Below are 56317 nucleotides of genomic sequence, written 5' to 3'. Positions count from 1 at the left end.
CGACGAAGCTGTGGAACGCCTCCCACATGGCTTCGACGCTGCCCTTCGTGGCCACGGTCGCCGTCTCCTGGACGGCGCCGCCCTTCTTCTCCCGCAGAGAGACGCCGGAGCGGCGGTCACCGTGCGAGGGAGCGGGAAGCTCGACCTCCATGCGGCGACGCGCGGAGAGCACCTTGATGTGCTCGGAGTACTCCGGCGCGAAGGGCAGGTAATGCCACACCAGGCGCACATGCGCTCCGCCCTCGAGCTCGCCGAGGATCTCGAGGGAGCCGGGGATGACGCCCTTGGGCCAGTGGCGCACCGCCGTCACGCGGGTGATCGGCCCGTACACCGCCTCCATCACGGCCATCTGGTGGGCCACCCCGGTCAGCAGGCCCTTCACATACAGGTCGCGGTCGCGCTGGGTGGCGCCCTCGCCGGAGCCGGCGACGACGGCGGCCTGGAGATCGGAGCGGCGCTGCGAGCGCACATCGGAGGGCAGGTCGTAGGAGGAGCTCGTCACGTGCGCTCCGCCGAACAGCGGCTGGCTGGCCGGCATCAGCACTTCGTGATCGACCATCCGCAGGTCCTTGGTGGCGATCTGCTCCGACATGCGCGCGACGGATTCGTCGTACTGCTGCGGGTAGGCCATCATCACCAGGCGCCGACCCGTCATCCGCTCGAAATCGGCGACCTTGGCCACCTCCTCGGCGGAGAACCCCAGCGGGGGCTCGACCAGCACGGGGATCCCGCGGCGCATCAGCTGCAGCAGGTCCTCGACGTGGAGGCCGTCGGTCGCCAGGACGGCCGCATCGAGCGAGAGCGTCTTGGAGCGCACCGCTGCGATGAGATCGCCGACCGACTCGTAGCGCTTGTCCTCACCGATGCCCCACACGTCGGAGGCCTCCCGGCGCCGGCGCGGCGAGTGGTCGACCAGGGCGGCGACGGTGAACCGGTCCCAGCGCCGCCGCAGCACCGGAAGGTGCACGGCCTGCGCCATCGTTCCGGCGCCGATCACGGCGACGTTCAAGGTCTTCGGCATCGACAGGCTCCTCGGGATCGGCGGAGATCGGCAGCGCCCACCGCATGCGCGCAGCGGACGCAGCGACCGCCCTACTGCCTCATCGCGCCTCCGGAATCGGCGCGTGACGCACGCCTGTTCTACCACACCGAGCCGGACCCGAAGTCAGCGGCTTCACCGGCGCGACCTGCACATCATCCGGGCCGACAGCATCCGGCGGCGGCAACCCGGCCACGGCCGGCGGGGATATCGTAGACGGCGATCTCAGACGTCTCAGGAGGACTACGTGGCCAGCCGCTTCTACTTCGGTGCTCGCACGGTCGTCAGGCCGCTCGTGCGGCTCGCATGGAACCCCCGGGTCACGGGGATGGAGAACGTGCCGCGCGAGGGCGGCTTCATCATCGCCTCGAACCATCTGGCGAACATCGACAGCTTCGTCATCCCGGTGGTCTTCCCCCGGCAGGTGCGCTTCGTGGCCAAGGACACGCTCTGGGCGCATCAAGGGATCAAGGGCAGCGTCCTGCGCTGGTTCTTCGATGCCGTCGGCGCCGTGCCGGTGGATCGCGAGGCGCTCTCGTCCGGCAAGGGCGCGCTGCAAGCGGCTCTGGAGATCCTCCGCGAGGGCTCCGGTTTCGGGATCTACCCCGAGGGAGCACGTTCCAAGGACGGGCTGCTGCATCCGGGCAAGCAGGGCGCCGCCTGGCTCGCGCTGGAATCGGGGTGCCCCGTCATCCCCGTCGGGCTGAAGGGCACTCAGCATCTGTTCACCACGGCGATCCCCGAGCGCGGCACCGTCAGCGTGCGCGTGGGAGAGCCGCTGGACATCGCCGACGTCGATCCCAGTCTGTCCAAGGGGGTCCGACGACGCGTGATGAACGCGCGGATCATGGACGAGATCCAGAAGCTCTCGGGCCAGCGGCGCTCCCCCGAACTGACGTCCTCGGCCCGCTCCGAGTTCTGAGGATCCTCCGGGCCGCTTCGATCACGACCACGACGTTCCCGGCCGTCCACCCGGTCAGGCCCCTCGTGCCGGGAGCTCGGGCCGAGCCCGTAGGATCGGGGGCAGGCGCGCGCTGACCGGGCGCGGGCCGGGCTCGGACCGCACCTCAGGAGAACAGATGGCAGTCGTCGTCGGATTCATCCCCACCGACGTGGGATTCAAGGCGCTGGCAGCTGCACGTGAGCAGGCGGAGCTGCGAGGCGGCCCGCTGATCGTGGTCAACGTCGTGCGCGAAGGGGTCACCGAAGACCCCCGCCACGCCGACGACCAGCAGCTGGAGATCGCTCGTGACCAGCTGCGGCAGGCTCCCGTGCGCGTGGAGATCCGCCAGGAGCACACCGAGGAGGACATCGCCGAGGTGCTGCTGACGGTGGTCGAGGAGGAGAAGGCGGAACTGCTGGTCCTGGGCATCCGGCGCCAGAAGGACCTGGCCCGCCACCTGCTGGGCCTGACCGTGCAGAAGCTGCTGCTGTCCGCCCCCAGCGAGGTCCTCGTGGTGTGAGCGACGCCGGCCGGCGCCAGACTCCCGGACAGACCGCGACAGCGCGAGCCACCGACGACGTACAGAAGCGGCCCGTCCCCCACGTGTGAGGGACGGGCCGCTTCCTCTCGTCCGCGGCCGGGCCGCACGCTGGACCCGGCTGCGGTGGCTCAGGCCTCCAGCGGGTCCCCGCCGGGCTGCTGATCCGCCTTGGCGGTGCCGACGGCCAGCTCGATCCGCTCGCCGATGGTGGTGTCGATGTTCTTCCAGTACTGCAGGGCCTTGGACAGGACCGGCTCCTCGACGGTGCTCAGGGCACCGGAGACGGTCTCGACCAGGCGATCACGGGCGGCGTCGTCGAAGACCTCGCGCACCAGCGTGCCGGCCTGACCGAAGTCGTCGTCCTCGGCGTGCAGGGTGTAGGCGGCGCGCACCATCTCCCCGTCGGCCTCCCAGCCGTTCTCCGAGGGGCCCTGGGTGTCCTGGTAGGCGCGGCCGTAGGAGTTCGGTGCGTACACCGGCGCGTCCCCGCTGTGCAGGAACTCCATGAACCCTTCCTTGTCGTAGGAGTTCGTGGGCACGATCGGCTGGTTCACCGGCAGCTGGTTGAAGTTGGTGCCGATGCGGTGGCGCTGCGCGTCCGGGTAGGAGAACGAGCGGCCCAGCAGCATCTTGTCCGGGGACAGGCCGATACCGGGCACCGTGTTCGAGGGGCTGAACGCGGCCTGCTCGACCTGGGCGAAGTGGTTGACCGGGTTGCGGTTCAGGGTCATCGTGCCGACCTTGATCAGCGGGTAGTCCTCGTGGGAGACCGTCTTGGTCAGGTCGAAGATGTTGAAGCGGTAGTGCTTCGCGTCCTCGTACGGGATCACCTGCACCGAGACGGTCCAGCCGGGGAAGTTCCCGCCCGCGATGGACTCGAAGAGATCCCGGCGGTGGTAGTCGCCGTCGGTGCCGGCGAGGCGGTCGGCCTCCTCGTTGGAGAGGAACTCCATGCCCTGGTCGGTGTGGAAGTGGTACTTGACCCAGAACTTCTCGCCGTCGGCGTTGACCCACATGTAGGTGTGCGAGCCGTAGCCGTTCATGTGGCGCCAGGTCTTGGGCAGGCCGCGGTCACCCATGAGGTAGGTGACCTGGTGGGCGCTCTCGGGGGAGTTCGTCCAGAAGTCCCACTGCATGGTGTTGTCGCGCAGGCCCGAATCCGGGGTGCGCTTCTGGGAGTGGATGAAGTCGGGGAACTTCATCGGGTCGCGCAGGAAGAAAATCGGGGTGTTGTTCCCGACCAGGTCGTAGTTGCCCTCCTGCGTGTAGAACTTCAGCGCGAAGCCGCGCACGTCGCGCCAGGTGTCGGGCGAGCCCAGCTCGCCGGCGACGGTGGAGAAGCGCAGCAGCAGCGGGGTCTTGCGGCCGGGCTGGAAGAGGTCCGCCTTGGTGTACTTCGAGACGTCCTCGGTCACCTCGAGCTCACCGAAGGCGCCGGAACCCTTCGCGTGGGGGCTGCGCTCCGGGACGCGCTCGCGGTCGAAGCGGGCCAGCTTCTCGACCAGGGCGACGTCGTGGAGCAGCAGCGGGCCGTCGGCCCCGACGCTCAGCGAGTGCGCGTCGGACTCGCGCGGAGCACCGGACTCCGTGGTGCTCTTCTTTGTGGGGTCGAAGTCGTTCATGTACTTCTCCTGGGTTGGTGATGGGTACTGACAAGTTGTCACGAAAGGCGGACAGACGACGGCCCGTCTCGCACCGGCAGGGCCGGAGCGATCAGGGCGAGGACGAAGCGGGCGAGTCGAGCTGAGCGGCGGCAGCGGTGGAGGATGCCGACGTCCCGGTCGCGGCGGCGGACGTGGCGGCCTCGTCGCGACACGCGGCGCACACCCCGCGGTAGACGACCTCGGCGACCTCGATCTCGAAGCCGAGGTCGTCGTGGGGCAGCAGGCAGGGGGCCTCGCCGATGGCGCACGGGACATCCTCGAGGCGCCCGCAGACGCGGCATTCGAGGTGGTGGTGGTTGTCGTGCTCGTGCAGCTCGTAGCGGGCGCTGCGGCCCGCGACGGGGACACGTCGCAGCAGCTCGACCTCGGTCAGGGCGTGCAGGACGTCGTACACGGCCTGGCGGGAGACCGCTCCCAGGCGCTCCCGGACGGCATGGGCGACGGAGTCGGCATCAGCGTGGGGGTGTTCGGCGACGACCTCCAGGGTCGCGAGCCTCGGGGCGGTCACGCGCAGACCGGCGTTCCGCAGAGCGGGGGCGCGGTCGGCGTTCGGCATGACGCCCACCCTAGCGCGTTTTCTGGACCTATCCAAATAAACGCAGGCATCCAGGGTCGGCGCTGCGGCAGAGCCGACGCCGCGGCAGGACCGGCGCCGCGGCAGGACCGGTGCCGCGTCAGGACTGGCGGCGGTGCTTCTCCACGGCGGCCCAGAAATCGGCGGTGCGGAGATCCTCGACGCTGTCGAGGTTCTTGCTCTCGGCCTGCTGCTGCAGGTCGTCGGCGATGGCGTCGAGATCGAAGTCGGTGGCGTCGTGCCGACCCGAGGGGCCGGCGATCGTGCTTGCGATGAACGTGGTCAGGCTGTCGCGGTCCATGGGTGCTCCTGTGACTCGGCGGGGTGTCGGGACGACCCTATGCGGTCCGGCTCCGGCGACACTGCGAGCGAGTGCGCGCGGCGCGCACTTCGTGGGGAGAGGAACAGCACGAACGGGCGGAGCACTCGCGGTTCGGACAGAGCAGAAGCCCCCTGTCCAGCTGGCGCGCTGGTCAGAGGGCCTCTTCGGAGCCGCCTGCCGGAATCGAACCGGCGACCTATTCATTACGAGTGAATCGCTCTACCGACTGAGCTAAGGCGGCGTTCCCGCCGGTCACATGGCGGACCGCATCACTGTACGGGACTCGCGGCGGCGGGCGCAAAGCGATCGGCCGCGATCCGCGTCACGCTCAGCAGGTCAGCCCGTCCTCCGGGACCGTGTCCTCGAGGAGGTAGGCGTCCACCTGCTCCTCGATGCAGCCGCCGGAGCGCCCGTAGGCGGTGTGGCCGTTGCCCTCGAAGGTCAGCAGGCTCGCGCTGTCGAGCTGGTCGGCGAGGCTCTCGGCCCACTTGTACGGGGTGGCCGGATCGCCCGTGGTGCCGATCACCACGATGGGGCCGGCGCCCTCCGCGGCGATCGGCGCGGGCTCGCGAAGCGCGGGCTCCGGCCACTGGGCGCACGGCGAGTTGTCGTTGCCCATGGTCGGCCCGAAGGTCGGGAACTCCTCCGCGAGCCGTTCGGCCTCCTGGTCCTGCCACTGCTCGTCGGCGATGCCGGGATGGTCCAGGCAGTTCACGGCGGTGATGGCGTAGGTCGAGTTGGTGCGGTAGGTGCCGTCGGGCAGGCGCTCGGCGGAGCGGTCCGCGATGGCCAGCAGCGGCTGCCCGTCCCCCTCCATGGCGGCGGTCAGCGCCTCGCGGCCCTCCGTCCAGGACTGGTCGCTGTACAGCATCGACATCACGGCCGATCGCGCGAGCGCGCCCGTCAGCGGCCGCTGGGGATCGTCGGTCTCCAGCGGCTCGTCATCGACGGACTCGAAGAACGAGATCAGCTCGTCCTTGGCGGCCGCGGGGTCCCCGGAGAACGGGCACGAATCGGCGCTGTCCAGGCAATCCTGCAGGAACGCCTCGGTGGCCTGCTCGAAGCCCTCGGCCTGCCCGGCGGAGAGCTCATCCATCGTGATCGTGGGATCCATGGCGCCGTCCAGGACGAACTTGCCGACCCGATCGGCGTAGAGATCGGCGTAGGTGGCCCCGAGGTAGGTGCCGTAGGAGTAGCCGAGGTAGTCCAGCTGCTCCGAGTCCAGTGCTGCGCGCAGCACATCCATGTCGCGGGCCGCGGAGTAGGTGTCGAGGTAGGCCAGCACGTCCCCCGAGTTCTGCTCGCAGGCGTCGGCCAGACGGGTGTTCCACTCCTCGGCGAGCTGGTCGGCCTCCGGAGTCCCGGCCTCGGCGGTGACCGAGCGGTACTCGTCGGTCTCCTCGTCGCTGAGGCATTCGATGCCGGCCGAGCGGGCGACGCCGCGGGGGTCGAAGCCGACCAGGTCGTAGGAGGAGCTGACCTCGGGAGAGATCAAGTACGGCGCCGATTCCAGGAAGTTGACGCCGGAGGCGCCCGGGCCGCCCGGGTTGACCACCAGGGATCCGGTGGCCTCGCCGGTGGCCGCGATCCGGGCGACGGCGATCTCGATGTCCCCGGCCGACGGATCGTTCCACGCCAGGGGGACGGTGATGGTCCCGCACTCGGCGTCCGGGTTCGCGACGTCCTCGCACTCGCCCCATTGGACGGACTGCTCGTAGTACTCGGCGTAGGCCGGGTCGGTGGCGGGGTCCGTGCCGAGGTCCTGGGCGGCCGAGGTCCCGATTTCCGTCAGGGGCAGATCCGCCTCTCCGGCGGGGGCGTGCTGGGTGGCGCCGCCGCCGTCGCTGGCCGAGCCGGTGCTCCGGTCGGGGCCGACGTCGTCCTGGGTGCACCCCGCCATCAGCAGGACCGCCGCTGCCGCCGCTGCGGTGATGCGGGCGAACGGACGAGGCGACAGGCCTGCGAAGGTCATGCGGTGTTTCCTTGTCTGAGGACGGACGGGACCGGGGCGACGGGGCCGCCGAAGAGTGCAGCCCCGCAGCGCTCATCCGACGATCGAACCCGGCCGCGGGTCGGATGCGCGCGAGGAGCGGGGCCCGGCCATCCTAGGCCTCGCCGGGTCCCGCTCGGGCCGCGCCACCCGCCTCGGGCCGGGTCCGTTGCCGTCCTAGCTTCCGGTCCGGGGTGTCAGGCTGCGACGTTCCGTCTCCGTCGGCTCGCCGAGGGTCATCCGACTTCGCGGTGCGACCAGCGCCAGATCCCGAACGCGGCCGGGAGGATCACCAGCAGCACCAGCGGGATCAGTTCGAAGGCTGTCGCCTCCCCGTTCCCGAAGGCCGTGGCGGCGGTCTGCAGGTCGAATGCGCGTACCAGGTCGGTGAGGAACTCGGAGCCGGTCAGGACTCCGACGGCGGAGGCGGTGCCGACTACGAAGGGGAACCCGATCGCGGCGATCAGGCCGAGCACGGTCGACTGCAGGGCCAGGCCCATGGCCAGCGAGAACAGCAGCGTCACGGCGATCACGGGCAGCTGTGTGCTCAGCACGCCGTCCAGCGAGTCGAAGGACGCGCCGTCGCCGAGCATCTCGCCGCCGATCCAGGTGGCCAGGGCTGCGAGCGCGAGGGAGATCGCCACCAGTGCGGCGACGACCAGGATGGCAGCGAGCGTCTTCGAGCCCAGCACGGCGAGGCGCCCGGGACGCTGCAGGAGGGTGACCTGGATGGAGCCGTCGGACCACTCCCCCGCGGTGATCAGGACCGCGATGATCGGGATGATCAGCGTCAGCGGCAGGGTCAGGACGATGACGGTGTTCTCGAAGTCGGAGGTGTTCACGGGCAGCAGCGCGGGCTGGAGGAGCCCGCCGAGACCGGCGAACGCGGCGACGAGGATGAGGCTGATGGCCACCATGATGGCGGCGGCGCGGGTATCGAGATAGGCGCGGATATCGAGCAGGGGGCGCATGGGGGTCTCCTCGGAAGAGTCGATGAAGGTCACGGGCAGGGCGTCACGCTCGGGATCGAGCGCGGGCGCGGCCGCGGTCCCTCGGTGGGGACGCGGGGAGTCAGACCGACGCGGGCTCTATGGGCTGGGCGAGCGATGAGCCCCCGTCGGCGGCCTCCGGCTCGGTCTGCCCGGTCAGGGCGAAGAAGATCTCCTCGAGGCCGCCGCCGTCGGCCGCACCGAGGGAGGTCAGCACGATCTGCTCACGCAGGGCGAGGCGGCCGACGTCCTCCGGGGCGAGGCTGACCTCGAGCATCTCTCCGGGGCGGTGCTCGTAGGCGATGCCGTGCTTGTCCAGGGCAGTGATCAGCGCCGCCGGGTCCAGGGCCCGCACGTGGGTGCCGCCGCCGGCGGTGAGGTCCTCGAGCGTGCCCTCCTTCACCAGCCGGCCGCCGGCGATCACCACCAGCCGGTCGACGGTGGCCTGGACCTCGCGCAGCTGGTGGCTGGACAGCAGCACCGTGCCGCCGGCATCGGCGAAGGAGCGCAGCAGGCGACGCATCCAGCGGATCCCCTCGGGGTCCAGGCCGTTGGCGGGCTCGTCGAGCACGAGCACGGCGGGGTCGCCGATGAGGGCGACGCCGATGCCGAGGCGCTGGCGCATGCCGTAGGAGTAGCCGCCCACGCGCTTGGCGCCGGCGTCGGCGAGCCCGACCATCTCCAGGACCTCGTCGGCCCGGGCCGGCGGCATGCCGATGGTGCGCGCCGCGAGGCGCAGGGTCTCCAGCCCGGTGCGGCCGCTGTGCAGGGCGCGCGCATCGAGCATCACGCCGATGATGCGCGCGGGGTGGTCGAGGCTGCGGTAGTCCGCGCCGCCGACGAGGGCCTGGCCGGCGTCGGGCTCGGCGAGGCCGGTGAGGATCCGCAGGGTGGTGGACTTCCCGGCACCGTTGGGACCGAGGAAGCCGGTGATGGTGCCGGGGTGGCAGACGAAGCTGAGATCGTCCACGGCGGCACGGCCGCCGTAGCGCTTGGTCACGGCGCGCACCTCGAGGGCTGCGCTGCCGGCGGTGAGGGTGGGCGCGGAGGGGTCGCGGGTGCCGTTGTCGCCGCTGGGGGTCTCGTCACGGGGGCCGGTGTTCGTCGTCATGGTCCCGAGCCTCCTCCCCGGCGGTCTGCTCGCGACAGCGACCGGCGGTCAGGCGCTCGATGACGAACGTCGGGATCCTCAGTGGTTCCCGTCGGCCGTGCTACGACCTCCGTCGATGCGCGGCTCGACCTCCGGCTGGATGGGTCCGGCGACGGGCGTCGGGACGCCGCAGGCAGTTCGCGCGCCGATACAGTGTCGACGTGGAGGAACTGGGAGCGCCCGTGCGCCGGATCTGGCAGGAAGTGCTGGTCCTCGCCGTGGTGGGGATCGAAGTGGTCCTGCTGGTGCTCACGGCGACCAGCCCCGGCGAGTGGTGGCGGGCCGGGCTCGCCGCTCTGCTCGCGGGGGCACTGATGTTCCGGCACCGTCACTGGCCGTGGCTGCTGCCGCTGGTGCTCGCGCTGAACTCCCTGTCATGGTCGCTGGCCATCCTGATCATCGTCACCTACGCCTATGCCACCCGCAGCAGCAGCCGCCTGCGCACCTTCCTGGTCTCGGTGCTCGCGGTGGCCTCGGGGGCGGTGCCGGTGGCGGCGCTGCAGGGTCCTGCGATCTCGACGACGGGGACGGTCATGGGCCTGGTCCTGACGGTGCTCGTGGTCGCCGCAGCGGCCGCGACCGGGATGTACACCTCCACGCGACGCATGCTGCTGGCGCAGCTGCACAAGCGCGCCGAGCAGGCGGAGACGGGCCAGGCCGCGGCGGAGGAGCAGGCCCGCCGCGCCGAGCGCACCCGCATCGCCCGGGAGATGCACGACATCGTCGCCCACAAGATCTCGCTGGTCGCCCTGCAGGCCGGGGCGCTCGAGGTCAACTCGAACCTGGAGCGGGCGCAGGTCGAGCAGTCGGCCGCGCTGATCCGGCAGACGGCGACCACCGCGCTGTCGGAGCTGCGGGAGGTGCTGGGCGTGCTGCGCAGCGACGGCGAGGAAGCCCCCTTGATGCCGCAGCCGACGTGGGAGGACGTGCGGCGCCTGGTGGAGACCTCGAAGGATGCGGGGATCACGGTGGATCTGTTCGACTTCATCGACGATCCCGTCCCCGATCCGCTGGCGCGCACCGCGTACCGGGTCGTGCAGGAGGGGCTGACGAACATCCACAAGCACGCCCTGCACACCAAGGCCCGGGTCGCCCTGATCGGCGAGCCCGGCACGGAGCTGATCATCGAGGTCAGTAATGTATTGCCCAAGGGGTTCACGACTGATCTGCCCGGGGCCCGGATGGGACTGTCGGGCATCGAGACCCGCGTGGCCCATGCGGGTGGGACGATCACGTCGGGGCCCACCGATGATGGACGCTTCGAAGTGAGGGCGGTGATCCCGTGGCCGACGACAACGTGACGCGCGTGGGACTGATCGACGACGATTCCCTGGTGCGCGCCGGGCTGGCGATGATCCTGGGGGCCGATCCCACGCTCGAGATCGTCGGCCAGGCCGCGGACGGTTCCGAGGCGGTGCCGCTGGTGCACAAGCATCGGCCCGACGTGCTGCTGATGGACGTGCGCATGCCCGGCATGGACGGCATCGCCGCCACCAAAGCGGTCTCGGCCCTGCCGGACCCGCCGAAGATCATCATGCTGACCACGTTCGACATGGACGAGTACGTGTTCCAGGCGCTCGAGGCCGGGGCGGGCGGCTTCCTGCTGAAGGACACCCCGCCTCAGGAGCTGGCCCGGGCGGTGCACGTGGTCGCCGGCGGTGACGCCATGCTCTCCCCCACCATCACCCGCCGGATGCTCTCCCACTTCTCCGACGCCAATCCCGGCTCCCGCCAGGAGCGCCACCCCGGGCTGGACCAGCTCACCGAGCGCGAGACGGAGGTGCTCGGCGCCGTGGGCGCGGGGCTGTCGAACGCGCAGATCGGGATGCGCCTGTTCATGAGCGAGGCGACGGTCAAGGCGCACGTCTCGAAGATCTTCGCCAAGCTCGACTGCACCAATCGCGTCCAGATCGCGATCATCGCCCACGAAGCGGGCCTCAGCGATCTCGACGTGGATCCCGCCGTCGAGGGCTGAGCGGGGCGTTCAGCCCCAGCCGAGCTCGTGCAGGCGCGCGTCGCTGATGCCGAAGAGGTGGCCGAGCTCGTGCAGCACCGTCACGGCGATCTGTTCCACGAGGTGCTCGCGGGAGAGGGCGGTGCGCTGCAGCGGGCCGCGGAAGATGAAGATCCGGTCGGGCTGGGCGAAGCCGTCGAAGACGCTGCGCTTGTCCAGCGGGATGCCCTCGTACAGACCCAGCAGCTCGGTGCCGGCGGAGTGCTCGTGGCTGGGCTCCTCCTCGACCAGGATCGCCACATTCGCCTCGGCGATGGAGCGGGCGACCTCCTCGGGCAGGGAGTCCAGGGCGTCGTCGACCGCTTCCTCGAACTCCTCGCGGCTGATCGTGATCATGGAGCCATCGAACCACGCTCGCGCCCAGCGCCTGATGTGCAGACCGACATGCAACCGCCACGGGCGGAGGAGAAGTGCGCAGGAAGCGCGGAAGGAATGAGCACGGAAAGCGGGGCGGGACGTGAAAGCGGCCGAGGCAGATGTCGGATACGCCGCATCGACCGGCAGTGCGCGCGCGGCATGCACGACGGGCAGGTATGCTCTGCGGCGGGCAGTTTTCGCTGTCCGGGCCCCCATCGTCCAGCGGCCTAGGACACCGGCCTTTCACGCCGGCGACACGGGTTCGAATCCCGTTGGGGGTACTCCTCTGACCTGCACTGACGAACTCGACCATGGCCTTCGGACTCCAGTCCGGAGGCCATCGGAGTCTCACGGGCAGAACATCACATCGCAGCGGGACCGGACGCGCGAGGACAGCGCCCCGCCCTCGAGCGTCAACTGGCTCTCGATCGTCAGCTGAGCGTTGCGCCGACGATCATGATCCCCACCAGTCCGAGCCCCGCTACGACCACGTGGGAGACGCCCAAGGTCGTCCCGATGACCGCTGCCGTGCGGCGACGCCCTGTCGACACGAGGCCGATCACGCCGAAGATGATCGCCACGATGGCGATGACCAGCGGAGGCGCTGCCATGATCAGGCTGAGGGACCTTGTCGGCAGGTCGTACTGTGCCGCGAACCATGGCAGAGCGGGCGTCAGCGCCTGCAGGAGCGCCAGCACCACGATCTGCAGGATGCCGGCGATGAGCGAGACGAGCCCGGCGGGGTTCGAGCGCTGTGGGGGTGCGGATTCGGCGGTGTCGTGGGTCATGCCCAGAGACTCTACTCAGCGGACCGTCTGACCAGGCATACTGTCGGAGCCGACCACGTCGGCCGCCCCTCGGGCGGCAGGTGCGAGACGGCTCACAGCCAAAGTGGCTGTGAGCGCCGCGAAGGTCCGGTAGAGTTATCCAGGTCGATCCGCCGAGCGGATCGAACACCAAGGCCCTGTAGCTCAGTTGGTTAGAGTGCCGCCCTGTCACGGCGGAGGTCGCCGGTTCAAGCCCGGTCAGGGTCGCCCCTCACGAAGGCCCCGGAACATGGTTCCGGGGCCTTCGTCGTGTCCGAGATCGCCTCCTCACACCTGGACATCTCCCCGACCTGCGGGCATACGCTCGCACAATGAGCACGACAGCACTGAACCACCGCATCCGCCTCGGTTCGAGGCCCCACGGAGAACCCACCGGAAGCGACTTCCTCCATGACGCAGTCGCCGTCCCTTCCCCCGGCCCGGGCCAGGTGCTGCTGCGGACGCGCTACATCTCGCTGGACCCCTACGTGCGCGGCCGCATGAGCGATGCCAAGTCCTATGCGGCCCCGATGGAGGTCGGGGACGTCGTCGTCGGCGGCACCGTCTCCGAGGTGGTCGAATCCGGGGCCGAGGAGTTCACCGCGGGAGAGATCGTCCTGTCCTACGGCGGATGGCAGGAGTACAGCCTCGAGCCCGCCGAGCGGCTGCGCCGGCTGGACCCCGACGCCGCCCCGGTCACCACTGCCCTCGGCGTGCTCGGCATGCCCGGGTTCACCGCCTACGCAGGCCTGCTGGCCATCGGCAAGCCGCAGCCGGGTGAGACCGTCGCGGTCGCCGCCGCCACCGGCCCGGTCGGCTCCGCCGTCGGCCAGATCGCCAAGCTCCAGGGCGCCCGGACCGTCGGCATCGCCGGCGGGGAGCGCAAGATCGCCCATCTGCGTGAGCTCGGCTTCGACGAGGCGCTGGACCACCGCGCACCGGATCTTCCCGGCCGCCTCGAGCAGGCCGCGCCGGACGGCATCGACGTGTACTTCGAGAACGTCGGCGGGCCCGTGTGGGATGCCGTGCTGCCGCAGCTGAACGAGTTCGCCCGCGTCCCCGTGTGCGGGCTGGCCGCGAACTACAACGCCACCTCGCTGCCCGAGGGCCCCGATCGCAGCGGGCAGCTGATGGGCGCCGTGCTGTCCAAGAGCCTCACCCTGCGCGGCTTCATCCAGCGCGAGTTCGTCAGCTCGATGTTCTCCGACTTCCTGCGGGACATGACGCAGTGGGTCGCCTCCGGCGAGGTCACCTACACCGAGGACATCACCGAGGGCCTCGACAACGCCCCCGACGCCTTCGTCGGGATGCTGCGCGGGGACAACTTCGGCAAGGCGATCATCAAGGTCTCCTGACCTGACGGGATCCCTCGTGCCCGACGGGCCGGGGCGCGGGTGCGCGCGCGACGCGAATGCCTCCACGTCCTCTGCCACCCCGGCCTCGGCCGTCGGGACCTGCGGCCCTGCCCGTGGCGTCGCTCTCACCGCGCAGCCCGGGTTGGGTCCACCCCTCGAGGCCTGTTAACCTTGTCCTCGGTCGCTTCGGCGGTCACGGCTCTGTAGCTCAGTTGGTAGAGCGTTCGACTGAAAATCGAAAGGTCACCGGATCGACGCCGGTCGGAGCCACCACAGGAAGGGACGATCTGCGGATCGTCCCTTCTGTCGTCCAGGCCGACGTGTCACGATCAGCGCGGCCGTCCAGGCCGAAGGGCCCGCCGTCAGTGCGATCGCCAGGCGTCTTCGTCCTCGGTGCGCCGGGTGACCTCGTCGGGCAGGTCATCGTCGGCCAGCTGCTGGATGGACACGTGCTCGAAGACGCTCCGCAGCGCATGCCTGGCCGAGATCCACACCCGCTGCAGGGGTGCCGCGTTCCCGTTGTAGGCCACGGCTTCGGGGCGCTGGTCGTACACCGACACCAGCGGTCCGTCGACAGCCCGGATCACGTCCGCGACGCTGACTTCGTCCGCCGGCTTGGCCAGCCGCCATCCGCCGGCCGGGCCGCGCTGTGACTGCACGAGTCCTGCCCGTCGAAGGTCTCCGAGGATGGTCAGCAGGAACCCGCGAGGGATGTCCTGGTCGTTCCCGAGCACCTCAGCGCTGAGCGGACCCCGGCTCGGATCCCCCGAGGCCATCTCGATCAGCGCGCGCAGCGCGTAGTCGGACTTGGTGGAGACCCTCATAGCGCCCAGTTTCGCAGAGCCGACGGATCATGCTGCGATCAGTTCCGCCTCGGCGGCCTCCGCAGCTCTGGCGGTGCGCTCCTGGCGCACGGCCCACGCGATGGCGAGGAGCCATGCGGCAGCGACGGCCACGGTGAGCACCGTGGCGGCAGTGCCCGTGATCCCGAGGCTGCCGGCGATGGTGCGGACGTTCGTGAGCACGATGAGCCCGCCGGCTGCGACGCCGATGACCCGCGCGGGGAGGATCCGCACCAGCCAGGCGGCGATGGGGGCGGCGATCACACCGCCGGCGAGCAGGGCGCCGGCGATCGCCCATTCGATCCCCTGCGAGCCGAGCGCGATGAGGAAGCCGAGCGAGCCGCCGACGGCGACCAGGAACTCGCTGGTGTCGATGGATCCGATCACCTTGCGCGGCTCCAGACGCCCCGAGGACAGCAGCGTGGTGGTCCCCACCGGTCCCCATCCGCCACCCCCGACCGCGTCCAGGGTGCCGCCGACCAGGCCCATCGGAACCAGCATCCCCGACCCCGGGCGGGCCTTGAAGACAGGCCGGCGCCCGCCGAGGACGAGGAAGCGCCAGAGCACGTAGAGACCCAGCAGGAGCAGCAGGCCCGCGACCCACGGCTTCGCGACTGCTCCGTCCAGGCTGGAGAGGAACGTGGCACCGGCGAAGGCGCCGACGAATCCGGGGCCGGCGAGGATCGCCACCGTCCGCCAGTCGACGTTGCCCAGCTTGTGGTGCGAGATCCCGGAGACCAGCGACGTGCCGATCTCCGAGAAGTGCACCGCCGCCGAGGCAGCGGCCGGGGCGATCCCCACTGCCAGCAGCATGGTCGAGGACGTGACGCCATAGGCCATTCCGAGCGATCCGTCGACGAGTTGGGCCAGCAGCCCTACCGCCGCGAGAACCAGAAGTTTGCGCATCCTGCCCACCCTGTCCCCGAAGGGAACCGTCGAAGCTGACCAACCGGACCGAGCCAGCGAACCACACTAACTAGATTATGTACACCGGCTTGGTTCACTTTGGGTTCGCCGAGCCTCTGCCGGCACGCGCACCCTTGTGCAGGGCACGGAGTGGCCATAGCGTGACCAGCGTGAGCAACCGCGACCTCTGGCCCCTCATCCACACTGAACGAGCCGCTCTCGCGGAATCGCTCTCCGACCTGCCTCACGACGCCTGGAACACCCCCTCGCTGTGCGACAGATGGACGGTCGAGGACGTCCTGGCCCACCTCACCGCCGCGGCCCGCACCTCCACCGTCCCCTGGCTGGCGAACATGGTCGCCTCCCGGTTCGACACGGACCGTCACAATCGGCGGCTGCTCGAGAAGCATCGGGGCGCGACCCCGGCCGAGACCCTCGCCCATTTCCGTCGCGCGAGCACCACGACCGCCGCGCCGCTGGGATCGCCGCAGGGAGCACTCGGCGAGGTCGTCGTGCACTCTCAGGACATCGCCCGCCCGCTGGGCCTACACCTCCTCCCCTCCCGGGAGGCGGTCGAAGCGGTCGCCTCCTTCTTCGCCCGCACGGACTTCGCCGTCAACAGCCGAACGCTCACCAAGGGGCTGCGTCTCGAATCGAACGACGGGCAGCTGCGCACCGGGGACGGCCCCATGGTCACGGGGAACTCCCTCGCGCTAGTTCTCGCGATGGCCGGACGCCCCGGCGCGCTGGATGAACTGTCCGGCGAAGGGGTCGCGATCCTGCGCGAGCGCCTGGCCGATGCCTGAGCGAACAGGCCGACGCGTGGTTGCTCCGACACGTCACTGCCGCCGCAGGCGCCGCTCCGTGTCGGGCCACCGCACGTGCAGGCTGTCGGTGCCCATCAGGCCCTTGGTCGCGAGGTAGTCGGCCAGCACCACGCCGCGCGGGGAGAGCTCGACGATCGTCAGCCCAGTGATCTCGTCGTCGGTGTCCGCGTCCAGCACCCACTGTTCGGCGAGTTCCCACAGTCCCTGCTGCTCGACGAGCTCCTCGCCCGCGACGAACTCCACGGGCTCGCCGAGGCAGTGTCCGAGCAGGCTGCGAGGCTGGACGACGTCGTAGTCGTCGGTGAGCGGCTCGAGGTAGCCGACCGTCTCGCCGTCCTCGCGGGTCACCGTGACCCAGTCGCTCGCATCGCTCATGAGGAGACACCCTACCCAGCCCCCGGGATCTCGTGACGCACGGGGAGCACCGCCCGTACAGTTGGGCTGAGCAACCGGGCACGATCCCGGGCACGCCGAACCTGCTGGGAGGACGACAACGATGTCTGCCGAGAACCCGGATCTCCAGATCGCACAAGCTGCGACCCTGCAACCCATCACCGAGATCGCCGCGCGGGCCGGGATTCCCGACGAGGCTCTCGTTCCCTACGGCGCGAACAAGGCCAAGGTCGACATCCGCCGGATGAGCGCCCCCGGCCCCGAGGCGGCGCGCTCCCCGAAGCTGGTGCTGGTCTCGGCCATGTCCCCCACCCCGGCCGGCGAGGGCAAATCGACCACGACCGTCGGCCTCGCCGATGCGTTCTCCCTGAAGGGGCTCCAGACGATGGTCGCGCTGCGCGAGCCGGCGCTGGGCCCGATCATGGGCATCAAGGGCGGCGCCACCGGCGGCGGCTACTCGCAGGTGGTGCCGATGGAGGACATCAACCTCCACTTCACCGGCGACTTCCACGCGATCCAGATCGCCAACAACACACTGGCCGCCCTCGTGGACAACCACATCCAGCAGGGCAACGAGCTGGACCTCGACCCGCGCCGCATCCAGTGGAAGCGGGTCGTGGACGTCAACGACCGCGCGCTGCGAGAGATCGTGGTGGGCCTCGGCGGCCCCAGCCAGGGCGTGCCGCGCGAGGACGGCTTCGACATCGTCGTCGCCTCCGAGATCATGGCGATCCTCTGCCTGGCCACCGATCTCGCGGACCTCGAAGCGCGCATCAGCCGCATCGTGGTGGGCTTCACCAGGGGCCGGGCGCCGGTCACCGTCGCCGACCTCGGGGTGGCCGGCGCCATCACCATGCTGCTCAAGGACGCCCTGCTGCCGAACCTGGTCCAGACCCTCGGCGGCACCCCGGCACTGGTGCACGGAGGTCCCTTCGCGAACATCGCCCACGGCTGCAACTCCCTGGCCGCAACCCGGCTGGCGCTGTCGCTGTCCGAGATCACCGTGACCGAGGCCGGCTTCGGCTCGGACCTGGGTGCCGAGAAGTTCCTGGACATCAAAGCCCGCCTGGGTGACCTGACGCCCGACGCCGTGGTGGTCGTGGCCACGGTGCGGGCGCTGAAGATGCACGGCGGTGTGGCCAAGGATGACCTCGCCACCGAGAACATCGAGGCGGCCCTGGCGGGCACCTCGAACCTCGCCCGCCACGTCGAGAACCTCCGGAAGTTCGGCCTGGAGCCCGTCGTCGCACTGAACCGCTTCCCCACCGATACCGAGGCCGAGCTGGAGGCCGTCCTGGACTGGGCCCGGCAGCAGGGCTTCCACGCGGCACTGTCGGAGGTGTGGGCCCGCGGCGGCGAGGGCGGTCTCGCCGTGGCCGACGAGGTGCTCGTTGCGATCGACGCGGCCCGCGGCGACACGACCGGGACGGATGAGACGGGCTTCCGCCCTCTCTACGATCCGGCCGACGGCATCGAAGCCTCGCTGCGCACCCTGGCCCGCGAGATCTACGGGGCCGACGACGTCGTCTTCGAGGACCGCGCCCCGGCGCAGCTGAAGATGCTGCAGCGCAACGGCTGGGACACCCTGCCGGTGTGCGTCGCCAAGACCCAGTACTCCCTCTCCGACGATCCCACCCTGCTCGGGGCGCCCACCGGCCATGTGCTGCACGTGCGCGATCTGGTGCCGAAGATCGGGGCCGGGTTCGTGGTCGCGCTGACCGGATCGATCATGACCATGCCCGGGCTGCCCAAGGAACCGGCCGCGCTGCGGATGGGCGTCACCGAGACCGGGGAGTCCGTCGGGCTCTTCTGAGCTCGTCTGGCCGCCGAGAGCCCGGATCGCGCTGCGTCGACGACGGAGCCCGATCGCCCGATGGCGGCGGACGCGCTCGGCGGCGACGGTCGCGCTCAGCGACGGCGGTCGCGCTCTGCGACCTCCACGGCCTCCCGCTCGGTCTCGTCCTCGAGGTCGACGTCGATCACCTCGGAGTCCTCGACGTCCTCCGCACCGGCTTCGGGCTCCTGCCAGTTGCGGTCGGTGACCGCGTCCGCCGTGGAGACGCCGACGTTCTCGGGGAAGCGTCCCCCGTCGGCCATGCTCTCGTGGTCGTCGCCGGCCTCGTCGAGGAATCCGTCCTCGTCGTCGTCCTCGTCCGACGGGGAGGCCAGGCGCGGGCTGAGCTCGTCGATCGCGTAGTCCCCGCCGCGCACGAAGCCGCGGCGGAAGGCGGCACGACCGACCATCACGCTCGCCACGGGCACCGTGAGCATCTGCGCGAGCAGCACCACCAACAAGAAGGCGGCCAGCGACCAGGACCGCGACACCAGGGCGGCCCCCGAGAAGACGAGGATCAGGCCCAGGGTCTGCGGCTTGGAGGCGGCGTGCAGGCGCATGAGCACGCCGTCGAACCGGTTCAGCCCGATCGCGGCCAGCACGGCCAGCACCAGTCCGGCGCCGATCAGCACGGCGGCGATGGTCTCCACGATGGTCATCGTCCCTCCCCCTGCGACCGGTCTGCTCCGAAACCCCAGTCCTCGTCGTCGGCGAGAGCCCCGTCCTCGGTCCCGGCGCCGCGCTGCGGGCCCGGCCCGTCCTCGAGGCCGAAACCGTCCTCCGCCTCGAACCCGCGCTCGGCCTCGCCCACCTCCAGGGCGGCGTCCTGACCGTCCTCGAGATCGAACGTGTTCGCCGGCGATGCCACCTCCGGGATGGTGCTGAGCGAGCTGACGGATCCCTCGGCGTCCGCGCCGAGCGAGCCGGCGGAGTCCGTGGCGCCGACGCCCTGGGGGCCGTCGGCCGCGCCCTGAGAGCCGACGGGACGGCCGGAGGCTCCATCGCGGTGATCGACGTGGATGGCATCGAGCGGGCCCGTGTCGGTGTGCGGCTCCTCCTGGTGGCGGCGCCGCGTGCCCTGCATGGGCTCCTCGCGCGCGACGAAGCGGGCGAAGGTGACGGTGCCGATCAGGGCGAGCCCGGTCAGGGCCAGCATGGCCGGTCCCGCCCAGGCCGCCCGGACATGTGCCGTATACACGGCCATGCCGATCACGACCAGCACGACCAGGGAATCCGTGGAGACGGCGCGATCGAGGATGGTGGGGCCGACGATCATGCGGTAGACGACGCTCAGCGCGGTCAGGGACAGGATCGCCCCATAGATGACGAGGATCAGATCGAAGGGACTCATCGCAGCCCCGCATCCTCGAGCACCTGGCGGCGGCCGACGGCCCGCAGCAGCCGTGCTTCCTGCGCGCGCACGGTGCGACGGGCCCGCTCGACCTCCTCGGGCGTGCCGGCCCCGATGGTGTGAAGGAACAACATGCCGGTCGCGCGCTGCGCCTCGACCACCACCGAGCCCGGGATCAGAGTGCACAGCACGCCGGTGGCGGTGAGGAAGAAGTCCGAGCGCGAGGCCATCGTCACGGCGATCACCGAGCTCGGCGGCGGAGGCTGGGGCCGGACCGCGTACCAGCCCACCTCGACCGCGGAGACGCACAGATCCGCCAGGAAGCGCAGCACGAAGTAGGCGAAGCGCAGCGGGCGCAGGGTCAGCTCGTGCCCGGTCGGCGGCATCGGGAACAAGGCGAACACCAGCACCGCGGCCAGCAGGCCGCCGAGGACGTTCTGCAGGCCGAAACCGCCCCACAGCAGGCACCACAGCGCCACGGAGATGAGGATCCACAGCCAGGAGCCGAGCAGGTCGCGCAGGCGTCCGGTCATCGCTCCTCCACCTTCCGGCCCTCGTCGTCGATCCGGTAGACCAGGTCGCTCGCGGCCTCGTCCCCGAGCACGGCCCCGACGTACGGGGCCCTCGAGAGCACCGTGCGCGCCGCCTCGGTCGAGTAGTCCATCAGCGGCCCCGCCAGCACCGTCAGCAGCAGCGAGAAGCCCACCAGTGCCGCCGTCGCGCCGGTCATCACGCGCGGCGTGCGCACCTCGCGGGAGAGGACCTCCTCCCCCGGCTCCTGCCAGAACGCACGGTTCCAGATCTTCGCGATCGCGTACAGAGTCAGCAGGCTGGTGACCACGCTGATGGCCACGAGGATCTGCCCGGGGGCCCCGTAGTCGAGGCCGGCCTGGATCAGCCCGGCCTTGCCGAGGAATCCGGACAGCGGCGGGATGCCGGCGAGGTTCATGGCCGGGACGAAGAACAGCACCGCGATCAGCGGGGCCAGCCGCGCCAGCCCGCCCAGCCTGACCAGGTTCGTCGTCCCACCGCGGTGCTCGATCAGTCCCGCCGCCAGGAACAGCGTGGACTGGACGGTGATGTGGTGGGCGATGTAGTAGATCGCCGCCCCCATCCCCATCAGGGTGCTCATCCCGATGCCGAAGAGCATGAAGCCCATGTGGGAGACCAGCGTGAAGGACAGCACGCGTTTGAGGTCGGTCTGGGCCACGGCGCCGAGGATGCCGACGAGCAGGGTGAGCCCGGCCGCGGCCAGCAGCAGGTTCTGGATCTGGGAGGCGGGGAACAGCAGCGTCTCCAGGCGCACGATCGCGTAGATGCCCACCTTCGTGAGCAACCCGGCGAACACGGCGGTCACGGGCGCGGGCGCCGTCGGGTACGAGTCCGGCAGCCAGGCGCTGAGGGGAAAGATCGCGGCCTTGATCGCGAACGCGACCAGCAGCATCAGCTCCAGGATCATGCGGGTCCCGAAGTCCAGCACGTCCAGGCGCACCGCGAGCTCGGCCATGTTCACGGTGCCGGCCGCGGCGTACACCGCGGCGATCGCCGCCAGGAAGATCACCGAGCTGAGCAGGGAGACGATCACGTACGTGGTCGCGGCGCGGGTGCGGCTGGCCGAACCGCCCAGGGTCAGCAGCACGAAGCTCGCCGCCAGCAGCACCTCGAAGCCGACGTAGAGGTTGAACAGGTCTCCCGCGAGGAACGCCATGGACACCCCGGCGACCAGGCCCAGGTAGGTGGGGTGGTAGATCGCCACCGGGGTGCGGCCGGAGTTCTCGCTGACGGCCTGCGCGCTGGAGTACACGAGCACGGCGAGGGTGACGAAGCTGGAGACCAGCAGCATCAGGGCGGTCAGCCGGTCGGCGACCAGGACGATGCCCAGCTGCGGCGTCCAGTTGCCGATCTGGAGGACGAGCACGCCGTCCTGGGTGACGTGGTAGCCCATCACCAGGGAGACGACGAGGATGGCGACCAGCGTGAGGATCGTCAGCCACAGCTGGACGCGGGCGTGGTGGCGCAGCAGAAGGGTCACGGCGGCACCGCCCAGGGGCAGCATCACCGGCAGCGCGAGGAGCAGTTCCATGCTCACTCCTCCTCTCCGTCGGTGTGCTCGCGGCCCGGCGCGTGGGGCCTCGAGGCAGCGTCCGGGCCTGTGCGGGGGTCTGTGCCGGGGTCTGTGCCGGGGTCGGTGCCCGGGCCTGTGCCGGGGGCGGCTCCGGGATCAGCGCCCGTCCCGTGGCCGAGGTCCGACTCCGGGTCCGTCGCCGGGCCCGCCCCCGGGGCGTCGGCCGCGTGGTGCGCGCGGCGCGGGCCCCGACGGCGCACGGCCGGCCGGGGCGCCCGTGATTCGCCCTCGTCGGCCTCGGTGTGATCCTGCGGGACGTCCTGGGCCCCGGTGAGGTCCGAGCCCAACGGATCCCCGCCGGAGGGGGCGAAGCCCTGGGAGTGCATGAGCGCACCGCGCCGGGATTCCTCGGAGAGCACCTGGGACCACGGCAGGTCCTCGCTCCCCTCCGCGCGTCGGCGGCTGCGCCGCAGCACGCGGCGGTCCTCGACGTCGTCGGGCACCTCGTCGTGGCCGAACAGCTGCCAGGCCCGGTAGGCCAGGGCCACCCCGAAGGCCGTCATCCCCAGGGAGATCACGATCGCGGTGAGCACCATCGCGAACGGCAGCGGGTCCGTCATGGTCTCCGCCTCGCCGCTGCCCTGGAACGGGGGCCGGCCGGGTTCGCCGGCGGCGACGATGAACAGCACGTTCACGCCGTTGCCCAGCAGCACGAAGCCCAGCACCACGCGGGTCAGGGTGCGCTCGAGCACAAGGTAGACGCCGCAGGCGATGAGCACCCCGGCGATCAGCAGCAGAGTGAGGCTAACCGGCATCGGACTCGGCCTCCTGCTGCTGATCGATCTGGGCGCCCAGGGAGCGCAGGAAGTCGAGCATCACCCCGACCACCACCAGGTACACCCCGGTGTCGAACAGGAGGGCGCTGGGCAGGTGGACCTCGCCCAGCAGCGGCACCTCGAGCACGGGCGTCGCCGTGGCGAAGACGCTCCCGCCCAGCAGCACGGGCAGCGCCCCGGCGGCCACGGCCAGCACCATCCCGCTGCCCAGGACGAAGCCGGCCTGGACCGGTGCCGCCTCGGAGAGCTCGTAGCGGCCGCCGGCCAGGTAGCGCAGGGCCAGGGCGAGGCCCGCCACCAGGCCGCCGGCGAACCCGCCGCCGGGATGGTTGTGGCCGGCCATCAGCAGGTACAGCGAGAACATCATCATCAGCGGGAAGGCGATGCGGGTGACCACCTCGAGGATCACCATCCGCCGCTCGGGGGCCAGGGTGAGGCCGGCCGAGAGCCAGGTGCGCCAGCGGTTGCCCCCGGCGACGTCGTCCGGGCGGGCGTCGAAGTCCAGCGCGTTCTGCGGGAGGGCGGCATCGGAGCGGCGCCGCCAGATGGAGGCGCGCGGGTCCAGATCCCGCACCCGGGAGATGGACGGTTCCCGCCGGGTGACGAAGATCAGCGAGGCGACTCCGGTGGCGACCACGAGCAGCACCGCGATCTCGCCCATGGTGTCCCACACGCGGGCGTCCACCAGCGCCACGTTGACGGCGTTGTGGCCCCCGCCGATCTCGTAGGCGGCCTCGATCAGGCCCGGCCCGAGCGCCGGGCCGGAGCGGGCGGCGGCGCCGTAGAGGGTCGCCCCGCACAGCACCACCGCGGTCGTGACCGCGATGGCCCAGCGTCCCCACGCCCCGATCCGCAGGGGCCGGCGGGAGAAGTGGATCGGCAGCCGGCGCAGCACGAGCACCAGCACCACCGTCATCGCGGTCTCGACCAGGACCTGCGTGGTGGCGACGTCCGGGGCGCCGGCGACCAGGAACAGCATCGCCACCGCGTACCCGGTCACGGAGATCAGGAACACCGCCCGCAGGCGACGACGGGAACGGGCCGCCCCCACGGCGGCGAGCGCCGCGACCGGCAGCACGATCAGTTCGAGGGGGTGGTGGAACAGCACCAGATTCGTCGGCACCGGAGTCAGCGTGATCGCCACGGGCACGACCACTGCGATCAGCACCAGCAGCATCGTGCCCAGGGTGTAGGGCAGCGAGCCCCTCTGGAACAGCGGGGTGACGGCGACCGAGAGGGAGTCGATCTTGCGCAGCAGCCGTCGGAACCCGCGCTCGGCGTCGATCCGGTCCAGCGCCTCCTCCCCGGCCCAGCGCTGCGGGGAGACCTGCTTCTGGAACCTCGCGAAAGGCCTGGCGGCCACGCACAGCACCACCCCGAGGCCGAGGGTGAGCACCGAGGCCAGCAGGGGCACCCCCGGGGACGGCACCACCGCCAGGTGCACGGTCTCCCCGGCCGCGGGCACAGCGGCGGCCACCGCGGCGACGATCTCCTCGACCCGTCCCGAGGCCGCCGCCAGCGCGACGGATCCCAGGGCGACGACCGCGGGCGGCAGCCAGAACAGCGCCGGGATCCTCGCGCGCTGGACCGGTGGGGCGCCCGGAGCGACCCCGAAGGCACCGGCCACGAAGCGCCAGGAGTACGCGACGGTCAGGATGGAACCGGCGACCAGGGCGGCCAGCAGCAGCCGACGCCAGCCCCCGCCCTCCCAGAGCGCGGCGTACAGCGCCTCCTTGGCGACGAAGCCGAACAGCGGCGGCACCGCAGCCATCGACGCGGCGGAGACCACGCCGATCAGGGCGACCACCGGCGCGACCCTCCACACCCCTGAGAGGATCCGCAGGTCGCGGCTGCCGAACTTCTTGTCGATGATCCCGACGACCATGAACAGCGGCGCCTTGAACACGGCGTGGGCCACCAGCATGCCCATCGCCGCCAGCAGCGCGTCGTGAGTGGCCAGGCCTGCCACGGCCGAGAGGAAGCCGAGCTGGGAGACGGTGCCGTAGGCCAGCAGCAGTTTGAGGTCGGTCTGGCGCAGCGCGCGCCAGCCGCCGAGCAGCATGGTGGCGGCCCCGAGCACGGCGATCAGGACGCTGATCGCCTCCAGGTGGGTCAGTGCCGGACCCAGCCGCACGATCAGATAGATGCCGGCCTTGACCATGGCCGCCGCATGCAGATATGCGGAGACCGGCGTGGGCGCCGCCATCGCTCCGGGCAGCCAGAAGTGCGTGGGCACCAGTGCCGATTTGGTCGCGGCCCCCGCCAGGATCAGCAGCACGGCCAGGGCGAGGCCCGGCCCCGCGTCGGCCCAGATCGGCGCGGCCACGATGGTCGAGATCCGCAGCGACCCGGCCGCGGCGGCGAGCATCAGCAGCCCCACGAGCATCGCCAGACCGCCCGCGGTGGTGGAGATCAGGGCGTTCAGCGCCGCCCGGCGCGAGGCCTGCTTGTCCTGATAGTGACCGATCAGCAGGTAGGAGAAGACGGTGGTCAGCTCCCAGAACGTGTAGAGGACCAGCACGTCGTCGGCCAGCACCAGGGCCACCATCGCGCCCGCGAACGCCGTGAGCACTCCCGCGAATCGGCCCAGTCCCGGCTCGTTGTCCTGGAAGTACCGCGCGCAGTAGAGCAGTACCAGCGCTCCGATGCCGGTGGCGATCATCGCCATCACCCAGCTCAGCGGGTCCAGGCGGAAGGCGAGGTCGATGCCGAGTGCCGGAACCCAGGGCACCGACGCGTCCAGCGGCGCCTCGGGAAGGGCGGCCGGGTCGATCGTGGCCAGCCACACCGCCGAGGCGCCCGGCACCGCGGCCAGGAGGAAGAAGGCTCCGCGCCCCATCGCCCGCACCAGCCCCGGCCCGAGAAGGGCGGCCACCAGATGGGCCAGGAGCATCGTGTACACGCAGTCTCCGTCCATCGTGTGCGCGGAAGAGGGGCTCCCGGCATTCTACGGGAGCGCGTTCAGAGTTCTCCGAGAGTCGACGGCGGACCTGCGCTCACGCCCGCCGCCGGCTCCGTAGAGTGAGTGCATGGTCACCACTCCGCCCGACCGCGACCCGGTCGCGCCGGACACCGCCCCTCGCTCCCTCCGTCGCTCGGTCGTCTCCTTCGCGCTGTGGGACGGCGGGATGTCCGCCTTCAGCTCCGTGATCCTCACCTTCGTCTTCGCCACCTATGTCGCCAGCGCGGTCGCCGCGGAGGGCGCCGTCGGCGAGGAGGCGGTCAAGGCCGCTCAGGACCACGGGTCCCAGGTCCTCACCACCTGGCAGTCGATCGGGGCCGTGGCGATCGCCCTGCTCGCACCGCTGCTGGGCAATCTCGCCGACAGCGGCGGCGCCCGCAACGCGCTGCTGCGCATCACCACCCTGGCCACGGTGGCCACGATCGCGCTGATGCCGCTGGTGGCCCTGGATTCGGACTTCCTGACGCTGGGTGCGGTGCTGATCGCGCTGGCCGTGGTCTTCAGCGAGCTCGCCGGGGTGTTCGTCAACTCCGTGCTGCCGGAGATCTCCACCCCGGACAACCGCGGCCGCGTCTCCGGCACCGCGTGGGCCGTGGGCTATTGGGGCTCGATCGTGTGCCTGGGGCTGGTGCTGGTGCTGTTCGTGATGCCCGGCACCGGCCTGCTGGGGATCACCGGGGACGAGGGCTGGAACCTGCGGGCGATCCCGCTGTTCGTCGCGGCCTGGATCCTGATCGGCACGCTGCCGCTGATGATCTGGGCGCCCGCGCACCGTGCCTCCGCCCCCGGCCAGAGGTGGACGCCCCTGCAGGGGTACGCGAGCATCGTGCGTCGCGTGCTCCGCGCATTCCGCGAGGAGCCGGTGATGCTGCAGTACCTGGTGGCCTCCGCGATCTACCGTGACGGCCTGGGGGCCGTGTTCTCCATCGCCGGGGTGCTCGCGGCCAACGCCTACGGCTTCGACACCGTCGGCATCATCGTCTTCGGCATCGCCGCGAACCTGGTGGCCGGCTGCGGCGTCTTCCTCGGCGGGCGGGTCGACGACCGCGTCGGCCCGCGGCCGGTGATCATCGCCGGCTGCCTCGGGATCATCGTGCTGGGCCTGGTGGTGCTGTTCTTCGGCTCGACGCTGGTGTTCTGGGTGGCCGGCCTGGCCATCTGCCTGTTCGTCGGCCCGGTGCAGTCCGCCTCGCGGAACCTGCTGACGCGCCTGTCCCGGCCCGGCCGCGAGACCGAGAACTTCGGCCTGTACGCGACCACCGGCCGGGCCCTCGGGTTCCTGGGGACCGCCGCGTTCGCCGCCACGGTCGCGATCTTCCAGGACACCCGCACCGGCATCCTGGGGATCGTGCTGGTGATGACGGTGGGCCTGGTCGCCTTCCTGCCGATCCGGCTCGGCGCCGCCGGGAAGGCGCCCGCCGCGTTCACGGAGCCCGCCCGCTCCTGAGGTCGAGGGAGCCGGTCGATCCACGGGCCGGCGACCGGTCGTGCCGGCCGCGTTCCGGGTCGGGTCAGGCCAGGTCCGCGGGGTCGACGAGGAAGCCCTCGAGGTCCACGACGTAGCCGCCGACGGTCTCGGTCAGCAGACCGGCGATCAGCCCGATGCGCCGGTAGGCGAGGGACCAGCGCTCCGCCGTCTCGGCGTCGGGGATCTCGATCTCGTCCTCCCCGTCGTCAGCGGGCAGATGCACCAGCGCGTAGTCGACCGCGTCGTCCAGCCAGCCGAGGGCGGCCAGCGCCGTCGGCCGCGAGCTGCGGCCCACCCGCACGGCGATCTCATCGCCGGCCGGCAGCGGGATCGTGAGGCTGTAGCCGCTGCGCGGGGTCTCCTCGGGCACCTCGTCGAGCTCGGCCTCCGGCTCCAGCGGCGCCAGCAGCTGGGCGAGGGACTCCGGTGCCAGGGCATGGGGGCTGACCACGGTCAGGTCCCGCACGTGGAAGGGGTGCGGCTCGAGGCGGACGCCGCCGTCGGTGACCACCGCCCCGAACAGCCGGCGACCCAGCGACCAGGCCAGGTCCAGAGCCCGGCGCTCCACGCCGAACGGCAGGCCGTCCGGGAACGCCCGCCCGTAGCCATGGGAATCGCTGAACCCGTCGGGCACCGGATCCTCACGCACCCGCGGGGTGTCCACGGTCCAGCGGCCCGCGCCGCGCGGCGAACGGTCCGGCAGCAGGCGGACGTCCTCGCCGAGGTCGATGACACCGTCCTCGTCGAGCTCGGCGTGCGGGCGCACGTTGCGCACCATGGCCAGCACATCCGCTGCAACGGTGTCGCGGGGAAGCTGGAGGCGGTGACCGGTGCGGTCCGCGTCGGGAACGCCGGCGTCGCTCACTGGTCCTCCTCCACGGAGATCCGGGTGCGGTGGAAGTTCCGGGCCGAGCGCGACGGGGTGGGGCCCCGCTGGCCGAGGTACCGGTTGAGGTTGCCCGCACTGCCGTAGGGCCGCTCCGACGGACTGGAGAGGCGGAAGAAGCACAGCTGACCGATCTTCATGCCGGGCCACAGCGCCACCGGCAGCGTGGCCATATTCGACAGCTCCAGGGTGATGTGCCCCTGGAAGCCCGGGTCGATGAACCCGGCGGTCGAATGCGTGAGCAGGCCCAGGCGACCCAGCGAGCTCTTGCCCTCCAGCCGGGCGGCGACGTCCTCCGGCAGCGTGATCTGCTCATAGGTGGAAGCCAGGACGAACTCCCCCGGGTGCAGCATGTACGGCTCCTCGGGGGCGACCGCGACCTCCCGGGTGAGCTCGGCCTGCTCCACGGCGGGGTCGATCATCGCGTACTTGTGGTTGTCGAACAATCGGAAGTAGCGGTCTATCCGCACGTCCACGGACGCCGGCTGGATCATGGCGTCGTCGAAAGGATCCAGGCGTACTCGCCCGGCCTCGATCTGGCCCCGGATATCACGATCGCTCAACAGCACGGCGTCAGCCTAACCGCCGCGCACCGGAGACGGCACCGTGTCCCAGCGGACTCCCCCGCCGGCCGACGGGCGTCTCCGCGCCGACGGGCGCCCTCGCAGCACCGGGCGCCCCCGGGCCGCCCCCGCGGGTGCGTCAGGCCGGTCACGGTCTGTCCTCCCGGTTCGCGAGCACCGCGGCGGACGGGTTATGCTGGCGTGCGTTCGCTGAGGCGGCGATGATCCCCGACGGGGACACGATGCCGGTCGCGGCGATTCGCGGGTGTAGTTCAATGGTAGAACTTCAGCTTCCCAAGCTGACAGCGCGGGTTCGATTCCCGTCACCCGCTCTCATGTGTTCCCCGTCGGCCGGGCACGGCTGCCCGCCGGCGAGGCGCGGTCCGTCCCACCGGCCATCAGGCCGAGCACCGCTGCTCACCTCCCCCGTCGGCCGCATCGCGTGATGTGATGGCCCCGTACGACTCGAGAGACAACTCGGAACGTGGGAGGCGCAGATATGCACATCGACCTCAGCGGCAGGACTGCACTGGTGACGGCCTCGTCCGGCGGGATCGGCCTCGCGATCGCCGACGGGCTCGCCCGGGCCGGCGCCCAGGTGGTCGTCAACGGCCGCACTCCGGATTCCCTCGAGCGCGCCGTGGCGCGGATCCAGGAACATGGCGGTCCGGGGTCGGCCCGGGGCGTGGTCGCGGATGCCGCCACGTCGGACGGTGCGCAGGAGCTGGCCGAATCCGCCGGAGAGGTCGACATCCTCGTCAACAATCTCGGCATCTTCGAGTCCATGGACGCGCTCGAGATCGATGACGAGCAGTGGCGGCGGTACTTCGAGGTCAACGTCCTCTCCGCGATCCGCCTGACGCGGATGCTGCTGCCGGCGATGATGGACCGCGGCTGGGGGCGCGTGCTCAGCATCGCCTCCGACTCCTCCCTCGCGATCCCCGCCGAGATGATCCACTACGGCACCTCGAAGACGGCTCTGCTGGGCGCCTCGCGCGGCTTCGCGAAGACGGCCGCCGGCTCGGGCGTGACCGTCAACGCCGTCATGGCCGGGCCCACCCACACCGAGGGCGTCGAGGAGTTCGCGCGCTCCCTCGTCGGTGATGAGCTGCCGTGGGACGAGGCCCAGCGCCGGTTCATGCGCGAATACCGCCCGCAGTCCCTGATCCAGCGACTCATCGAACCCGAGGAGATCGCCAACATGGTCGTCTACCTCGCCTCGCCGCTGGCCTCCGCCACCACCGGCGGCACGGTGCGCGTCGACGGCGGCTACGTCGACGCGATCATTCCCTGAACGGATCCAGGAACGGGTCCGTCTCATCGCACCTCCCGGCGCGGTAGCGGCATGACCAGCGCACGCGGCCGGCCGATGGTCTGGCCCCCGGGATCTGTCGGGGTGTAAGAATGCGTCATGCCCAAGATCATCGGAGGGTCGCTCGAGGAGCACCGCGAACGCACCCGCGAGAAGATATTCGCCGCACTCGCCGAGCTGCTGGAGACCCAGGACTTCGAATCGATCACGCTCTCGAAGATCGCCGGTGCGGCCGGAGTCGGCCGCACCGCGATGTACAACCACTTCCCGGACCGCGAGACCCTGCTGGTGGAGTACGCGATCCATGAGACCGCCGACTACATCGCGCAGCTGCGGGCGGGGGTGAGCGACTCCGCCTCCCCGCGTGATGCGGCGGTCGCGTATGTGCGCACCCAGCTCGAGCTGACGGTCTCGTTCCACATGCCCCATTCGGCGGGCGCGACGTCGCTGAGCGAGGAGACCGCGGCGCGCATGCGCGAGCACGTGCTGATGATCGAGGACGTGCTGCGCGGGATCGTGCGCGAGGGTGTGGACCAGGGTGACTTCGCGGCGGATCTCGATGTCGATGCCACCGTGCGGATCATCAACGCGCTGCTGGTGGGCTCTGCCGCGCGCCGGTTCTCGCGGCCCGCTCTGGAGCAGTTCGTGCTGCGGGGCCTCGGCGCCGACACATGACGGTGGCGGCGGACCCCGAGGGGGCCGCCGCCACCGTCATCATCGGGACGTGGCTCAGTCGGAGGCCGAGTCCGAGCTCCTGTTCTTCTCCCCGGTGCCTGCGGAGGCCTTCCCACTGCCCTTGCGGCGCTTGCTGCGCTTGGAACGGGCGGGCGCGGCGGCCACCGGGACCTGGTCGACGTTCTCGGCGTCGTCCTCCCAGTCCATCGCGTCCAGGGTGTCCGTGGCCTCCTCCTCGTCGCGGGCGAACAGCGGGCGGGAGATCTCGCCCTCCCCGTCCTCGAGGTCGACCTCCGGAGCGGTCGCAGCGATCACCCAGCAGGTCAGCACGATGATCAGCGCGATCACGGCGATGCCCCAGCGCAGGTAGGGGCTGGTGCCGTCGGTGCTCATGCTCACCACGGAGCTGACCGCGAGCGCGGAGAGCACGGACGTGGCCAGCAGCAGCGGCAGGGCCACAGAGCCGACCGCGGCGCGCAGGGTGCCGGTCAGCACGGCGCCGCCGAGAGCCCCGGAATGCCCCCACGAGCCCGGCCCGCCGTAGCGGCCCTGGCCGATCACCGCCGCTGCGCTGTCCATGGTGGATGCGGAGCCCAGCGACCACAGGCCCAGTCCGGTGGCGGTCAGGACCACACCGACCACGAGGCCCGGCAGCGCGGCGGCGCCCAGTCCGAACCCGGCGACGAGCGGCATCAGCACGATCAGCACGACCGGGGTCAGCACGGCGCGCCGGACCATCTCGGGCATGTCGGGCAGAGCCACCCCGCTGCGGTTCTCGAGGATCGAGGCTCGGGTCTCGACGACCGCGTTCGCGCCGAGCCGGCGGGCGCCGTCCAGCAGCGACGCGGTCACGAGCAGCACGGTGACCGCGCCCAGTCCGACTCCGCCCAGCAGCGGCAGGGAGAGCGGGGTGAGGGCGTGCAGGGTGCGGTCCTCCCACACGGTCGCCGCACGCGGGGCGACCTGGAGCGCGGTGACGATGGGACCCAGCGCCGCCAGGCCGGTGAGGCAGCCTGCCAGCAGCAGCACGCCGCGCGGCCCGGTGGCGGAGGTGGCGCCGGCATCGCGCAGGCCGCGCTCGGCCTCGGGGCGGTCCACCAGGGTCGGCGCGATCAGCGAACCGGCGTACCCCGCGGCCACCACCAGGGCGCCGAGCCCGGCGTAGGCCAGCAGAGCGAGAGCGAGGCCGGGCACGCCGGCGCTGAGCACGTTGAGCACGGCGCCGACGATCAGCATCAGGGCGAGGGAGCCGGCGGCGACCAGGGCGGTCGAGCCCAGGCCCGCGGTGACGCCGAGCGCCCCACCGGTGCGGCTGGTGCGGGCCGCGCGCAGCACGGTGCCCCCGAACCGGTGGCCGGTGCCGCCGAGGAGGACCACCACGGCGAGCGCGGCGAGCACGCCGAGGCCCAGGGCCGCGGCGACCACGGCGCTCGGGGAGACCGTGTACAGGGTCAGCACGTCGAGGAAGGCTCCCGCGTCCCGGGAGTCGTCGGTCTGGGAGACCCACTGGCCCATGTCGCCCACGGCCTCTTCGATCTGCGGCTCGAGCTGCTCGCGCGGCAGCGGGTCGGGCCCGGCCACGGCCTGGTCGGTGAAGTTCTCCATGCCGGCCTGGACGAATCGCAGGTCCTCGTACTGCGAGGGCAGCCACAGGGCAGCGGCGACGACGGTGCCGGCGCCGCCGAGCACGGCGGGGATCAGCCCGCCCAGCTGGAGAGCGCTGCGCTCGCGGCCGGGCCCGCCCGGGTGCGGGATGACGGCGCTCGCACCGGCGGCGAGCATCGCCACTCCGAGGGCGAGCAGCACCACCAGGATGCCCTCGGCGGCCAGCACGGGCACGCCGAGGATGACGCCGACGGCGGCGCCCGCGGTGGCCAGAGCCACCAGGTCGGCGCTGAGAGCGGCCCCGCGGCGGAACATGCGGGAGGTGCGCAGATGGGGTGCGCCGAGGTTGTCGGTGTCGTCGGCGGCGATCTCGTGCTCGTCGGTCCCCACGAGGATCGCGGAGGCGGAGGCGGCGGTGTCCAGCGGCGCGGCAGCCACCCGGATCGCGAACGCCGAGATCGCGGCGCCCCCGGCCAGGGCCATCAGCGCGGCCGAGCCGCTGGCGTGGGTGAACCACACGACGATGGCGACCGGCAGGATCGCCAGCGCGAGCGCGCCCGTGACCGTCAGGGCGCCGAGGCGGTTGATCAGCGCGGGGCGTCGCTCCGCATCGACCCCGAGCGCGGCGAGCTGGATCGCGAGGCCGCGCCAGGCGGCGAGCGGGCCGAGCAGAAGACCCACCAGCATCATCACCGAGCGCAGGATGCGGTCATCCGTCGAGCCCGGGACCAGGTAGAGCAGCACCACGGCGGGCACGCCGACCCACAGGATGATCGAGCCGGACGAGGCCAGATGCACGCCCAGGCGACGTCCGAGCCCGGCGTCGACCTCGGGGCTGTCCTCGTCGCGGCGCAGGCGGCTGGGGACGACGGCTCCGGCCACCAGGGCGACCAGGGAGAGCACCCCCAGCACCAGCAGGGTCACGGCGATGTCGTCGCCCAGGGGGAATTGCGTGATCAGATCCAAGAGAGATGCTTCCGACGACGGGGCTCGGTGGAGTCGGCCTGTGGCGACTCAGGCGAGCAGGGACAGATCCAGGTGGGTGGGTGCGCCCTCGACGATCCGGATCGGGACTCCCCAGTCCTGCTGGTGCATGTGGCAGGCGGGGAACTCGACGGCGGGGTCGGCATCGCAGGATGCGGCGCGCGCATTGACGTGCAGAACGCCCTCACCGTAGGCGGGATCCAGCTCGATCGTGCGCTCCAGGGGCGTGTCGACCCCTCCGCCGCTGGTCAGCATGGCGGACGGCGTGGTGGACACGGTGACCTGGGTGGAGGGCCCGAGGGAGTCGTCGAGCTTGTGGCCCTCGGGCGGGGTGAACAGCACACGGAGCGTGATCGGGCCCGGACCCATCTCGGTCACCGGGCGTTCGGAGCGCTGGGCGCCCTCGTCGATGACCCGCTCGGCGGCCTTGGCCACGGGGACCCAGGTGACGCGGTGGGCGCCGGACTCGACGACGATCAGCTGGCCGATGCCGTCGACCGGGGGGCCGACGATCGCGTCGGACGGCTCCTTGAGGTCGGTGGCGACCGTCACGACGGTCACGGCGGCGACGGGCGGGGTCTCCTCCCCGTCGGCGTCGACCTCCCCGGAATGCTCCTCGATGAGGCGGATGGCGCCGTTGTAGGTGTCCGCCACGGCGATCCGGCCGTCGGGCAGGGCGGTCACGCCCAGCGGGTGCTGGAGACGGGCGACGCCGTCCGGACCGGCGGGGCCGTCGACATGGCCGAAGTCGAACAGCCCCTCGCCGACGAGGGTGCTCACGAGCATCGTGTGCGGGTCCAGCGTCCGCACCGCCGAGCTCTCGGCATCGGCGACGACGAGACGACCGTCGGGCAGCTCGTCGACCCCGGAGGGCTGTGCCCACCAGGAGGTGACGGCGGGGCCGTCCACGAGGCCCTCCTGCGTGGTGCCGGCGAGCACCATCAGAGCCCCGGTGACGGGGTCGAAGGTCCATATCTGGTGGATGCCGGCCATGGCGATCACGGCGCGGGAGAGCACGTGCGACCAGGTCAGGTCCCACGGGGTCGAGAGGGCATACCCACGGGCATCGCCCTCGCCGCGGGGCAGGGGCTCGCCCTGCATCCACTGCGCTCCGGAGCCGGCGACGGTGTGCACCTCGGTGGCGGTCCGTGAGCGCAGCAGTCGGTCCTGGCCGACCTTCACGCCGCGCAGCGTGTGGCCGGCGGTATCGGCCACCAGCAGGTCGTAGCCGACCTCGGCGGCGACCTCGTCGGGCAGGGCGAGGACGCCGTTGGGCTCGGCGAACTGAGCGCGCTCCCCCTCCCCGTCCACGTGCCCGCGGTGACCGGTGCCGATGATCTCGTCGACGGTCACGCCGTCGTTCTGGAAGACCACCAGACGGTGCTGGCCGGCGTCGGAGACGACCAGACGGCCATCGGGCAGGGTGGTGAGCTTGGAGGGGAAGCGCAGGGTCTGCTGGGGCCGTTCGGCGATCACGGTGGGGGCCGGTCCGCGGCGCAGCGAGCCGTCGGCCTCGCCCTCGCCGACGAGCCGCTCGATGAGCGCGTCGAGGTTCGCGGCATGGCCCTCGCCGGAGAGGTTCCCCGCGATGCGGCCCTGGGTGTCCAGGACCATCAGGGTCGGCCAGGCGCGGGCACCGTACTCGGTCCACGTCTCCAGCTCGGGATCGTCGATGACGGGGTGATCGACCTCGTAGCGCTCGATGTTCGCGGCGAGCGCGTCGGGGTCCTTCTCGAACTCGAACTTCGGGGAGTGGACGCCGACCACGACGAGCTCGTCGGCCCACTTCTCCTCCAGCGGCCGCAGCTCATCGAGCACGTGCAGGCAGTTCACGCAGCAGAACGTCCAGAAGTCCAGCAGCACGATCTTGCCGCGCAGGGCCTCCAGGTCGAGTTCGGCGCCACCGGTGTTCAGCCAGCCGCGGCCGCGCAACGGGGAGCCGTGGGCGCGGGCGGTCAGCGGCGCAGAGGGGTCGGAGGGTGTGGTCATGGGGACCAGTGAACACCGCGTCGATGGGCAGTGGCCAGTCGGCGTGACATGCGTGGACTTCGCCTCATGGTCACCAGGTCTCGATCCATGCGGCCAGGTCGGGGTCGGTCAAGTCCTCGAGCACCAGGTCAGCCGGAGGCGCAGGGTGCCCCGAAGTGGGCACCGCGATCAGACGCAGACCGGCGTCACGGGCGGCGCGTGCGCCGGTGCCGGAATCCTCGAGAGCGAGCGTGTCCCCCGGCGCGACGCCGAGAGCGCGGGCCGCCGCGGCGTACATGTCCGGGGCGGGCTTGCCGCGTTCGACGGTGTCGGAGGCCTCGAGCACGGCGAAGTGCTCTCGGAGCCCGCCGAGGGTGAGCTTGTGCTCGAGCGCCTCGAGCCAGGAGTTCGAGGCGCATCCCAGCGGGACGCGGGCCCCGGCCCGCCGCACGATCTCCTCGGCGCCCGGCATCACGCGGATCGCGCCGGCCAGTTCGCGCTCGAACTCCCGGTGCAGATCGTCCAGGACCCGCTGCTCCTCGGCGCGGGCCCTGCGGGCGATCAGGGCCGCGGCGACCTGGATGGTCGAGCCGTGCAGCTCGGCGTGGTCCTCGTCCTCCAGCGTCGCCTGCACCCCGGCCACGACACTGTCCTGAGCGCGCTGCCAGACCCTCTCGGTGTCCAGCAGCAGTCCGTCGCAGTCGAAGACGACCGCCCGCGGAGTCCAGTCCCCGAAGGCCTCCGTGAACCGGGCCGGGGCCGCGACGCTCATCGGGTGCTCTCCCAGCCGGCGATCCAGTCGGCCAGCACCGCGTCGGTCAGGGAGCTGAGCCGGCGCGGGGCCCGCGGATCCTGCCCGGGGATCGAGGGGACCGCGATCAGCTGCAGCCCGGCGGCCAGTGCCGCCTCGGCCCCGGTCTCCGAGTCCTCGAATCCGAGGCAGTCGGCGGGATCGGCCCCCAGGGCGCGCGCCGCGGCGAGGTAAATCTCCGGGGAGGGCTTGGGGGCGGCGACGTCCTCGATGGCGATCGAGACGTCCACGACGTCGGCGATGCCGAGCTCGGCCAGCTTGACCTCCAGCATCTCCCGCGGGGAGTTGGAGGCCACGGCGACCGGCTTCACGCCGGCGATGGTTCGCAGCGTCTCGAGCGCCCCGGGCAGCGGGGTGAGCTTCTCCCCGATGGTGCTGCGATGCTCCTCGAGGAGCTCGCGGCCCACCAGCTGGGGATCCTTGCCGACGGCCTCGGCGATGGCGAGGACGACGATCTCGGCGGCCCGGCCGGTCAGGGCGCGCCGCGCCTCCGGGTCCAGCGCCGCGCCGTGCCGGGCGAGGTAGTCCTCCTGCAGCAGCACCCAGCGGCCTTCGGTGTCCACCAGCAGCCCGTCGCAGTCGAAGATCACGGCGCTCGGGGTCCACACCGGTGGCCAGCGATCGAGCGGGACGGACGGCAGGGGCGCGGGCTGGTTGCTCATGATGTGCCCAGCGTATCCAGCTCGCCTGGCCGGCGGCACAACGGCCGCAGTCGTGCTCCGCCCCTGCCGGCTCACGCGGAGACGGCGGCCAGTCCCTGCTCGAGGTCGGCGAGGATGTCGTCGATGTGCTCGATGCCGACGCTGAGCCGCACGAAGCCGGGTTCGACGCCGGCGGCGCGCTGCTCGGCTTCACTCAGCTGCGCGTGGGTGGTCGAGGCCGGGTGGATCACCAGCGAGCGCACGTCACCGATGTTGGCGACGTGGGAGTGCAGGGTCAGGGCGTCGACGAAGCGCCGGCCGGCCTCGACCCCGCCGGGCAGGACGAAGCCCAGCACGCTGCCGGCGCCCTTGGGGAGGTACGTGTCCGCCGTCGCCTTGTAGGGCGAGGACTCCAGCGACGCCCAGGTCACCGAGGACACCCGCTCGTCGGCCTCGAGGAAGGCGGCGACCCGGTGGGTGTTGGCCAGGTGGCGCTCCATGCGCAGCGGCAGCGTCTCCAGGCCCTGCCCGATGAGGAAGGCGTTGAACGGGGAGATGGCCGGCCCCAGGTCGCGCAGCAGGTTGGTGCGGGCGCGGGTGGCGAAGGCGGCGGGCACCGTGGAGAAGACCAGCCCCTTGTAGGACTCGTCGGGCTGGGTGAACTGCGGGTACTTCTCGGCGTGGGCCGTGAAGTCGAAGCTGTCACCGTCGATGATGACGCCCGCGATCGAGGTGCCGTGTCCGCCCAGGAACTTGGTGGCGGAATGGACGACGACGTCCGCCCCGTGCTCGAGCGGCCGCAGCAGGAAGGGGGTGGCCACCGTGTTGTCCACCACCAGCGGCACACCGACCTCGTGCGCGACGTCGGCGATCGCGCGCAGGTCGGGCAGGTCGTGCTTGGGGTTGGGGATGGACTCGACGAAGAAGGCCCGGGTGGTCTCGTCGGCCGCGGCCCGCCAGGACTCGGGGTCGGTGGGGTCCTCGATCCACTGCGGGGTGATGCCGAGCCGGGACAGGGTGTGCTTGAAGAGGTTGAACGAGCCGCCGTACAGGCTCGGGGAGACGGCCACGGAGTCCCCGGCGCCGGCCAGATTGAGGATCGACAGGCTGATCGCGCTCTGGCCGGAGGCGACCAGGAGCCCGGCCGCGCCGCCCTCGAGCGCGGCGATCCGGTCCTCGACCGCTGCCTGGGTGGGATTGGTGATGCGGGTGTAGATCGGAGCGGCCTCGGCCAGGGCGAAGCGGTCCGCGGCCGATTCCGCGCTGGGGAAGACGAAGCTCGTCGTCTGCTGGATCGACAGGGCGCGAGCCCCGGAGCCCGGATCCGGCTCCTGCCCGGCGTGGATGGCGAGGGTCTCGAACTGCTGCGGTGTCGCGGACGTGTCGGTCATGGCGCTCCTCCTGAGAACGGGGTCGAGTTCACAGTGACGCACCGCGGCGAGCCACGCCGACGTCAGTGAACTCGTGTGACGCCACCGGCCGGACGGTGGGAGAGCGACGGTGCCGCAGCTGATGCCGCCTGCCGACCACGCAGGGCGGGTCATGCCAGCTCGAGCACCTCGCCCTGCCAGCGCTTGCGCAGCCAGCGATCATGGGAGGCGATCAGCACCGTGCCGTTCCAGTCCTGCAGGGCCTGCTCGAACCGGGTGGCGGTGACCAGGGCCAGGTGGTTCGTGGGCTCATCGAGCACCAGCAGCTCGGGCGGATCCAGCAGGAGGGCTGCGAGCATCACGCGGCGCAGCTGGCCGCGGGAGAGCTGATCGAGCGGCCGGGAGAGGTCGCGGGGGTGGACCAGGCCGAACAGCTCGGGCACGGCGCCGTCCTCGAGCGGAAGCCGGGCGGAGCCAGTCGCTGCGGCGCGCAGGTGCTCATCGACGGTGCGCCCCGGGATCGCCTCGTCGTCCTGCCCGAGGTGACCGATGCGCAGACCGCGGGGCCGGTCGATGCTGCCCGCCGTCGGCTCGAGCGCCCCGGTCACCGTGTCCAGCAGAGTCGACTTCCCCGACCCGTTGGGCCCGGTGACCAGCAGCCGCTGACCGGCGGCGAGGCTGAACGAGGTCGGCGCGAGGCGGCCGGAGACCGCTGCCCGGCTCGCCGTCACCAGCACGGCACCGTCCGCTCCCCCGCCACCCCGCCGCGGGGCCGACGGCAGGTGGGTGAAGTGCAGCTCGGCCGGGGGTTTGCGCACCTGCTCCGCCTCGAGCTGCTCGAGGCGGGCCCGGGCCTCCCGCAGTCGCCGCGAGACGGTCTTGGCGTTGCGGTCGGCGTAGAACTTCTTGGCGGCCCTGGCCTCGGTGCGCCGGCCGCGGCCCGCGTGGCCGACCTCCGCCGAATCCGTGACCGCCCGGCGCAGGGAGGCCAGCTCCTCCTGTTCGGCGCGGAACCGGTGCTCCCACCGCTCCCGCGCCTCGAGACGGGCCAGCAGGTACTCGGAGAATCCCCCGGTGTACAGCGTCAGCCCGCCCGGCGGGGAGGCCACGGGGCTCTCGGCGGGGTCCAGGTCGAGCTGGGCGAGCGTGGCGTCGTCGAGGAAAGCCCGGTCGTGGCTGGCGATGAGCACCGGCCCCGGATGCTCGTGGATCGCGGAGGCCAGGAACGCGGCCCCGTCGTCGTCGAGATGATTGGTGGGCTCGTCCAGCAGCCACGTCGTGGGACGGGCGATGAGGAGATGGGCGAGGGCGAGCCGCTCCCGCTGGCCGCCGCTGATCCGGTCGAGTCGGGTGCTCCGGCCCGGGCCGTCGAGATGGAGACCGGCCAGGACCGTCTCGGCGCGGCGGTCGGCGTTCCACACGTCGGCCAGAGTCGCCTCGGCCAGCAGCTGGTCGTATCGGCGGGCCGCCTCGGGGGCCGGCTCACCGGTCCCGCCGGCGAGCGCCTCCCCTGCCCGCGCGAGCTCGCGCTCCAGGCGGCGAGAGCGGGCCAGCGCATCGGCGACGACGTCGGCGAGGGTGGCGGACCCCGGGAACGGCAGCTCCTGGTGGAGCAGGCCGACGGGGCCGGGCGCTGAGACGGTTCCGCCCTCGGGCTGCAGGGCACCGGCGAGGATGCGCAGCAGCGTGGACTTGCCGCTGCCGTTCTCCCCGAGCAGGCCGGTGGGGCGTCCCGCGGGCACCACGAGACTGATATCGGTCAGCACGCGCCGGTCGGGAAAGGAGAAGGAGATCCCCTCGGCGCGCAGGTGCAGGGCGGGGTCCGCGGCCGCGGCCCCGGCGGCGGAGGGCGCGGCGGCCCCGGCGACGGATCGATCGGTCGGGGCGGTGGGACGGGGATGCGAGGGCATGGATCAGCTCCTGGTCGCGGGACGCGGCGATGGACGGGGCTGATCAGATGCGCACGGGGCGAGTCTAGGAGCGGCGCGGGAACGGCGTCGACTGTTTTTCCCGGCGAAGCTTTCTCCCGGATCGCTCTGTGCACGGAGGGCCCCGGCACCCACACTGGTGCCATGAGCACCGTCGCCCCCGCCGTCGCGCCACCCTCGGCCGCCCCCAAGCTCGCCGTCGTCGGAGCCGGTTCCGTCGGCTCCTCCGTCGCCTACGCCGCCATGCTGCGCGGCTCGGCCCGCACCATCGCCCTGTACGACGTGAACACCGCCAAGGTCGACGCGGAGGTGCTCGATCTCTCCCACGGCAGCTCGCTGGCCTCCGGGGCCGAGGTGATCGGCGGGGACGACATCTCCGTCGTCGCCGGGGCCGACGTCGTGGTGATCACCGCCGGGGCACGGCAGAAGCCCGGCCAGACCCGCCTCGAACTGACCGGGACCAATGTCGCGATCCTGCAGAGCCTGCTGCCGCAGCTGCTCGAGCAGGCACCGGATGCTGTGTACGTGCTGGTGACGAACCCTGCCGACGTGCTGGCCCTGGCCGCGGCCCGCATCTCCGGTCTCCCCCGCGGGAGGGTGATGAGCTCGGGAACCGTGCTGGACACCTCCCGGCTGCGCTGGCTGCTGGCCACCCGGCTCGGGGTCTCCTCCCGCAGCGTGCACGCCACCATCGTCGGCGAGCACGGCGACAGCGAGTTCGGCCTGTGGTCCTCCGCCAGCATCGGCCAGGTGCCGCTGACGGGCTGGCTCGATGCCGAGGGGCGACCTGCGCTGGACCGCACCGCGCTCGAGGAGCTCGAGCGCGAGGTCGCCGGGGCCGCGTACACGGTGATCCAGGGCAAGGGCGCCACCAACCTCGCGATCGGCGTGGCGGCGGCCCGCATCGTCGAGGCCATCGTGCGCGATGAGAACGCGGTTCTGCCGGTCTCGACGCCGCTGGAGGGGTGGCACGGACTGGACGACGTCGCGATGTCGATGCCGACGGTGGTGGGCCGGGCGGGCGCCGTCCGGCGTCTCGAGGTGCCGATGGACGATCGGGAGCTGGCGCGGATGCACGCCTCGGCCGAGGCGATGCGCGAGGTCCAGGCCGGCCTGGACCTCTGAACCGGCCCGGGCCTCTGCACCGGTCGGTGCACGTCCACCGGGGGCACCGGGCCCCGCACGCCGCCCTACGATGGGGTCCGACCGCGCGGGGAACGACCGAGGGAGCATCGCCATGGACGCCGACATCTCTGCACCGTCCGGCGCTGGAGCGTCCGATGCTGGAGCGTCCGGCCCTGCATCATCCGGCGCAGGAGCGTCCGGCCCCGCACCGTCGCGCGCGGTCCTCGCCGGGGACATCGGGGCGACCACATCGCGTGTCGTCCTCGCTCGCCTCGATCGCTCCGCGCCGGGACCCGACGTGCTCGCCGAGGCGGAGGGACCGGGCGCGAACCTGCGCTCGTCCGGGGCGGCAGCCCTCGACCACCTCACCGGCACGATCCGCGAGGTGCTGGAGCGCGGCCATCAGCAACTCGGCCGCGCGCCGGAGGTCGCCGCCCTCGCGCTGGGGATCTCCGGTGCCGGACCGGCCCGGGCCGAGGACGTGCGCCGCTCCGTCGGCGAGCGCGTGGCTGCCCTCGGCATCGCCTCAGACCGGGTGCTGATCACCGATGACCTGCACACCGCCTTCCTCGCCGGGGACGTGGGCGATGACGGACTGCTCGTGCTCGCCGGCACGGGCGCGGTCGCCGTCCGCTTCCGCGGTCGCGAGCCGGTGGCCCGGCGCGACGGGATGGGCTGGCTCCTCGGCGACATCGGTTCCGCCGTCTGGCTGGGCCGGCGCACCCTGCAGGCGGTCGCCGCCGATATCGACGGCCGCGGCCGTCGCACGATGCTGACGGAGCAGGTCGGCGACATGCTCGAGCTGGATCTGCGGGACGGGCTGGTCCCGCCCTCCCCCACCGGTGATCCGCGCCAGGACCTCATCCGGGCCCTGGACGAGCAGCTGCCCGCCGGGGCCCCCGCCGCCCTCGGCCGGTTCGCGCATCTGCCGGCGACCGTCCCCGAGGACCCGGCTGCCCGCGACATCCTCGACACCGCGATCAGGCACGTCATGGACACCGTGCGCGCCCTGGACGCCGAGGCCGCCCTGCCCGTGGTGCTGGCCGGCTCGGTGCTGGCCACCCCGGGCCCGATCCACGACGAGGTCGTCACGGGCCTGCAGTCCGACGGTCGCCCCTTCTGCGCCGTCACCACGGGCCTGCCCGGGGCCCTGCTGCTGGCTCGGGAGAAAGCCGCCTCCCTCGAACCGTGAGCACGGGCCCACCGGCTCCCACCCGCTCGCTCCGCCGCGGCCGTGCCGCCCGCGGCGGACGACTAGGATGGCCAGCGTCTGCCCGCCGCTGAGACCGGTGGCCGGGTCCGTCCCGGTCGCCGCGCGCCACCCGACTCGGAAGGCTCTTCCCGATGCCCGAGCTCCACGACGAGATCCCCACCCGCGAGAAGGTGCTGGTCATCGGCGCCGGCCCGGCCGGCCTGGCGGCCGCCGCGGCGCTGAAGGCGCTGGATCTCCCCTTCGACCTGGTCGACCGCGCCAAGCACGTCGGCGGGATCTGGAACGAGGAGCGCGAGGACACCCCGATCTGGCCGGCGATGGAGATGATCTCCTCGCGCGAGTTCACGCAGTACGAGGACATGCTGCAGCCGGTCTCCTTCCCCGAGTACCTGCGGCCGGCGCACATGGCGAAGTACCTGCGCGCCTACGCGGCCCGCCACGAGCTGACCGAGCACTTCCGCCCCAGCGTCGAGGTGCGCTACGCCCGCCCCTTCGAGGACAACGTGTGGCAGGTCGAGCTCTCCACCGGCGAGATCATGATCTACCGCGCCGTGATCTCCGCCCACGGCATCTCCGAGCGCCCGCACCGCCCCGCCTGGGCGGCCGAGGTGCCCTCCTCCATCAGGGTCATCCACTCCAAGGACTGGACCGGGCCCGACGGGCTGGAAGGCCAGCGGGTGCTGGTCGTCGGCTCCGGGCAGTCCGCGGCGGACATCGCGGTCGATGCCGCGCGCCGGGCCCTCGAGGTCGGCTGGTCGGTGCGCACCGGGCACTGGGTCGTCCCTCGCCGCATCGGGGGCGTCCCGGGCGACGTGGCCGCCGCCCGTGAGCCGGCCGTGCTCGGAGGCCTGAACGGGAAGATCGCCGAAGCCGTGATCGGCCGCCGCGTGGGCAACCCGGCCGACGTCGGCCTCCCGCGCCCGGCCGCGCCGCTGCTGGAGGACACCGTGATCGTCTCCGACGAGGTGCTCGATCGCGTGCGCGAGGGCCGCATCACTCCCGTCGGCGAGATCGCCGGGATCGCCCACAACGGCACCCTCACCCTCGCCGGACATGGCGGTCCCGCCGCCCACGGCGACTTCGCCCCGGACCTGATCGTGCTCGCGACCGGCTACGAATCCGGCGCGGGCCACCTGCCCGAGGACGTCGTGCCGCGCACCGCCGGCGGTGACCTCGATCTGTTCCTCGGTGCGTTTCCCCGTGGCCGCGATGACCTGGTGGTCCTCGGCCAGCAGCGCGGCCCCGGCGGGATGCTGCCGGTCCTGGTCCAGCAGGCCGATATCGCCGCCTACCTGCTGCATGCAGCCCGCGAGGGCTCGCCCGCGCTCCAGGAGTTCCAGCGCCTGCGCGCCGGCTCGGAGAGCGCGGTGGCCACCGCCCGCGCCACCGGCGACGCGGGTCTGCTCGGGCGGATCGGCGGCGTGCTCGGCGCGAACCGCGTCCGTGCCCGCTCGGCCGGGATCTCCTCGGGCGGGGAGGGTGAGAAGCTGGTGCCGGCGGCGGACCGCGAGACCCTGCTGGCCCGCCTGCGCACGGTGCGCGGCCTGTTCGAGTGACCCCCCGCGGGTCAGCGTGATCGCTGCGACGCAGGATGGCGCACGGCGAGCGCCGCGACGGCAGCGGCCGCGAGGGACACGACCGCGACGGCGATCCCGCCGCGCTGCTGATCGGCCAGGGCGTCGGGCCACCACCGGCGCCCGGTGGCCCCGAACCAGCTCGCCGCGATCAGCGTGTCGGTGCTGAGCAGCACCACTGCCCCGGCGACCGCGAGCGCCAGCGGAACGGCGATCACGAGGATCCTTGCCCGGACCCCCGCGAGGCTGCGCACCGCGAAGGTCACCACCGCACCGCCGGTCAGTGCCAGAACCTGCAGCACCAGGTGCCCGGCGTGTCCTTCCAGGGCGATCCGCAGCAGCGGCCCGGCATAGACGCCCGCGAGCAGGGCCACCGGCGCGCCCGCCACCAACGCGGCGAGCCAATGTCGGCCGCTGAGTGCCCTCCGCATCCGGGCAGGAACCGCCAGCGCGGTGCCCAGCAGCACGCCGGCGACCGCCAGCAGCAGCACGTGCTGCAGCAGATGCGCGGAGACCAGCACCTTGCTGTACACGTTCAGCGGGCCGCTGGTCAGCGCCACCAGCACGGCCGCTCCCAGCACCAGACGGATGCTCGCGCTCCGCGTCCGCTGCGGGCCGCGCGGCCGCCACCACACCAGCAGCAGCACGCAGGCGAGCATCATGCCGAACGGCGCGGGGCGCCACGCGGTGAGGACCGTGCCCAGGTCCGGGGCCGGAGGCAGGGGGTAGCCGGTGAGGATCCCGGCCGGGCCCGCCGGCGGGATGCCCTCGGCGGCCGGCGGCGGCGAGGAGCTCATGGCCGCGGCGATCGCCACGGCCAGACCCATCAGCGCGAGCTCGAGAACGGCCAGCCGACGATAGATGCCGGCCGCACGGTGCCCCGGTCCCTCGGCCGCGAAGCCCGTGGCGAGCTGGCGGCGCTGGATCACGCCGAGCCCGCCGAGGGCCACCAGCAGGACGGCCTTGGCCAGCCCCAGCTGCACATACGCGCTGGTGAGAACCTCCGAGGGAGCGTTCATGCGCACCGACAGCGCCCACACCCCGCTGACCGCCAGAGCGATCCAGCAGATCAGCGCCAGATGGGAGAAGCCGCGCACCACGGTCGCATCGTCCCGGGCGGTGGACGGCAGCAGCTGCAGCACCGCCAGCCCGCCCAGCCAGATCCCGACGGCCAGCAGATGGATGAGCATCGTGGAGGTGGCCACCTCATGGTTCTGCCCGCCCCCGGCGTGGCCGGTCATCGCGCTGGCGAAGGCGACCAGCCCGGCCGCCACGGCAACCGTCCGGGCGATGCCGCGGGAGGTGCCGGCGACCGCGATCGTCGTGGCGGCCGCGGCGATCACCAGGGCGCTGACCAGCCAGACGCCGAGGTCGGTGGCCAGGAACACCTCGAGGTCGGAGCCGAAGCGCACCGACCCGACGGCCTGCCCCGTGGCCACGGCATAGGAGAAGGCGAGGGAGGTGCCTCGGGCGAGCGTGGTGATACCGGCCGCGACGGCCACCGCGGTCATGACTCGGGCGCGGTCGGCCTCCGCGTGCAGCAGCCAGCCGGCGACGACGGCACCACCCAGGGTCACGGCCGCCGCGAGGTCCGCGAGCATCGCGGAGACCGGCGCTCCGGCGCGTGCCATCGCCCCGGCGCCGCGCAGCACGAGGTTGCCGCCGCCGGCGGCACCGGCCGCGAGGACCGAGATCACGGCCAGCACGGTGAGCGCACCGAGGAGGATCGCGACGACCAGCGCAGACGGTCGCCGTGCGGAGAGCGCGCTCACGAGGCGATCACCAGGCCCGACCACAGGGCGGCCATACCGGCGCCGATGCTCAGCAGGAAGTAGGCGACGCTCATGGCGATGCGGCCCCGGCGGATCAGATCGACCACGTCGACCGCGGCGGTCGAGAGCGTGGAGAGGCCGGCGCAGACCCCGGCCGCGAGCAGCAGGTACGCGAGTTCGGCGGGACCGGTGGCGGCGCCGAGCCGGGCGACGATGAGGCCGAGCAGGAAGCAGGCCACGACGTTGACGGCGAAGGTGAGCCAGGGCCGGACGCGTTCCTCGGCTCCGCTGCTGCGACCGGCCGCCCAGCGCAGTCCGTACTCCCGCACGCCCCATCGCAGCACGGAGCCTGCCGCCCCGCCGAGGCTGACCAGCAGCATGCCCAGCAAGAAGGTGCCGGCGTTCATGTGGCGCTCCCCTCGTCCGTGGACTCGGTCCCGTCGGCCCCTGCCTCATCCCGCTGAGCGCGCGAGCGCCGCTGGCCTCGCTGGCGCCTCGAGCCCCGCTGACCCCTCGAGCCCTCCTGATCTCTCGTGCCCCGCTGGCCCCTCGAGTCCCGCTGGCCCCTCGAGTCCCGCTGGCCTCTCGAGCCCTCAGCCATCTGCTGCGCGATGCGGCGCCCGGCGAGCATGCCGATCACCACCGCGCCGAGGCACACGACCACGGTGAGCAGGGCGTAGCCGAAGGCCTTGAGGGGGAAGTCGGCGCCGATCATGGCAGAGCCCTCGAGGACCACGGTGGACATGGTGGTGAATCCGCCGCACAGTCCGGTGCCCAGCAGCGGCTGGACCCACGGACCGGCCCGGCGCACCTCCAGCACCCCCGTCAGCGCCCCCAGGGCGAGGCAGCCGATCGCGTTGACCCAGAACGTCGCCCAGGGCACCTCGACCAGGGTGGGGGTGGTGACGGTCGGCGCCAGGATCGTGATGACGAAGCGCAGCATCGACCCCAGCGCACCGCCTGCGGCGACCATCAGCGCGATCTTCCACCACGCCCAGGGCACGTCCACCGGGCCCGACCCGATGGTCTCGGACTCGGTCTCCCACTCGTCCGCGCCCTCGAAACCCAGCGCGGCCATCTCCGCCGTCTGCATCCGCGGGTCATCGCGCCGCGACGCGGGCGGCTGCGGATCAGGGCTCGAAGTCACCGGATCAGGGTACCGACGCGCGGGGCGCCCCGGTCCCAGGGTGCGGGCTCGTCGCTCGACGCTCCGCCGTCTCGGCTGATCTCCTCCCGCTCACCCGGTGCCGCCGACTCGCAAGCTCGCCGACGACCCCGGGCTCGCAGGTCGTCGATCAACCCTCCGCCCCATCGGTTGATCTCCTCCCGCTCACCCGGTGCCGCCGACTCGCAAGCTCGCCGACGACCCCAGGCTCGCTGGTCGTCGATCAACCCCATACCAGGCCCAGGGCGGGGTCCTCCAGCACGGCGGAGATGTCGCGCAGCAGCTCGGCGCCGAGGGCGCCGTCGATCAGGCGGTGGTCGAAGCTCAGGGCGAGCTGGGCGATCTTGCGCGGCACGATCTGCCCGTCGACCATCCAGGGCTTCTCCTTGATGGCGCCGACGCCGAGGATCACCGACTCCCCCGGGTTCAGGATCGGGGTGCCGGAATCGATCCCGAACACACCGAAGTTGGTGATGGTGATGGTGCCCTCACGAGTGTCCGACAGGGAGGTGCGCCCGGCCCTCGCGGTCTTGGCCAGGTCATCGATCGCCTCGGCCAGCTCGCGCAGCGTCATCAGGTGCGCGTCCTTGACGTTGGGCACGATGAGCCCGCGCGGGGTGGCGGCGGCGATCCCCAGGTTCACGAAGTGCTTGTAGACGATCTCCTGGTTCTTCTCGTCCCACGAGGCGTTGACCTCGGGATTGCGGCGGATCGCCACCAGCAGGGCTTTCGCGACCACGACCAAGGGGCTGACCTTGACGTCGGCCCACTCCCTCGAGCTCTTGAGGTCCGCGATGATCTGCGCGGTCCGGGTCATGTCGATCTCGTTGAACACCGTCACGTGCGGGGCGGTGAAGGCGGAGGCCACCATCGCCTCGGCGGTGCGCTTGCGCACCGAGCGGATCGGCACCCGGGTGGTGCGCTCGTCGCTGCTGACCTGCGTGAACGAATGATCGCGGGTGGACTTCATGGCGCCGCCGAGCCCCTCGGGCACCTGCGGGGACTCCTCGGGGAAGTAGTGCCCGTCGTGCCCGGAGGGGCCCTCGCCGGACATCGCGCGCTGCTGGGCGGCGAGCACGTCGGCGCGGGTGACCGTCCCGTCGGGCCCGGTGGCGAACACGTCGGCCAGGGCGATGCCGAGATCCCGGGCGAGCTTGCGCACGGGCGGCTTGGCGAGGATGCGGTCGATGGGCACCTGCGCCTCGTCCTGCTGGGCGGCGCGGCGGCGGCGACGGCGCTGCGGGGAGGCGGAGGCACCGTAGCCGACCAGGTTCTTGGGTTCCTCCTCGGCGGGCGTCGCCGGAGCGCCCTCGGCAGCCCCGGCGCCTCCGGCCGCGTCGGCAGGCTCTTGCTGGGGTGCCACCTCGGCCGCGGTCTGCACGCTCTCGGCGGCCGCCTCGGCAGCAGGGGCATCGGCGGCCGCCTCGGGCGCATCGGCCGGAGCGGCTTGTCCGGCAGCCTGATCCGCACCCGGTGCCGACGGGGCCGGCCCGCCGGCGGTGTCGACCTCGATCAGGTCGGTGCCGACGGGGACCTCGTCGCCGACCGAGACCAGGATCGCGGTGACGGTGCCGGAGACATGACTGGGCAGCTCGACCGCGCTCTTGGCGGTCTCCACCTCGGCCACGGGATCGTTGATGGCGATGGTGTCGCCGACGGCGACCTTGATGTCGATGATCTCGCCCTCGGTCAGGCCCTCGCCGGGGTCGGTGAGGGGGATCCGGACGATCGAGGACGAGGCCGCGGACGACCCGGAGGACGAGGACTGCGAGGACGAGCTCATGGCAGGAATCCTTTCACGCGGGCGACGGGCGCTGCCGTCAGTGCTCGAGCAGACGGTCCACGCCGTCGAGCACCCGGTCGAGGTCGGGCAGGAAGGCGTGCTCCATGCGCGCCGGCGGATAGGGCAGGTGGTAGCCGCCCACGCGCAGCACGGGCGCCTCGAGGTGGTAGAAGCACTCCTCGCTGATGCGGGCGGCGATCTCGCCGCCGAGGCCGCCGAGCACGGGGGCCTCGTGCACGATCAGCAGCCGCCCGGTGCGCTTGACCGAGGCGGCGATGGTGGGGACGTCGATCGGGGACAGCGACCGGGCGTCGATCACCTCGAGCTCGATTCCGTCCTCGGCCGCGGCCTGGGCGCTCTCGAGGGCCAGCGGCATGCTCGGTCCCCAGGCGAGCAGGGTGGCGTCGGTCCCGGGGCGGACCACCGCGGCCTGCCACGGGGTCAGCTCGGGGCGATGGTCGGGGTCGACGTCGCCCTTGACCCAGTAGCGCCGCTTGGGCTCGAGCATGATCACCGGGTCCTCGCACTCGATCGCCTGGCGCGTCATCCAGTACGCGTCCTGCGCGTTCGCCGGTGCCAGGATCCGCAGCCCGGCAGTGGGGGCGAACAGCGCCTCGGGGCTCTCGGAGTGGTGCTCGACCGCGCCGATCCCGCCGCCGTGGGGGATGCGGATGACGATCGGCATCTTCACCTGGCCCAGGGTGCGGTTGTGCATCTTCGCGACCTGCGTGGTGATCTGGTTGAACGCCGGGTAGACGAACCCGTCGAACTGGATCTCGAGCACCGGCCGGTAGCCGCGCACGGCGAGGCCGACGGCGGTGCCGACGATGCCGGCCTCGGCCAACGGGGTGTCCACCACGCGCTGGGAGCCGAACTCGGCGTGCAGCCCGTCGGTGACGCGGAAGACGCCGCCGAGGATGCCGATGTCCTCGCCCATCATCATCACCCGCTCGTCGGCGCGCATGGCGTCGCGCAGCCCGGCGGTGATGGCCTTGGCGATCGGAAGGTTCGTGCTGCTCATCGGTGCGCCCCTCCGGTCTGATCCGCGCCCTCGCCTGCTGGACCCCCGTCCTCGCCCTCGTCCTCGAACTGGGAGATGTACTCGAGGTAGGCCTCGCGCTCGGCGTCGACGATCGGGTGGGGCTCGGCGTAGGCGTGGTCGAACATGCCCACCGGGTCCGGGTCCTCCATGCCGTGGATGTGGTGGTGCAGCTGCATGGCGAGGTCGTGCGCCTCCTGGTCGCAGCGGGCGATGAAGTCCTCATCGATCTCGCCGAGCTGCTCGAGGTGACGGCGCAGCCGCAGGATCGGGTCCTTCGCTGCCCACTCCTCCTCCTCGGAGGCGGGGCGGTACCGGGAGGCATCGTCGCTGGTGGTGTGGGCTGCCATGCGGTAGGTGACGGCCTCGATGAAGCGCGGCCCCTCCCCTGCCCGGGCGGCGTCCATCGCGGAGCGGACGGTGGCGAGCACGGCGAGCACGTCATTGCCGTCGACCCGCACCGAGGGGATGCCCCAGCCGCGGGAGCGCTGGGCCAGCGGCACTCGGGACTGCACCGCGGCGGGCACGGAGATGGCCCACTGGTTGTTCTGGGTGTAGAAGACGACCGGGGCCTGGAACGAGGCGGCGAAGGTGAAGGACTCGGCGACCTCGCCCTCGCTGGAGGCGCCGTCACCGAACAGGGCGAGCACCGAGGTGTCGGTCGCGGTGTCCCCGGTGCCGACGACGCCGTCGCGCTGCAGGCCCATGGCGTAGCCGACCGCGTGGGGGGCCTGCGCGCCGAGGACGATCATGTACGGGTGGGTGCGCAGCTCGTTGGGGTCCCAGCCGCCGTGGCTGATGCCGCGGTAGAGCTCCAGCAGGCGCCACGGCTCGATGCCGCGGGCCCAGGCGATGCCGTGCTCGCGGTAGGTCGGCACCAGGTAGTCCTGCTCGCGAGAGGCGTGGCCGGCGCCGATCTGGGCGGCCTCCTGGCCCAGGGCGCTGGCCCACAGCCCGAGCTGGCCCTGGCGCTGGAGGCTGGTGGCCTCGAGGTCGGCGGCGCGGATCATCACCATGTCGCGGTAGTAGCCGCGCAGGCGCTCCGGGGTGGCCAGGTCGTCCCCGTCGCCGGATGCGGCACCGCCTGCCGCCGAGCCGCCGTGGCCGGCGAGCACGGCGTCCATCTCGTCGTGCGGGGTGCGGGTGCCGTCGGGCGCGAGGAGCTGGATCATCGGCTCCTGCTCCGCGACGGAGGGGATGGTCGTTGCGAACACACTCACGCCGGGGAGCGTAACCTACGGTGCCGTAGGGAATAAAGATCCGCTGGTCACAGCGGATGTCGCGGCCCCAGGGGTGAGTTGAGATCGCGTGCTCACCGCCCGCGCAGCAGGAGGTCGACGGCGGCGCGCATCATGGTGCGGCCGGCGCCGTGGGCGAGGACCAGGCGGCGATGGTCCGGAGCGGCGTCGGGCACACCGGTGTGGACCACGATCGCGTCGGGCCGGCGCGCCAGCAGTGCGCTGAGGCGCGCCCCCTCGTCAGGGTCGCTGCGGGACAGCCGGGTCAGTACGAGGACCTGCGGAGCCGAGGTCAGCTGGTGGCTATGGGCATCCTGGCCCGGATAGTCCGGCACAACGGCCTGCACTCCCTGCTCGGCGAGTGCCTGGATCAATTGCGGAGCCCGGGCCCCGGAGGCGTGATCGGCGCGGGCACGGAGGTCCGCCACCAGCACTGGGCGCAGGTCCAGGTGGGCGTGGCGGCCGCGGACGGCGCGGGCGGCGGCGTCGGAGCCCAGCGCGTCGGCGTGAGCGAGCGCAGCGGGCAGTTCGGGAGCGGGGACGAATCGGCGGCGGGTGCGCAGACGGCGGCACTGCGCCCGGGTGCCCTCGGCCCGCGCATGCAGGCTCTCGCGGCTCAGCCGCCCGTCGGCGACGGCCGCCACCAGGGCGTCGTGCGCCTCGCGCAGCATGTGCCGGTCGTCGCGCCGGATGGAGGTGCCCAGGCACAGCAGGTCGGCCCCGGCCTCGATGGCGCGCACCGCGGCCTCGCCGTAGCCGACGGTGCCGGCCACCGCGGCCATGTCGAGGGCATCGGTGATCACGAGGCCGTGGAAGGTGCCGCTGACGGCGCGGTCCAGCTCGGGGCGCGACCAGGACGAGATCGAGGCGGGCCCTTCCCCGAGCGAGGGGACCAGCACGTGCGCGGTCATCACGGCATCCAGCCACGGCGCGATGGACCACGGCGCGAGATGATCGCGCGTGAACTCCTCGCGGTCCAGCTCGATCAGGGGCAGGGCGGTGTGGGAGTCCGTGGCGGTGGCGCCGTGACCGGGGAAGTGCTTGGCGCAGGTGCCGAGCCCGGACTCGATCAGGCCTGCGGCGAACGCCTGGGCGTGGGCGGCGACCCGGTCCGGGTCGTCGCTGAAGGCCCGGGTGCCGATGACGGGGTTGGCCGGGTCGGTGGAGACGTCCAGGACCGGTGCCAGATCGAGGTCGATGTCGCAGGCGGCCAGGATATCGCCCAGAGCGCTGCCGGCGTGGCGGGTCAGCTCCGGATCGTCGACCTCGCCGAGCGCCCACGCCGTCGGCAGCGAGGAGCCGGTGGCCGCCTGGAGGCGGGTGACGTCCCCGCCCTCCTCGTCGATCGCCACCACGCAGTCCGCCGAGCGGGCGTGCATGGCCCGGGACAGGGCGGCCGCGGTCTCCGGGTCCGGGGTGTTGTGCCCGAACAGGATCACCGAGGCCAGGCCCGCCTCGAGCACCTCGCCCATCCACTCCGGCAGCTGGGTGCCGGTCAACGGCGCCATCAGCACGCCGAGAGCGTCGCTGTCCCAGTGCCCGGCCGCCGGAGTGCTCGTCATGGAGCCATTGTGCGCGCTCAGCTCTCGATCAGCCGCTCCAGGGCGGCGACATCCAGAGGCTCCTGGTCGGCGTCGAGATCCTGCACGGGCAGCGGGCAGTCCCCGAGGTCGGCGATCGGCAGCCGCTCGCCGCCGTTGTTCATCGACTGGTGAGCGATGACGCCGGGCAGGGTGTACCGGGCGGCCTGCCAGGCGTTGACGGCGGGCTGCATGCCGTCGACCACGGCGCGCGCGAAGTCGTCGACCAGGAAGTGGTGGGCGCCCTCGTGCCCGTTGGGCATGCCGTGGAACTGCTCGGGCAGCCGCGACTGGTGGTGGGCCGGGGAGGATCCGGCGACGAAGGCATCGCGCAGGGCCGGGGAGACGTCGGCCAGGCGGGGATCGTCCAGGCTCATGGTCGCCGCGGTGCGGATCGCGTCGCTCACGTCCAGCACGCGTTCCTTGTCGTGCCAGTAGGTGACGTCGATCGTCTCCTCGAACGAGGAGGCCTCGCCGAAGAAGCGGAAGCGCGACTCGCGCAGGTGCGAGGGGTAGCCCACGCGCCGCAGCTCGTTGGTGCGGAAGGCGCCGCCGTTGTCCATCTCGAACAGCGCGAAGGCGTTGGAGACGTCGTTGTCGAACATCGAGACGTCCTTGTCGAAGACGCCGTCGCCGCGGGTGTCGGGCCGGCCGATCGCCGAGACCGAGACCGCGTGATTCTCGAGCACGCCGAGGATGCCGCCGATGGAGTGGGTGGGGTACAGCAGGGGCGGGTAGGAGGCGGTGGCCTTCCAGCCCTCGCCGCCGGAGTACTTGTAGGCGTCGTAGAAGCCCAGGTCCATGTCGTGGACGTAGTCGCCCTCGGCGTAGAACACCTCGCCGAAGACTCCGCTGCGATGCAGCCGCCGGGCGAGGACCACTGCCGAGTTGTACTGGCTGGTCTCCCCCATCATGTAGACCAGGCCCGTGCGCCGGACCTCCTCGGTGATCTGGCGGATCTCGTCCTCCGCGATCGCCATCGGCACCGCCGAGTAGACATGCTTGCCGGCGCGCAGCGCGGCCAGGGCGTGCTCGCCATGGGTCCAGCGCTGGGTGAAGATCGCGACCGCGTCGACGTCGGAGGCCAGCAGGTCCTCGAAGGTCTCGAAGCGTCCGGCGAAGTGCACGCCGCGGGCTTCGACGGCGTCGATCCGCTCCGGGATCGCGTCGACGGCGTACAGCTCGTCGATCTCGGGATGGGCCGCGAACAGTTCCGCGAAGTGCTTGCCGAACTGTCCGATCCCGACGATGCCGAGACTGAAAGACATACTTCCTCCTTGAAATTAAGTGTCGGAGGGAACGCTACGGCACGGCGCTCAGCCGCGGCAAGCGGTCACAGCCGGCGCCAGCGGCCGTTGCGCCACACTTCCCGCCATGGCGGCACCACCTCGCCGCGGGCAGCCATCCGGCGCCGGAGATTGCGCCGGGTGATGAGCATGCCCGCGGTACCCACCAGGAGCATCGGGATCTGGACGGCGAAGGCGATGCGGAACGCCGCCAGGTCGTAGTTCCCGTCGGGCCGCAGCAGGTCGAGGATCATGCCGATCAGCAGGATGGCGATCAGACCGCCGGAGAAGCCGCCCATGATCACCATCCCGGTGGCGGTGCCGAGGCGGTGACGGGCCAGATCGGTGCGGGGGAAGTCGAAGCCGACGGAGCTGGCGGGCCCGCCGATGGAGAAGCCGGCCACCAGCACCAGCAGCAGCCAGATCGGGGCGGGACCGGGCCACAGCACCAGGGCGGTCAGCGGTACCGCGATCGTGCCCAGGATCAGCAGCACCAGGGACGAGCGCCGCAGCGGGTGGCGCTGGGTCAGGGCTCCGATCACCGGTCCCCCGATGATGGAGACGACCACCAGCACCGTCATCACCGCGGACGCCGCCGGCCGGCTGAGGCCCTCGCCGGCGGTGAGGTACGGATAGCCCCACATCATCGAGAAGGCGATGCCGGTGAACCCGGCGGTGAAGTGCGTGCAGAAGCCGAGCTGCGTGGCGGGGTGGCGGATGATGCGGCCGATGACCAGCGGGATCCGCGCGAGGTTCTGCTTCTGGCGGGGGCGCGGGATGCCCGGCGGGCTCGCACGCACCACGAGCAGGGCGAGCAGGGCCGCGCAGCCGCTGACCCCGGCCGCGGCGCTGAAGGCCGTGCTCCAGCCGGCGACGGTCAGCACCGCCACGAAGGGGACCGCGGAGGCGATCTGCCCGACCTGGCCGAGGATGCCGGTGAGCTGGGTGAGGATCGGGACGCGGCCCGCGGGGAACCAGGCGGGCACCAGGCGCACGGCGCTGGAGAAGGTCAGCGCGTCGCCGGCCCCCACCACCACGCGGGCGAGGATCGCGAGGGCGACGGTGTCGGTCTGGGCGATCACGAGCTGCCCGGTGGCCATCAGCACCGCTCCGGCGGTGAGGGTGACGCGGGAGCCGTAGCGGTCCAGCAGCAGCCCGGCCGGGACCTGGGCGAGGGCGTAGACCAGCAGCTGGAGGACGACGAAGGTGGAGACGATGGTGGCGGAGGTGCCGAAGCGCTCGGTCGCCTCCAGCCCGGAGACACCCATCGTGGTGCGCTGCAGGACCGCGATCGCGTAGGCGACCAGGGCCGCACCCCAGACGACGTAGGCGCGGGGGCCGCCGAGTGTGCTGCTGTCGACGGCGCGGGCGCCCATGATCACCGTTCTTTCCTGCTCGCGAGGCTCGTGCTTCCTCGGCTCAGACACTACCCGTGGCCGGACTGCACACCCGAGCCGTGGCCTCCGCTTGCCACGGATCAGGCGATGCGATCGTGCTCGCCGCGCTCACCTATGCCGTCATCGGTGTCTTCGCCGTGATGAGTCTGCGCGGCAGCGGCCGGGGGCCGCACGATCTGGCGGCCGGGACCGTCGTGGTCCTCAGCGCTGCCGCCACTGCCCGGCGACCTCGATGAGCAGGTCGTTGGCCTCCTGCTCGGAGATCGTGGCGCGCACCCCGTCGGTGCCGTAGCCGCGCAGCACCAGCCCGCGCTCCTCGGCGAAGGCGGCGAATGCGGGGCTGCCCTCCCCCAGCGGGAAGTAGACGAAGTTGCCCTGCGACCTCGGCAGCTGCCAGCCCTGCCCGGCGAGCGCCGCGACGAGGCGGGAGCGCTCCTCGCGGATCCAGGCCGCGCGCTGATCCAGCTCCGCCTGCACGCCCGGCTGCAGGCTCGCCAGGGCCGCCACCTGCGCCGGGGCGCTCGCGCCGAACGGGACGGTGACCTGGCCCAGCGCACGGGCCAGGCGCGGGTGAGCCACGGCATAGCCGATGCGCAGCCCCGCCAGGCCCTGCATCTTGGAGAAGGTGCGCAGCAGCACCACGTTGCCGTGGCGGCGGAAGATCCCGGCCGTTCCCGCCACGGTCGCCGGGTCGTGGAACTCGCGGTAGGCCTCGTCGATCGCGACAACGACATGCTCGGGCACGCGGGCGAGGAAGCCCTCGATCTGTTCGGTCGACAGCGAGGGGCCGGTGGGGTTGTTCGGGGTGCACAGGATCACCAGGCGGGTGCGGTCGGTGACGGCGGCGGCCATCGACTCGAGGTCGTGCTCGTGCTCTGCCGTCAGCGGCACCTGGACGGGGGTGCCGCCGTGGGAGCCGACCAGGATCGGGTAGGCCTCGAAGGAGCGCCAGGCGTAGACGACCTCGTCGCCCTCGCCCACCAGGGCGCGCACCAGGTCGCCGCTGACGGCCACCGAGCCGGTCGACAGCGCGATCTGGGACGGGTCCACGCCGTGCTTGGCGCCGAGCGCCTCGCGCAGTGCATAGGCGGCCATGTCCGGGTACCGGTTGGCCTCGTCCATCGCGGCGACGACCGCGTCCCGCACGGCCGGCAGCGGCGGGAAGGGCGACTCG

At 72.0% G+C, this 56317-nt stretch carries 49 protein-coding genes and 5 tRNA genes (2 of these 54 running past the window's edge); 17 read left to right on the top strand and 37 right to left on the bottom strand.

Annotated elements, in window-relative coordinates; translation table 11 throughout:
* A protein-coding gene (locus ACFQS2_RS05785; RefSeq protein WP_377792996.1) for a Gfo/Idh/MocA family oxidoreductase crosses the window boundary here: on the bottom strand, positions 1-1021 show its 5' portion. Its footprint begins 740 nt before the window's first position; 1021 of the gene's 1761 nt are visible here — the first part of the coding sequence; its start codon is at positions 1019-1021; the stop codon falls past the left edge of the window.
* 265 nt (positions 1022-1286) lie between these two features.
* Between ACFQS2_RS05785 and ACFQS2_RS05780 the strand changes: the two genes are divergently transcribed.
* Together ACFQS2_RS05780 and ACFQS2_RS05775 are read left to right on the top strand one after the other, a co-directional pair.
* Positions 1287-1961, top strand: a complete 675-nt coding sequence (locus ACFQS2_RS05780; RefSeq protein WP_377792995.1) for a lysophospholipid acyltransferase family protein — start codon at positions 1287-1289, stop codon at positions 1959-1961.
* A 157-nt stretch (positions 1962-2118) separates the two neighbouring features.
* Complete coding sequence (locus ACFQS2_RS05775; protein ID WP_377018231.1) at positions 2119-2502, top strand: universal stress protein; 384 nt, start codon at positions 2119-2121, stop codon at positions 2500-2502.
* A 149-nt stretch (positions 2503-2651) separates the two neighbouring features.
* Here ACFQS2_RS05775 and ACFQS2_RS05770 read toward each other — a convergent pair whose 3' ends face one another.
* The 7 genes from ACFQS2_RS05770 to ACFQS2_RS05740 form a co-directional block, all read right to left on the bottom strand.
* Positions 2652-4145, bottom strand: coding sequence for a catalase (locus tag ACFQS2_RS05770; RefSeq protein ID WP_377792994.1), 1494 nt, complete (start codon positions 4143-4145; stop codon positions 2652-2654).
* Positions 4146-4236: 91 nt separating this feature from the next.
* A complete protein-coding gene (locus ACFQS2_RS05765; protein WP_377792993.1) occupies positions 4237-4743 on the bottom strand; it encodes a Fur family transcriptional regulator in 507 nt (168 codons plus the stop codon).
* Between the two features lie 118 nt (positions 4744-4861).
* Positions 4862-5062, bottom strand: a complete 201-nt coding sequence (locus ACFQS2_RS05760) for a hypothetical protein (RefSeq protein WP_377792992.1) — start codon at positions 5060-5062, stop codon at positions 4862-4864.
* Positions 5063-5251: 189 nt separating this feature from the next.
* Positions 5252-5324: transfer RNA gene (locus tag ACFQS2_RS05755), tRNA-Thr, on the bottom strand.
* Between the two features lie 87 nt (positions 5325-5411).
* Positions 5412-7055 (bottom strand): alpha/beta hydrolase, encoded by a 1644-nt coding sequence (locus ACFQS2_RS05750; protein WP_377792991.1) that lies wholly within the window; start codon positions 7053-7055, stop codon positions 5412-5414.
* A 254-nt stretch (positions 7056-7309) separates the two neighbouring features.
* Positions 7310-8044, bottom strand: a complete 735-nt coding sequence (locus ACFQS2_RS05745; RefSeq protein ID WP_377792990.1) for an ABC transporter permease — start codon at positions 8042-8044, stop codon at positions 7310-7312.
* A 100-nt stretch (positions 8045-8144) separates the two neighbouring features.
* Positions 8145-9173: an ABC transporter ATP-binding protein gene (locus tag ACFQS2_RS05740; RefSeq protein WP_377018237.1), complete on the bottom strand. Its 1029-nt coding sequence runs from the start codon at positions 9171-9173 to the stop codon at positions 8145-8147.
* Positions 9174-9373: 200 nt separating this feature from the next.
* On the opposite strand from ACFQS2_RS05740, the gene ACFQS2_RS05735 reads away from it, so the two are divergent.
* On the top strand, positions 9374-10513 hold the full coding sequence (locus ACFQS2_RS05735) for a sensor histidine kinase (RefSeq protein WP_377792989.1): 1140 nt from the start codon (positions 9374-9376) through the stop codon (positions 10511-10513).
* On the top strand, positions 10495-11187 hold the full coding sequence (locus ACFQS2_RS05730; protein WP_377792988.1) for a response regulator: 693 nt from the start codon (positions 10495-10497) through the stop codon (positions 11185-11187). Before ACFQS2_RS05735 ends, ACFQS2_RS05730 begins: the two co-directional genes overlap by 19 nt.
* 9 nt (positions 11188-11196) lie before the next feature.
* On the opposite strand, the gene ACFQS2_RS05725 is transcribed toward ACFQS2_RS05730, so the two are convergent.
* Positions 11197-11562, bottom strand: coding sequence for a metallopeptidase family protein (locus ACFQS2_RS05725; protein WP_377018240.1), 366 nt, complete (start codon positions 11560-11562; stop codon positions 11197-11199).
* Between the two features lie 229 nt (positions 11563-11791).
* Between ACFQS2_RS05725 and ACFQS2_RS05720 the strand changes: the two genes are divergently transcribed.
* Positions 11792-11864, top strand: a tRNA-Glu gene (locus tag ACFQS2_RS05720).
* Positions 11865-12014: 150 nt separating this feature from the next.
* On the opposite strand, the gene ACFQS2_RS05715 is transcribed toward ACFQS2_RS05720, so the two are convergent.
* The gene (locus ACFQS2_RS05715; RefSeq protein WP_377792987.1) at positions 12015-12371 is read right to left on the bottom strand and encodes a hypothetical protein; all 357 of its coding nucleotides are present in this window, start codon (positions 12369-12371) and stop codon (positions 12015-12017) included.
* 172 nt (positions 12372-12543) lie between these two features.
* Between ACFQS2_RS05715 and ACFQS2_RS05710 the strand changes: the two genes are divergently transcribed.
* The 3 genes from ACFQS2_RS05710 (at position 12544) to ACFQS2_RS05700 (ending at position 14017) form a co-directional block, all read left to right on the top strand.
* Positions 12544-12617, top strand: a tRNA-Asp gene (locus ACFQS2_RS05710).
* A 104-nt stretch (positions 12618-12721) separates the two neighbouring features.
* Positions 12722-13744, top strand: coding sequence for an NADP-dependent oxidoreductase (locus tag ACFQS2_RS05705; protein WP_377792986.1), 1023 nt, complete (start codon positions 12722-12724; stop codon positions 13742-13744).
* A gap of 197 nt (positions 13745-13941) precedes the next feature.
* A tRNA-Phe gene (locus ACFQS2_RS05700) sits at positions 13942-14017 on the top strand.
* An 89-nt stretch (positions 14018-14106) separates the two neighbouring features.
* On the opposite strand, the gene ACFQS2_RS05695 is transcribed toward ACFQS2_RS05700, so the two are convergent.
* Together ACFQS2_RS05695 and ACFQS2_RS05690 are read right to left on the bottom strand one after the other, a co-directional pair.
* Positions 14107-14568, bottom strand: coding sequence for an RrF2 family transcriptional regulator (locus ACFQS2_RS05695; RefSeq protein WP_377018243.1), 462 nt, complete (start codon positions 14566-14568; stop codon positions 14107-14109).
* Between the two features lie 27 nt (positions 14569-14595).
* Positions 14596-15492: a sulfite exporter TauE/SafE family protein gene (locus ACFQS2_RS05690; protein WP_377792985.1), complete on the bottom strand. Its 897-nt coding sequence runs from the start codon at positions 15490-15492 to the stop codon at positions 14596-14598.
* 170 nt (positions 15493-15662) lie between these two features.
* Here ACFQS2_RS05690 and ACFQS2_RS05685 point away from each other — a divergent pair, with 170 nt between their 5' ends.
* Positions 15663-16298: a maleylpyruvate isomerase family mycothiol-dependent enzyme gene (locus tag ACFQS2_RS05685; RefSeq protein ID WP_377792984.1), complete on the top strand. Its 636-nt coding sequence runs from the start codon at positions 15663-15665 to the stop codon at positions 16296-16298.
* 33 nt (positions 16299-16331) lie between these two features.
* On the opposite strand, the gene ACFQS2_RS05680 is transcribed toward ACFQS2_RS05685, so the two are convergent.
* Complete coding sequence (locus ACFQS2_RS05680; RefSeq protein ID WP_377018247.1) at positions 16332-16694, bottom strand: serine/threonine protein phosphatase; 363 nt, start codon at positions 16692-16694, stop codon at positions 16332-16334.
* A 121-nt stretch (positions 16695-16815) separates the two neighbouring features.
* Between ACFQS2_RS05680 and ACFQS2_RS05675 the strand changes: the two genes are divergently transcribed.
* Positions 16816-18525 (top strand): formate--tetrahydrofolate ligase, encoded by a 1710-nt coding sequence (locus tag ACFQS2_RS05675; protein ID WP_377792983.1) that lies wholly within the window; start codon positions 16816-16818, stop codon positions 18523-18525.
* Between the two features lie 95 nt (positions 18526-18620).
* On the opposite strand, the gene mnhG is transcribed toward ACFQS2_RS05675, so the two are convergent.
* Genes mnhG through ACFQS2_RS05645 form a run of 6 tightly spaced genes read right to left on the bottom strand, consistent with a single transcriptional unit; the run spans position 18621 to position 25691 of the window.
* On the bottom strand, positions 18621-19205 hold the full coding sequence (gene mnhG, locus ACFQS2_RS05670) for a monovalent cation/H(+) antiporter subunit G (protein WP_377018249.1): 585 nt from the start codon (positions 19203-19205) through the stop codon (positions 18621-18623).
* Positions 19202-19897, bottom strand: a complete 696-nt coding sequence (locus tag ACFQS2_RS05665) for a hypothetical protein (RefSeq protein ID WP_377018250.1) — start codon at positions 19895-19897, stop codon at positions 19202-19204. Before ACFQS2_RS05665 ends, mnhG begins: the two co-directional genes overlap by 4 nt.
* Positions 19894-20430 carry a Na+/H+ antiporter subunit E gene (locus ACFQS2_RS05660; protein WP_377018251.1) on the bottom strand — a complete coding sequence of 179 codons (537 nt, stop codon included), beginning with the start codon at positions 20428-20430 and terminating at the stop codon, positions 19894-19896. The genes ACFQS2_RS05665 and ACFQS2_RS05660 overlap by 4 nt, the downstream gene beginning before the upstream one ends.
* Positions 20427-21980, bottom strand: coding sequence for a Na+/H+ antiporter subunit D (locus ACFQS2_RS05655; RefSeq protein ID WP_377018252.1), 1554 nt, complete (start codon positions 21978-21980; stop codon positions 20427-20429). Before ACFQS2_RS05655 ends, ACFQS2_RS05660 begins: the two co-directional genes overlap by 4 nt.
* 2 nt (positions 21981-21982) lie before the next feature.
* Positions 21983-22777, bottom strand: coding sequence for a Na(+)/H(+) antiporter subunit C (locus ACFQS2_RS05650; protein WP_377018253.1), 795 nt, complete (start codon positions 22775-22777; stop codon positions 21983-21985).
* Positions 22767-25691 carry a Na+/H+ antiporter subunit A gene (locus ACFQS2_RS05645; protein WP_377793125.1) on the bottom strand — a complete coding sequence of 975 codons (2925 nt, stop codon included), beginning with the start codon at positions 25689-25691 and terminating at the stop codon, positions 22767-22769. Before ACFQS2_RS05645 ends, ACFQS2_RS05650 begins: the two co-directional genes overlap by 11 nt.
* A gap of 136 nt (positions 25692-25827) precedes the next feature.
* Here ACFQS2_RS05645 and ACFQS2_RS05640 point away from each other — a divergent pair, with 136 nt between their 5' ends.
* The gene (locus ACFQS2_RS05640; RefSeq protein ID WP_377018254.1) at positions 25828-27207 is read left to right on the top strand and encodes an MFS transporter; all 1380 of its coding nucleotides are present in this window, start codon (positions 25828-25830) and stop codon (positions 27205-27207) included.
* Positions 27208-27271: 64 nt separating this feature from the next.
* On the opposite strand, the gene ACFQS2_RS05635 is transcribed toward ACFQS2_RS05640, so the two are convergent.
* Together ACFQS2_RS05635 and dcd are read right to left on the bottom strand one after the other, a co-directional pair.
* Positions 27272-28093 (bottom strand): hypothetical protein, encoded by an 822-nt coding sequence (locus ACFQS2_RS05635; protein ID WP_377018255.1) that lies wholly within the window; start codon positions 28091-28093, stop codon positions 27272-27274.
* On the bottom strand, positions 28090-28683 hold the full coding sequence (gene dcd / locus ACFQS2_RS05630; protein ID WP_377018256.1) for a dCTP deaminase: 594 nt from the start codon (positions 28681-28683) through the stop codon (positions 28090-28092). Before dcd ends, ACFQS2_RS05635 begins: the two co-directional genes overlap by 4 nt.
* A gap of 255 nt (positions 28684-28938) precedes the next feature.
* Here dcd and ACFQS2_RS05625 point away from each other — a divergent pair.
* From ACFQS2_RS05625 to ACFQS2_RS05615, 3 genes are all read left to right on the top strand, one after another.
* Positions 28939-29009, top strand: a tRNA-Gly gene (locus tag ACFQS2_RS05625).
* 167 nt (positions 29010-29176) lie between these two features.
* Complete coding sequence (locus ACFQS2_RS05620) at positions 29177-29971, top strand: SDR family NAD(P)-dependent oxidoreductase (protein ID WP_377018257.1); 795 nt, start codon at positions 29177-29179, stop codon at positions 29969-29971.
* Between the two features lie 117 nt (positions 29972-30088).
* On the top strand, positions 30089-30664 hold the full coding sequence (locus tag ACFQS2_RS05615; protein WP_377018258.1) for a TetR/AcrR family transcriptional regulator: 576 nt from the start codon (positions 30089-30091) through the stop codon (positions 30662-30664).
* Positions 30665-30718: 54 nt separating this feature from the next.
* On the opposite strand, the gene ACFQS2_RS05610 is transcribed toward ACFQS2_RS05615, so the two are convergent.
* The 6 genes from ACFQS2_RS05610 to ACFQS2_RS05585 all read right to left on the bottom strand — a co-directional run bounded on the left by ACFQS2_RS05610 (position 30719) and on the right by ACFQS2_RS05585 (position 39953).
* A complete protein-coding gene (locus ACFQS2_RS05610) occupies positions 30719-33235 on the bottom strand; it encodes a pyrophosphatase (protein WP_377792981.1) in 2517 nt (838 codons plus the stop codon).
* A 48-nt stretch (positions 33236-33283) separates the two neighbouring features.
* The gene (locus tag ACFQS2_RS05605) at positions 33284-35242 is read right to left on the bottom strand and encodes a thioredoxin-like domain-containing protein (protein ID WP_377018260.1); all 1959 of its coding nucleotides are present in this window, start codon (positions 35240-35242) and stop codon (positions 33284-33286) included.
* 70 nt (positions 35243-35312) lie between these two features.
* Positions 35313-35993 carry an HAD family hydrolase gene (locus ACFQS2_RS05600; protein ID WP_377792980.1) on the bottom strand — a complete coding sequence of 227 codons (681 nt, stop codon included), beginning with the start codon at positions 35991-35993 and terminating at the stop codon, positions 35313-35315.
* A complete protein-coding gene (locus ACFQS2_RS05595; protein WP_377792979.1) occupies positions 35990-36694 on the bottom strand; it encodes an HAD family hydrolase in 705 nt (234 codons plus the stop codon). Before ACFQS2_RS05595 ends, ACFQS2_RS05600 begins: the two co-directional genes overlap by 4 nt.
* A 71-nt stretch (positions 36695-36765) precedes the next feature.
* Complete coding sequence (locus tag ACFQS2_RS05590) at positions 36766-38064, bottom strand: O-acetylhomoserine aminocarboxypropyltransferase/cysteine synthase family protein (protein ID WP_377792978.1); 1299 nt, start codon at positions 38062-38064, stop codon at positions 36766-36768.
* Positions 38065-38213: 149 nt separating this feature from the next.
* Positions 38214-39953, bottom strand: a complete 1740-nt coding sequence (locus tag ACFQS2_RS05585; protein ID WP_377792977.1) for an ABC-F family ATP-binding cassette domain-containing protein — start codon at positions 39951-39953, stop codon at positions 38214-38216.
* A gap of 162 nt (positions 39954-40115) precedes the next feature.
* Between ACFQS2_RS05585 and ACFQS2_RS05580 the strand changes: the two genes are divergently transcribed.
* From ACFQS2_RS05580 to ACFQS2_RS05570, 3 genes are all read left to right on the top strand, one after another.
* The gene (locus ACFQS2_RS05580) at positions 40116-41096 is read left to right on the top strand and encodes an L-lactate dehydrogenase (protein WP_377792976.1); all 981 of its coding nucleotides are present in this window, start codon (positions 40116-40118) and stop codon (positions 41094-41096) included.
* Between the two features lie 112 nt (positions 41097-41208).
* The gene (locus ACFQS2_RS05575) at positions 41209-42288 is read left to right on the top strand and encodes an N-acetylglucosamine kinase (protein ID WP_377792974.1); all 1080 of its coding nucleotides are present in this window, start codon (positions 41209-41211) and stop codon (positions 42286-42288) included.
* Positions 42289-42440: 152 nt separating this feature from the next.
* On the top strand, positions 42441-43865 hold the full coding sequence (locus ACFQS2_RS05570) for a flavin-containing monooxygenase (RefSeq protein ID WP_377792973.1): 1425 nt from the start codon (positions 42441-42443) through the stop codon (positions 43863-43865).
* Positions 43866-43876: 11 nt separating this feature from the next.
* Here ACFQS2_RS05570 and ACFQS2_RS05565 read toward each other — a convergent pair whose 3' ends face one another.
* The 10 genes from ACFQS2_RS05565 to ACFQS2_RS05520 all read right to left on the bottom strand — a co-directional run.
* Positions 43877-45655: a CopD family protein gene (locus ACFQS2_RS05565; RefSeq protein ID WP_377792972.1), complete on the bottom strand. Its 1779-nt coding sequence runs from the start codon at positions 45653-45655 to the stop codon at positions 43877-43879.
* Positions 45652-46062 (bottom strand): fluoride efflux transporter FluC, encoded by a 411-nt coding sequence (locus tag ACFQS2_RS05560; RefSeq protein ID WP_377018269.1) that lies wholly within the window; start codon positions 46060-46062, stop codon positions 45652-45654. Before ACFQS2_RS05560 ends, ACFQS2_RS05565 begins: the two co-directional genes overlap by 4 nt.
* Positions 46059-46802 (bottom strand): fluoride efflux transporter FluC, encoded by a 744-nt coding sequence (locus ACFQS2_RS05555; RefSeq protein ID WP_377792971.1) that lies wholly within the window; start codon positions 46800-46802, stop codon positions 46059-46061. Before ACFQS2_RS05555 ends, ACFQS2_RS05560 begins: the two co-directional genes overlap by 4 nt.
* 241 nt (positions 46803-47043) lie before the next feature.
* Entirely contained in the window at positions 47044-48603 is a 1560-nt protein-coding gene (locus ACFQS2_RS05550; RefSeq protein ID WP_377792970.1) for a dihydrolipoamide acetyltransferase family protein, read from the bottom strand.
* A 37-nt stretch (positions 48604-48640) separates the two neighbouring features.
* Entirely contained in the window at positions 48641-49624 is a 984-nt protein-coding gene (locus tag ACFQS2_RS05545) for an alpha-ketoacid dehydrogenase subunit beta (RefSeq protein ID WP_377792968.1), read from the bottom strand.
* Positions 49621-50862 carry a thiamine pyrophosphate-dependent enzyme gene (locus tag ACFQS2_RS05540; protein WP_377792967.1) on the bottom strand — a complete coding sequence of 414 codons (1242 nt, stop codon included), beginning with the start codon at positions 50860-50862 and terminating at the stop codon, positions 49621-49623. Before ACFQS2_RS05540 ends, ACFQS2_RS05545 begins: the two co-directional genes overlap by 4 nt.
* A 92-nt stretch (positions 50863-50954) precedes the next feature.
* Positions 50955-52442 carry a glycoside hydrolase family 3 N-terminal domain-containing protein gene (locus ACFQS2_RS05535; protein WP_377792966.1) on the bottom strand — a complete coding sequence of 496 codons (1488 nt, stop codon included), beginning with the start codon at positions 52440-52442 and terminating at the stop codon, positions 50955-50957.
* A 17-nt stretch (positions 52443-52459) separates the two neighbouring features.
* Entirely contained in the window at positions 52460-53728 is a 1269-nt protein-coding gene (locus ACFQS2_RS05530) for a Gfo/Idh/MocA family protein (protein ID WP_377792965.1), read from the bottom strand.
* 65 nt (positions 53729-53793) lie between these two features.
* A complete protein-coding gene (locus ACFQS2_RS05525; protein ID WP_377018276.1) occupies positions 53794-55122 on the bottom strand; it encodes a nitrate/nitrite transporter in 1329 nt (442 codons plus the stop codon).
* A 222-nt stretch (positions 55123-55344) separates the two neighbouring features.
* Positions 55345-56317, bottom strand: the 3' portion of a protein-coding gene (locus ACFQS2_RS05520; RefSeq protein ID WP_377792964.1) for a histidinol-phosphate transaminase. Its footprint extends 143 nt past the window's final position; the window shows 973 of its 1116 coding nt (coding positions 144-1116); its start codon lies beyond the right edge, outside the window — the gene reads right to left on this strand; its stop codon occupies positions 55345-55347.

The organism is Brachybacterium sp. GCM10030267 (genome assembly GCF_042666875.1).
Taxonomy (GTDB): domain Bacteria; phylum Actinomycetota; class Actinomycetes; order Actinomycetales; family Dermabacteraceae; genus Brachybacterium.
Note: the sequence above shows the minus strand (reverse complement) of the source record. Positions and strands in the feature narration are given on the sequence as shown.

Excerpts from the sequence above, each read along its gene's own strand:
- ACFQS2_RS05770 (WP_377792994.1), bottom strand. The coding sequence starts at position 4,145 with ATGAACGACTTCGACCCCACAAAGAAGAGCACCACGGAGTCCGGTGCT.
- ACFQS2_RS05675 (WP_377792983.1), top strand. The coding sequence starts at position 16,816 with ATGTCTGCCGAGAACCCGGATCTCCAGATCGCACAAGCTGCGACCCTG.
- ACFQS2_RS05660 (WP_377018251.1), bottom strand. The coding sequence starts at position 20,430 with ATGACCGGACGCCTGCGCGACCTGCTCGGCTCCTGGCTGTGGATCCTC.
- ACFQS2_RS05570 (WP_377792973.1), top strand. The coding sequence starts at position 42,441 with ATGCCCGAGCTCCACGACGAGATCCCCACCCGCGAGAAGGTGCTGGTC.
- ACFQS2_RS05655 (WP_377018252.1), bottom strand. The coding sequence starts at position 21,980 with ATGGAACTGCTCCTCGCGCTGCCGGTGATGCTGCCCCTGGGCGGTGCC.
- ACFQS2_RS05580 (WP_377792976.1), top strand. The coding sequence starts at position 40,116 with ATGAGCACCGTCGCCCCCGCCGTCGCGCCACCCTCGGCCGCCCCCAAG.
- ACFQS2_RS05620 (WP_377018257.1), top strand. The coding sequence starts at position 29,177 with ATGCACATCGACCTCAGCGGCAGGACTGCACTGGTGACGGCCTCGTCC.
- ACFQS2_RS05765 (WP_377792993.1), bottom strand. The coding sequence starts at position 4,743 with ATGCCGAACGCCGACCGCGCCCCCGCTCTGCGGAACGCCGGTCTGCGC.
- ACFQS2_RS05705 (WP_377792986.1), top strand. The coding sequence starts at position 12,722 with ATGAGCACGACAGCACTGAACCACCGCATCCGCCTCGGTTCGAGGCCC.
- ACFQS2_RS05615 (WP_377018258.1), top strand. The coding sequence starts at position 30,089 with ATGCCCAAGATCATCGGAGGGTCGCTCGAGGAGCACCGCGAACGCACC.
- ACFQS2_RS05525 (WP_377018276.1), bottom strand. The coding sequence starts at position 55,122 with ATGGGCGCCCGCGCCGTCGACAGCAGCACACTCGGCGGCCCCCGCGCC.
- ACFQS2_RS05605 (WP_377018260.1), bottom strand. The coding sequence starts at position 35,242 with ATGACCACACCCTCCGACCCCTCTGCGCCGCTGACCGCCCGCGCCCAC.
- ACFQS2_RS05715 (WP_377792987.1), bottom strand. The coding sequence starts at position 12,371 with ATGACCCACGACACCGCCGAATCCGCACCCCCACAGCGCTCGAACCCC.
- ACFQS2_RS05530 (WP_377792965.1), bottom strand. The coding sequence starts at position 53,728 with ATGTCTTTCAGTCTCGGCATCGTCGGGATCGGACAGTTCGGCAAGCAC.
- ACFQS2_RS05665 (WP_377018250.1), bottom strand. The coding sequence starts at position 19,897 with ATGAGTCCCTTCGATCTGATCCTCGTCATCTATGGGGCGATCCTGTCC.
- ACFQS2_RS05535 (WP_377792966.1), bottom strand. The coding sequence starts at position 52,442 with ATGACGAGCACTCCGGCGGCCGGGCACTGGGACAGCGACGCTCTCGGC.
- ACFQS2_RS05690 (WP_377792985.1), bottom strand. The coding sequence starts at position 15,492 with ATGCGCAAACTTCTGGTTCTCGCGGCGGTAGGGCTGCTGGCCCAACTC.
- ACFQS2_RS05725 (WP_377018240.1), bottom strand. The coding sequence starts at position 11,562 with ATGATCACGATCAGCCGCGAGGAGTTCGAGGAAGCGGTCGACGACGCC.
- mnhG (WP_377018249.1), bottom strand. The coding sequence starts at position 19,205 with ATGACCATCGTGGAGACCATCGCCGCCGTGCTGATCGGCGCCGGACTG.
- ACFQS2_RS05550 (WP_377792970.1), bottom strand. The coding sequence starts at position 48,603 with ATGAGCTCGTCCTCGCAGTCCTCGTCCTCCGGGTCGTCCGCGGCCTCG.
- ACFQS2_RS05590 (WP_377792978.1), bottom strand. The coding sequence starts at position 38,064 with ATGACCGACACGTCCGCGACACCGCAGCAGTTCGAGACCCTCGCCATC.
- ACFQS2_RS05645 (WP_377793125.1), bottom strand. The coding sequence starts at position 25,691 with ATGCTCCTGGCCCATCTGGTGGCCGCCCTTCTCGGGCCGGGGCTGGTG.
- ACFQS2_RS05575 (WP_377792974.1), top strand. The coding sequence starts at position 41,209 with ATGGACGCCGACATCTCTGCACCGTCCGGCGCTGGAGCGTCCGATGCT.
- ACFQS2_RS05695 (WP_377018243.1), bottom strand. The coding sequence starts at position 14,568 with ATGAGGGTCTCCACCAAGTCCGACTACGCGCTGCGCGCGCTGATCGAG.
- ACFQS2_RS05745 (WP_377792990.1), bottom strand. The coding sequence starts at position 8,044 with ATGCGCCCCCTGCTCGATATCCGCGCCTATCTCGATACCCGCGCCGCC.
- ACFQS2_RS05680 (WP_377018247.1), bottom strand. The coding sequence starts at position 16,694 with ATGAGCGATGCGAGCGACTGGGTCACGGTGACCCGCGAGGACGGCGAG.
- ACFQS2_RS05640 (WP_377018254.1), top strand. The coding sequence starts at position 25,828 with ATGGTCACCACTCCGCCCGACCGCGACCCGGTCGCGCCGGACACCGCC.
- ACFQS2_RS05750 (WP_377792991.1), bottom strand. The coding sequence starts at position 7,055 with ATGACCTTCGCAGGCCTGTCGCCTCGTCCGTTCGCCCGCATCACCGCA.
- ACFQS2_RS05585 (WP_377792977.1), bottom strand. The coding sequence starts at position 39,953 with ATGCCCTCGCATCCCCGTCCCACCGCCCCGACCGATCGATCCGTCGCC.
- ACFQS2_RS05775 (WP_377018231.1), top strand. The coding sequence starts at position 2,119 with ATGGCAGTCGTCGTCGGATTCATCCCCACCGACGTGGGATTCAAGGCG.
- ACFQS2_RS05595 (WP_377792979.1), bottom strand. The coding sequence starts at position 36,694 with ATGAGCAACCAGCCCGCGCCCCTGCCGTCCGTCCCGCTCGATCGCTGG.
- ACFQS2_RS05545 (WP_377792968.1), bottom strand. The coding sequence starts at position 49,624 with ATGAGCAGCACGAACCTTCCGATCGCCAAGGCCATCACCGCCGGGCTG.
- ACFQS2_RS05560 (WP_377018269.1), bottom strand. The coding sequence starts at position 46,062 with ATGAACGCCGGCACCTTCTTGCTGGGCATGCTGCTGGTCAGCCTCGGC.
- ACFQS2_RS05740 (WP_377018237.1), bottom strand. The coding sequence starts at position 9,173 with ATGACGACGAACACCGGCCCCCGTGACGAGACCCCCAGCGGCGACAAC.
- ACFQS2_RS05650 (WP_377018253.1), bottom strand. The coding sequence starts at position 22,777 with ATGCCGGTTAGCCTCACTCTGCTGCTGATCGCCGGGGTGCTCATCGCC.
- ACFQS2_RS05760 (WP_377792992.1), bottom strand. The coding sequence starts at position 5,062 with ATGGACCGCGACAGCCTGACCACGTTCATCGCAAGCACGATCGCCGGC.
- ACFQS2_RS05600 (WP_377792980.1), bottom strand. The coding sequence starts at position 35,993 with ATGAGCGTCGCGGCCCCGGCCCGGTTCACGGAGGCCTTCGGGGACTGG.